Below are 57,671 nucleotides of genomic sequence, written 5' to 3'. Positions count from 1 at the left end.
GAAAACAGCCATGGAAGAAGAAAAGATGCCATGGTATCAGGCTGTTGGACAACACGGGTTTACCGACAAGGGCCTTAAAACCCCGTTCCGCTTTCATTCCATTCCTTATATGGTGGTAATTGCACCAGATGGAAAGGTGGCCGCGGAAATTGATTTCTATAAAAAATCAACCCTGAATAGCTTGCTGGAACGCCTGCTTGCAGAAAACAAATAGGACCGTTCCCCATTCTGTAGTTCGAGGGTGTGCCGCAGGGTACACCCTTTTTTGCTGAGGAATAAACCGGAATGCCTGCTTTACGAAAGTCAATAAACCTGAAAAGATAAGGGCAGGCTCTCCGGCCTGCCCGCTATCAAATCAAAAAACACCCTTGAAATTGCCCTTAAAACCGAACCGTCCTTAAATATTATTTGTTGGCTGCATCACGGATCTTCTGTACTGCCGGCAGCCACATTGTTACCACATGATTTCCACTGCTCAGATCACATGCCTTACAGATGCACATCCCGATGCTCTGGTTATTGGGGATGGAATAGCAGGCATCCGGGATCGGGCACTTACAGGGTTTGGGCCCTGCTATCTGTGAACTTTGCATCCTACTTGATTTTCCCGCCGCATCCGTATATACCACATCAGTGATCTTATCTCCGCGTTTCGTGAATCTGATGGTGCCATTTCCATCAGGAACAGTAACGGTATTACTGCCATCTACCAGTTTCAATGTAATTTCTTTGATAACAGGTTTTGCTGCTTCCCTGTTGCCGGCAGATCCGGCCTGTGCGATGGAGTTGGTGGCGAATGCCAGCATAAACATCACAGCAATTGCAAATGCTTTTTTCATGATCAATGGTTTTGTGTTCTAAATAATGGTTATTGTTTCAGATTGACCTCACAAAGAAAAGCAGCAGCAGGGCAGAAGGAAAGCTTCGTTTAACGGATAAGGCCGATGGCTTAACCAATGCCGTGATCCACGTAAAACGAAAGGCCGCCCCTTGCGGAACGGCCTCTATTCAGGTACAACTAAGGTTATTTATCAGTAGAAAGTGTGCTGTACGATCGCAGAAATTACCGGACTTTGCGTAAAGTCCTGCGCTACCACAGACTTCCCGTCTACAATGATCTCCAGCTTCAGGTGGCCGGCAACCAGTTTTGAACCGTTCAGGCCAATGGCCTGCGCTTCGTTCAGTGTTTTACTGATCGTTCTTGAAAATGGAAGTGACGCATTGTCCACATCTGTCAAGCCGCCGCTCTCATTGGTGAACGTAATATCCGCCGTACTCAGCCCGCTGTTGGAGCTTACCTTATACTCGATGGATACAGTGCGTGGAAATCCACTTTTCTTGTCTTTTTTGCAGGCTGTTCCCAGCAGTACAACTGCCATTAAAATAGTGAACAATCTCAAAGGGTGCTTCATAACTGGTGTCTTCATCTCGTTTTGATTTAATAGCTAATGGTGGTTTCAACCACAAATTTAACAGCAGCTAAAAGGCAACCCTATCCTATGAAACATGGTTTTTAGCCTACTTGTTTCCCGGTATTTTTCCACTAATTCACTTTTTGAAATCCATTTATTGTTTATTTGCCCAATGATCCAGAAAATCAGTCTCACTACCCTCGTGCTGATCCTGGCTGTTTTTGGTAATGCCCGGGCTCAATCCAGGCCTAACAGGTATACAGACAGCCTCACGGCCATCATGCAGTCCGGCAACGACAGTACCAAAGCCAATGCCGCACTACTGCTTTCCTACTACTGGGTTGCCCGGGATACCATTAAAGCAGAACAGTACATCAACATTGCCAGAACCTCCGGAAAGAAGATTCCCTATATAATCGCACTCTCCAATTTCTATGAAGGCGTATTGTTCTATATGAAATCGGATATCCCATCCAGTGAAAAAGCATTCATGGCCGCCAATGACCAACTCAAGGCATTTGACACCCGTGAGGCCCTTGGCTTCCGCTCCAAAGCCTGGCATAATTACGGTATCCTGCAACAGGTGAAGGGAGATGAAGAAGGTTTTGCGCGGGTGATGATCGATGAAAGTATTCCACTGGCAGAACAGGCCAGGGATACGGCTTATCTCGGTAAAAATTACCTCGATCTGGCCATCGTATTCAAGAATACCCTGCAGTACAATAAAGCAGTGAGCTATCTTGAAGATGCTATCACAACCCTTAAACAACATAACTCCACACTCGATCTGATCAACGCCATCACCACCCTGGCTGAGACCTATGTACTGATGGAGGATTTCGTCAGGGCAAAGCCTACGCTCGACAGTGCAATGGCCTGGCTCACCCGTAAACCCAATGAACATCTTATTGTTGACTATTATTCCGCAGAGGCCCTGTATTATGTTGGCGTGAAGCAGTTCAGCAACGCCCTGCAAAGTGTGGCCAATGGCATCGATAAGATCCAGGGACAGGGAAGGAACTACGATGAACAGCGATTGCTGCTTCAGAAATTCTATGCCCTTTTCAATCTCAAAAGATACCGCGAGGCTAAGGAAGTGCTGATACATCTCACGGAACAGCCGGAAATGATGAGCCTGTTCAGCAACCGCCTTGAACTGTTCAAAGGCATGGCGGAAACCCAGGCAGCCCTGGGAGAATTCAAGCCTGCCTATGAATGGATGACGCGTTACAGCCAGCTGAATGACAGCATCAGCACCAGCAAACTGAAAGATGAGATTCACGCCATGGAGATCAGGTATGGTAATGCCGAAAAACAGAAAAAGATCGATGCACTTAAGTCGGAGAACGAAAGATCCTCACTCTCCGCCAAGAATACCATGCTGATGATCTGGTTCCTGGCATCTGTTTGCCTGTTACTGCTGGTAGTAGCAGCTCTAACGCTATTGTATATGCGAAATAACAAAAAACTTTCCCGCCAAAAGGACCTCATGCACCAGCAGCAGCTTCGTGAAATAGAGCAGCAGCAGCAGATCCATGTGGGGCATGCCCTGTTGCAGGGAGAGGAGCGGGAGCGCCGCCGTGTGGCAGGCGACCTGCATGACGGGCTGGGCGGGCTTCTTGCCGGTGTAAAGATGAACCTCACCGGCATGGCGGCTGAAACACAAACCCGTGATCTCATCCGTGTTGTAGACCAGATAGATCATTCCATAAGTGAGCTGCGCCGCATCGCCCGCAATATGATGCCGGAAACACTGTTGAAATTCGGACTGGAAACTGCGCTCAGGGAATGTTGTGAAAACCTCATGACGGATACGGTCAATATCCGCTTCCAGCATTATGGTATCGCAACAGATATCCCTCACGAAAAGCAACTCACCATTTACCGCGTGGTGCAGGAACTGCTCACCAATGCCATCAAGCATGCATCTGCCAGCGAGATCCTGCTGCAATGCAGCCAGAATAATGATACTTTTTTCATCACCCTGGAAGACAATGGAAAAGGCTTCGATACCAGCGCCATCAGGAGCTTCAAAGGCATCGGCCTTTCCAATGTAAAGAACCGTGTGGATTACCTCAGTGGAAAACTGGAGATCAATTCCACCGTCAACGAAGGCACTTCCATTAATATTGAACTGAATGTTGCATAACAAGGAACAGATACAGCTGGCCATTGTGGATGATCATCCTGTGGTGATCGAAGGCCTGCAACGCCTGCTTGGCAGTAAGGAATATATTCATGTGGCAGGCACTTTCACCTCCGGTAATGCTTTCCTGGAATACCTGAAAAACGGACAGGCAGATATCGTGCTGCTGGATATTTCCCTGCCGGACTCCAATGGAATGGAGCTCTGCAAGGAGATCAAGAAGCGGTCACCCGGCACCTGCGTACTGGCCCTCAGTAACCACAGCGAGCGCAGCATCATCATGCAGATGCTGCAAAATGGAGCCAGCGGCTACCTGTTGAAAAACGCCTCAGCCGATGAATTGCTGAACTGCATCAATGAAGCACTGAACGGACAGATCAGTTTCAGCGCCGAGATCAGGCAGATCATCGCCAGGCCATCTGCTCATGAACTGAAAGAAGTACCACAGCTCACCCGCCGCGAAAAAGAAATACTGAACCTCATCTCTGATGGCATGACCACCCCGCTGATCGCAGAAAAGCTAAGCCTGAGCCAGCTGACTATTGAAACGCATCGGCGCAATCTGCTTCAAAAGTTTGAAGTGAATAATGTGGCTGCACTCATTAAAGTGGCAGTACAACAGGGACTGGTGTAAATACTCAGGGTGCGCCCGGTAGCACGCCTCTGGCGAGTTACTGTCTGCACCCTGAGTTATTTTAAGATCACGTATTGGTAGGGTGCAAGGTTAATTGAGGCGCCGATGGTAACCGCTGCTCCACTCAATGCGTTGATGTAATTACCCTGAATGGCCGCATTACTATTAAAAACTGCGGCAACGTTCCGCATATTGGCGATCACCAGCACACGTTCTCCATTCAATGTTTTGGTGAATGCACAGATATCAGCCGTGCTGTAAGAAGTCAGTGTCCCTTTCCTGATAGCATTACTGTTGTTACGCAAACCAATGAGCTGCTTGTACAATGCAGTGGTAGCAGGGTTCTTCGTCCAGTCGATCTTCACACCGGTAAAAGGAAAAGGTATGCGCGGACTCATCCCCACTTCCTGCCCGTTATAGATCATCGGCACGCTTTTCATAAAACCGGCCACCACAAATGCCGCCATCGATCCCTGTTCTCCTCCGAAAAGTTCCTGCGGTGTTCCCTCCGCTCCGTTCACATCGTGGTTGCTGGTGTAACGGATCACCTGCTGTCTGCTGTTGGCATTGGTGTATTCGCTCTGATTGAGGTTATCGATGGTGAGCACTGTTTTATTCTGATGATAAATATTCTTCAGCTCTCCGAAGAAGCCGAACCCGAAATTAAAATCGAAGCCCACCGTATAATTGCCGTTGCGTGCACCTTCCGCCATCAGCAGGAGTTTATGCGTTTTGATATTGCGCAACGTATCGATGGCCTGCTTCCAGAAATCGAGCGGCGGGCCATCGGTATAATCACAGCGGAAACCATCGATATTGGCCGTATACACCCAACTCTTCATGGCTTTGATCATTTCCTTACGCATGGCTGCATTGCTGAAATTCAACTGGGCCACATCGTTCCACCCCATATTGGGTGGACTTATAACGTTACCGCTGCCATCCTGCATGTACCAGTCTTTATGAGCCGTGATCCAGGGATTGTCCCAGGCAGTATGATTGGCCACCCAGTCCATGATCACGGTGAGATTGCGGCTATGCGCGGTATCCACCAGGTTGCGCAGATCATCCAGTGTGCCCAGTTCTGGATTGACGGAATAATAATCTTTGATACAGTAAGGAGAGTTCACTCCTTTAACGCTACCGATGGGATGTACCGGCATCAGGTAGATCACGTTTGCTCCCAATGCTTTGATGGAATCGATGCGCGGGATCACTCCTTTGAAATTTCCCGTGGCACTGAAGGCGCGGGTATTCACCTGGTAGAGCACAGCATCAGCTGGCTCAGGAACATTCGCAAAAGGTGTTCCATACTGGGCAGGGGTTGGGTCCGGTGGTACAACGGGTGGAGGAGGCGCCGGATCGCCGCCTTTGCTGCAGGCGATCAGGAGCCAGGATAATAATATCGGATACATACTGTGTTTCATAAAGTGATTTGATGCCTTTTAGTTCTTCTGCAAGGTATAGGTGTAATTGCCCGCGATGTGCAGATCCAGGATAAGCGTATAGTTACCGTCATCCGGCACACTGAGATTATTCAGGCCATCCGTATACCCCAGGAAGGGATTGTTGGCATAATGCAATTTACCATTTGCATCCAGCCCAAAATCAAGCGTCCAGGCTTTATTGGCCCTGAATTTGAAAGAGCCGTTCTTTTTCATATTGGCGGTAACTGACCATACCTGCTGTGCTTCGTTATAACTCATTTCCGTATCGGTGTCCCAGTTGCCGGGAGAAGCATCACCGAGGATACCCCAGACAACCTTGGTGGCTGTCCAGCTATTGGTATTGAGATTGGCCGTGAGATAATAGAAGCCGCCATCAGGTACAGAGAGACCAGCTGCATTGCCATCCGTATTGAAGGTGCCGTTACCGCCATCTCCATAATTGGTATGATCCCAGTCTGGGGCATTGGTGTATTTGAAATAATGCTGTCCTGCTCCGGGCATGTTCACATACCCCTCGTACAATCCCGGTTTTCCTGGTACGGCAGCCAGTTTGGGCGCAGTGCCCGGGCTCCATCCCTGGTAGTCGCCCGGCACATAAAGATCCAGCGCATAGGAAGTGATCTGCTGGGTAAGCGTGTTACTGAATGCCGGAGCAATGGTAGAAGCAGCGCCATTGTACTGGTTCACATTGGCGCGGATGCGCACGGCAATTTTATTGGCCATATTCGCTGGTACATTCATTGAGTTAAGGAGATTGTTGAGGTCCTTCACAATGAAATCGTATTTCGTTTTACCCGCATCGATATTGATGGATCTTGCAGTGGCCCAGTTATTGGCAGTATCGGCAATTGTGCCAAGCTGCAACACATAACTGATCACAGGCTGGCCGCCGAATTCAGCAGCCAGCCATTGAAAACTGATGGCGGTCTGATTCTCCTTATCGGGTGTAAGCACTATGGTTGTACCGGATGCACTCAGTGCAGCAGCCGGGAAATTTCCTGTCTGCAGATCGATCTGCGCGCCTTCTTTCTCACAGGAAAACAGGAAAAGTATAACGGTGAACAGGGAACAAAAGTTACTTATCGTTCGCATACAATCGTGTTTAATACTTTTAATAATCTTTATTCTGAACCAGGTTCGGGTTAGCGATGATCTCCGCAGCCGGGAGAGGGAAGAGCGCCAGATGATCAGACACGCCTGTGCCGTTCTTCGCGCCGCCTTTCCAGGGCCAGAGATAGTTACTGCCGGTGAACATGCCATATCTAATCAGGTCGGTCCTTCTGAAACCTTCCCAGTATAATTCGCGCATCCGCTCATTCAGGATATCCGTTACCGTTATAGTTGTCAGGTTCCCGTTGTTATTTCCATAAGCGCGCCTGCGCAGGTCGTTGAAATAATTAAGTGCCTGTGCCTGTGTGCCACCGGTTCCGCCACGCAGCACTGATTCAGCATATACCAGGTGCATCTCTGCCAGGCGGAACAGCGGGAAATCGATGCTGCAAAGCACACCATTGGGAGAAGGAGGGATAGTGCCGGTACTGGTTATATTATTGAACTTGTATACACCCAGTCCGTCATTGAATACCACTACATCGTTTATCTCCAGGTTACCCGGACCAAACAGGGCGCGTTTATCTGTATTGCCACTGTAATCGCCGAAAACCAATGGGAGGTTCTTTGTACTCCGGTTGCCAAGCCAGCCACCGCTGGGGATCCCAAACTCCTGGTTGTCCTGCGGATTGGTGCCATGCGCAGAGCAGACCAGGAAGGTAGTGCCTCCGTAGTTCTGACTGTTGGTGGCGTCATATGCAATGGGAAGAATGATCTCCGGATTGTTCTGGTGGTTATCGCTCATGAAGAGGGTCTTGAAATCCGTCTTCAGGGCATAACCTCCATCCAGTACTTTCTTTGACCAGGTGATGGCATCTGAAAATCTTTCAGTGCCTGTATATACTTTGGCGTTGAGGTATATCCGGGCCAGCAATGCCCAGGCGGCGCCACGGTCTGCACGTGCATATTCATTCTGACGAGGTTCTGACAGATCGTTCTGAATAGCCAGTAACTCTGCTTCCACATAATTGAACAGATCGGCTCGTTGGATCTGTTTGGGAATGTATTTTCCGATAGGATCAGCTTCCGTAACAAAAGGAGGATTGCCGAAAAGGTCCATCAGTACCCAATACTGGAAGGCTCGCAGGAAACGGGCTTCAGCACGGAACCGGCGGATAGTGCTGGCATCATTCTCTTTGTAGCCGCGTGCCGCGATCTTCTCATCCGTGGATTCACGGATGAACTCATTGGCCACCGTGATCTGAAAAAGACTGCGCGCATAGGCGGCATTGATGAATACATTGCCTGAGGTCCAGTTAAGATTATGCCAGCTCAGCACCAGCGGATCGTTCCAGGCGCAGATGGCTTCATCCGTGGTGAGCTCCTGCAGGTTCCACCAGCTGCGTAAAAAGTCGGTTGTACCGGCATCGGAGATGCCGGGTATATTCACATCGGACACCCCCACACCGGCGCTGCTCACCAGGGAGTAAGAACCGTACACTTTTGCCAGCACCTGCTTGTAACCTTCCAGCGTGCTGTATTGTTTTTCCGATGTATTGGCATTGAGCGGCTGCAGGTCCAGGTCCTTGTGACAGGCGGTGAACGCCGCAAAGAACGGAATCAGTACCGTGATATATAGTCGACAATATTTTTTCATGATATCCATTTTTTAAGATCACTAAAATTGAAGGTTGGCTCCGAGTACAAAAATGCGTGGGCGGGGATAGATGGCATTGTCGATACCACCATAGATCTCAGGATCAAGACCGCTGTACTTCGTTACGGTGAACACGTTCTGGCAATTGAGCGAGAGGCGCAGCCTTACTTTATCACGGAATACTTTCCCTGCATTATAGGCCAGGCCCAGGTTATCCATTCGCAGGAAGCTGGCATTCTCGATATAGTAATCTGATTGATTCTGACCATTGATGAAACCGGTATGCTGCACATCATCCAGACTGTTGGCCAGGTAACCCAGCGGGTTCAGGATATTTGACCTGAGCGCTCCTGTAGAGATGCCGTTATACATGTAGTTGCCGAGATTGGCGCGCAACACGGTGTTCAGCTGCCACCTGCCATACGTGAGCTCGGAAGAAAAACCAAAAGTGAATTTCGGGAAAGGCGCTTTGTATCGATAGAGGTCCTTCTGGTTGATCACGCCATCTTTATTCCGGTCCACATATACGCCTTCAACAGGTTTTCCATTCATGTACTGTTGCTGGTATACCCAGAATGAATTGGGGCTGTAATCCACCGTATTGATCTGGATCACACCATTTCCGGTTAAGGTGCCGGGATACGTGGAATCCTTCGTAGCCGTAAGATTAGTGATCTTATTCTCATTATACGCCGCGTTAAAATTCACATCCCAGTTCAGCTTATTCTGATGAAGTACCGTAGCGCTCAAACCCAGTTCAATGCCTTTGTTCTCCACATTGCCCACATTGGTGAGAATGGTGCTGCTGAAATTGGAACCAGCAGGAATGGGAATGGTGTTGAGCAGATCTTTGGTCTTTTTGAAATAAACATCCAGACTACCGTTGATGCGGTTGTTGAGGAAAGCAAAATCCAGACCGGCATTCCAGGTGGCTGTCTGTTCCCATTTGATATTGGCGTCATAGGCAGCAGGGGTGCCCATATAATACCATTCATTACCAAACTGAACGGCGGAACCATTACCGCTGACAGAGTAGATACTCTGATAAGGGTAGTTATAGATTCCATCCTGGTTGCCTGTAACGCCATAGCTTAAACGAAGTTTCAGATCGGAGAGCAGTTGCTGGTTCTTCAGGAATTCTTCCCTGATCAGCTGCCAGGTGAAGGCCAGAGAAGGGAAGGTGCCCCAGCGCTGATCGGGCGCAAAGCGGGAAGAGCCATCCGTACGGATACTTCCCGCAAGTATGTATTTGTTATTATACGTGTAGATAAAGCGGCCATAGTAGGAGATCAGCGTGTTTTCCGGTTTGTCCATGGCAAATAAAGGTTTGGAGCCTGGCATGGTGTCTCCGTTGGCACGGATAGACGGATAGTTGTAATTCGTACTCAGGTTATTGTAATAGCCGTAACCCGCGGTGGCGCTGATATTGCTCCTGATTTCCTTCAGGTCTTTGTTGTAACTGAAATAGAATTCCAGCACTTTGTTATTGATCTTGTTTGTGTATTTGTTGCGCTGGCCGCCGTCCAGGAAGTTCTGTGCGGCATACGCAGGAACTTCTATTCTCCCATCGCCTTTGGCGATATCATAACCCAGGTTGAGATTGGCATGAAGTTCCGGGAGCCAGTGGAATTTATAATCCAGTTGCAGGTTGCCATAACTGCGGTATACATCACTGGTGTTTTTGTAAAGGTCCAGCAAGGCAACAGGATTGCGGGGTGCGAGCTTGTTGAGGGTGATTGCGCCGCTGCCGTTATCCAATGATGCCCACTCAAAGTAATCGCCATATGGTGAACTGGCACGAACCGGTTGCGTGGGATCGAAGTAAACAGCCGAACTGATGGCAGCATTGTTGGCGAAATTGGTTTTGTTGTAAGCTCCTTTCAGGTTGAGATCCACTTTCAGGTGATCTTTCAGAAAGCGCGGACTGAGTGTGATACCGCCACTGAAGCGTTGCAGGCGATCCGTGCGCAGCAGGCCCTGTTGATTGAAGTACCCGGTGGATATGCGGTAGGGGAGATTCTTTAGAGAACCTGCCACACTGAAATTATTATCAGTGCCGATAGCAGTCTGGAAGATCTCATCCTGCCAGTCTGTACTGGCATTACCCATGAGCGATTTGAAAGTATGTACATTATCATAAGTGCCGCCTCCGAGTGAGTCCACATATTTCCTGAAATCGGAAGCCGACTGCACTTTCATTTTTTTAGCGATGCGCGAAACGGATACCTGCGTTCCGAAATTGAACTGCGGCGCACCACTGGAACCTTTCCGTGTAGTGATAAGGATCACGCCGTTACTTGCCCTGGAACCGTAAATGGCAGTGGCTGCAGCATCTTTCAATACAGTGAAACTGGCTATATCATTGGGATTGATCAGACTGAGCGAATTGGATGCACCATAGATATTGTTACCGCTGAGCGGCAATCCATCCACCACAATGAGCGGATCATTGCTGGCGTTCAATGAAGCGCCGCCGCGTACACGGATCACACTGCCTGCCCCAGGTGCGCCGCCATTGGAAGTGATGGAAACGCCCGCCACTTTACCGGCAATGAGCTGCTCCGGCGTACTGATCACGCCTTTCTGAAAATCCTTTGAACTGATGGTGGCTACAGAACCGGTCAACTCCTTTTTACGGGTGGTACCATAACCGATTACAACCACATCGTTGATGGTATTGTCGGATGGATTCATTACAATATTCATTACCGGCGCAGCTTTTACCTGCACGGATCCATAACCTACGAATGAGAAAATGAGCAGGGGATTGCCTGTAACAGGAAGAGTAAATATTCCGTTATTATCAGTGACAGTCCCGCGATCTGTGCCGGCAACTTTCACCGATACAGCCGGCAGGGGCTCGCCCCTTTCATTCTTTACTGATCCGGTAACACGGGTGCTGTTTTGCTGGGCGCTGGCTGTATTCAGCAGCATCCAGCCGGCGCAGACAAGCATCCACAATGCAGAATGGCGTAATAATTTCATAATGACAAGTTGAATTGAGAGTGGGTTGTTAGTTTGGTGATTATTTAAAACTGATCACTGTTTTGTTGTTGTTGTAAGGCAGCAGGATGGTTGTCACAGGTACGGAATAGAAACTGCCTTCTTTCGCATAGGCGTCCAGGTAAGAGAACCAGTCTTTACGCGTTTGAATGGCTGATCCGTTCAGTGTGAGCTGGCTGTTGTCAAATCCATGCAACATCAACTGAACGAACCTGAATTTAGAATGCATTTTTCCGGAAGGCTGGTCTAATGTGATACTGGCACTGGCCGGATCAAAGCGGATGCTGCGCTGATAGTATTCACCTGACTCATAATTGTAACTGAACCCGTCATCTTCATAATAAACAAATGTATTGGCGTCGGCCCCATTGTACACATGCAGTGTGAGTGTATCCGATGGCTTTTCGCCGGTATGCTGTATCAGCGATTGCATGGGAATGATGCTGCCGCCTTTCACGTAAACAGGAAGAGTAGGCGTATTGAGCTCGATGAGTTTTTCCTGTGCGCCCGCTTCTTTTGCATCCGTATACAGGCTGTACCATTCTCCCGCAGGCAGGTACACTTTAGCATACTGCTGCACACTTTCCTGTGGCATCACCAGCAGGCTGCTGCCAAAGAAGAACTGGTTCTGGAATACCGGCTGATAAATATGCGGATCATGCGTGTAATCGATAGCCAGGGAGCGCACTATGGGCATGCCATTCTCCGTAGCCTCGTGAAAAGTGGAATAGAGATAGGGGAGCAGCCGGTAACGGAGATTAATGTAATTGCGTGCAATATCCGTTACATCTTCGCCGAAGGTCCAGGGTTCAGCCGATTTAGTATTGAGCTGTGTATGATTCCTGAAATAAGGAATGAAAGCGCCCAGCTGCATCCAGCGTGTGTATAGCCCAACGGTAGCATTTCCGGTGAACCCACCCACATCCATAGCCGAAAAAGGCACACCACTCAAACCAAGGCTGCTCAGCAACCTTACGCCCGCCAGCATATGATCATCTTCAGCCCGGTTATCGCCGGTCCAGAGTGCCGCGTACCGCTGCAATCCGGCATAACCGGCACGTGTAAGAATGAAGGGCCTTTTTTGAAGCGCCATTTTCGTGCCTTCATAACTGCACCTGGCCATCTGCAATCCGAAAACATTATGCCCTTTCAGGTGCGTGGTGGGATGGCCGTCATAGTCGAAGAGCACATTGTTCGGCATCTTCTGTCCCCAGGTAGCGATCTCATTCATATCATTCCAGATACCATTCACCCCGGCATCCGTATAACCGGTGATCTGTTTCTTCCACCAGTTGCGGCCCTTCACACTGGTGAAGTCCGGGAAATGGCACCAGCCCGGCCATACTTCACCGGTATAAGGTTGTCCGTCAGAATATTTCAGGAAGATATTTTCGCGGAGCCCGCTTTCATAGGCCGCATATCCTTTTTCCACTTTGATGCCAGGATCAACGATCAGCGTGGTTTTGAAGCCCATCCTGTTCAGACTGTCGATCATGCCCTTCGGATCCGGAAAACGGTCCCTGTTCCAGGTAAAGAGCTTGTAGGCGTCCATATAATGAATGTCGAGCGTGATGCCGTCAGCGGGGATCTTCTTTTCGCGAAGGGTCTGTGCGATCCTCAGCACCTCCGTATCGGGGTAATAACTGTAACGGTTCTGCTGGTAGCCCAGGCTCCAGAGCGGCGGCATGCTCATGCGGCCGGTCAGTGCCGTGTAGTGATTGATGATGCCTGCAACATTGGAACTGTAAATGAAGTAATAGTTCATTTCACCGCCCCTGGCCCCGAACGAGGAAAAGCGGTTATTGCTGGCGCCGAAGTTGAAATCCGACTGCCAACTGTTATCGAAGAAGATCCCATACTGCACCCCGCTATGTACCCCGATATAAAATGGGATGGTGCTGTAAAGCGGATCCGCATTAGCGGCATAACCGAATACATCGGAGTTCCAGTTGGTATATCCATTGCCCTTGCGGTCGAGCGGACCGGTTTTTTCTCCCAAACCGATGAACCTTTCGCCCGGCTGCATTTTTTTGTAGCTGGTCACTTCCGTGCCTACCCAGGAAGTAGCCAGCCCCGGCTCATCCTGGTTGATCACCTGTCCGCTTAAAGTATAGAATGCAATGGAAAATGGCTTTTGCTGGATCCGCACCTGAACGGAATCCGTCTGAAAGCGGAGCTCGCCGCCTGTCTGTTCAAGTTTTATGACCTGTTCACCCGGACGGGCAATTACGGCATAGGAAAAATCATCGGGGAAGGAACCGCGGGTCATACGTACCCGGATCATGGAAGCATTGTAAACCTGTACTCTGATATTCGCATTGGAGGTGAAGAGTTCCAGCTGGTTACCCGTGGCTTTGAAACGTTGAACATCGCCTGGATTGATCACCTGGTCCTGGCTATAGGTAGCACCTGCAGCTACCAATAAAAGGAGGCAAAGAAATACATTTCTCATAAATGGCATTAGCAATCGATGGGGTTAGTGAAATAAGTGCAGGGTAAAGGAACGATGGTGGAAAGTCAAGGCCAAGTTTTAAAACCCCAATGGAAATAAAATAGAGGAAAAGAGCAGAATATGAGAAACTAAAGAATTGATTTTGAATGCCGTGTAAAATATTACACAAATATATAATAGAACAAAAAGAGACTGAAATACTGACGGATCACAGGCCTATAATGCCTTAATCTGCATGATCCGCTGTTCAAATTCCTCCACCGGAACGATGGCTTTGTTCTTTAATCTGGACTTATAACTATAGATGGTCTTTACCGAGTACTCCAGTACACTGGCGATCTTTTCTGTGTCGGAAACACCCAGTCGCATGAGCGCAAATATGCGGAGGTCTGTGTTCAACATTTCACCATCCTTCAAAACAAGTTTCTCATCCGGACGGAGCAATTCATTCACCTGGGCCACAAAATTGGGGAAGAGTTTAAGGAAGATCCGGTCGAAGCTGAGGAGCAGCTCCTCTTTTTCCTTCCGAGCATCGATCTTGTTCAGAAAAAAGCGGATGTCTTCATACCTCTTTTCCAATAACTTCTGCTCGATAGTGGTCTTGATTTTGTCGAGCTTGCTGTAAAACTCAGAGTCCATATTGAAGAAATGCCCGATATATTCTTCCTGTATCTTATTCGCTTCTTCCAGCTTCTCATTGAGCACCGCCAGCCGCTGGTTGCTCTCCTGCAACTGCACATTCGCCACTTGTTGGGCAGCATTGGATTCCTGTAAAGCCAGCTGCGCCTGCTTCAGTTTCTTTACCTGCTTCAGGATGATCCAGGTCAGCGCAACCAGGGCAAGCACCAGCACGGTAACCACGATGGCGTATTTGATCAGGATGCTTTTCTGCTGCTCCATTCCACTGATACGCTCACTTTCGATCAGCGGCAGTATTGAACTGGCCTGCACCTTACGCTGCCGGGCTCCATAGAATTCCGCATTGGCAATGGCGCTCTCGATACACATGGCCGCATGGATCAGGTCTCCTTTTTTATAGAGCAGTTCCGCCAGGTGGAAAATGGCAACGGTCTCTTTGGTGGACGATTTGATATCCGCAATGGTAGCCTGTATCAACAGGGCAATTCCCTTATCCATATCCCCGTTCTGCAAATAGATCCCGCTCTGGGTGGAGGCAGTGAGCGCATACTGATGATATGTAAGACCGGGGCTTTCCAGCAGCTGTTCAAAAAAACTACTGGCCTCTTTCTGTTTGTTCTGCTTGAAATACTTCAGTCCACTGTAGTATACATGCTCAAATGAACCGGGTGCATACCAGAGCAGGCAGGAATCCAGGTACCGGTTCCCCTGCAGGTCATAATCCACCGAATGGAAATGATCGTTCGCATAACCGGCCACGTCATAATAATACCGGCCCCAGAGTGCATAGTAATCTCCTTTCAGACTGTCCGGCACCTGTTGCCTCGACAAAGAACTGAGGGAATCATGCGTTTCCTTATACAAACCTGTACTCAGCAGGATGAAACTGAGTTTCAGGTTGGCGGCCGCCAGGTGGCCCGGATTGTTCATTTCCCGGGCGATCTTCACCAACCGGATGGCATAACTATAGGCAGAATCGTAATGGAAAACTTTATAGGCTTCATAGATCCGCTCATGTCGCAGGAAACGTTCGGCAGGACTGAGGCCGGGCGACTGTAAAGCCCCTCTCAACTGGCCTATTTCTTTGATCCTTGCCTGGTCATAACTGGCTGTCAGCCGGATGGTATTGCTGAGACTGGTCAACAGTCTATCGTTATTTCCCCGGGCGGCCTGTAAAAAAGCAGCCACCAGCGCAAAGCAGAAAAGCAGTTGTTTCATATTGATTGTAACAGTCGGTTAGGGATCATTCCAATCCTCGTTGGCAAATATATCTATTTAATCCAGAGCATATCATCCAGGCAATACAATGAAATACTTCCCTGCACTTATCCTTCTTCCACATCTTATCTTCTCATTTTCACAGCACTGTGTGTCTAACCAAAAATTAATTTGGGCCGGAATTCAAATTCCCTAAATTTGGTCACCCAGAAATTGGTCAACCAATTTTAAAAGGGTAACTAAACGATTGTGATTTACCGGCTGACCCCGGCTAATGCAAACAAGCTTGCTTTATGGGAAAACTCAACCTCCTGCTTCTCTGCCTTTTTCTCAGTCTGGGCGCAATGGCCCAAAATCTGAAAGGCATTGTTACAGACTCCAAAACCGGCGCTCCGGTTGCAGCCACCATCAGCGTGGCCGGCGGAAAGAACGCCCACGCCACTACCGACGAGAACGGCCGTTTCAGCATCAAGGTCCCCAGTCTCAAAAACTCCAGTCTCATGATCACTGCCGTTGGATACAAATCCCAGCTGGTAGAGATCGGTGGAAAGGATTCTCTTTCCATTAAACTGGTAGGCTCACAAACGGTACTGGACGATGTGATAGTGATCGGCTATGGCGCACAACGTAAATCGCACCTCACCGGCGCTATCTCCAAACTGAAAAATGAAAACCTGGATGAGATCCCCACCAGCAGTCTTGACAGGGCGCTGATCGGAAAGATCGCAGGTGTTACCATTCAGAACCTGAGCTCTGAAACCGGCACCAGTCCAAGAGTGCGCGTACGCGGCCTCAGTTCCATCAGCGCCAATGCAGACCCGCTGGTAGTGGTGGACGGCCATCCGGTACCGGACGGCCTCAGTATGGTGAATCCCTTCGACGTGGAATCCGTTGAAGTGCTAAAGGATGCGGCCTCTGCCGCCATCTATGGTTCACGCGGCGCCAACGGTGTGATCATCATCACTACCAAGAGCGGCAAAACCAACAAGCCGCGTTATACCGTGAAAGCGTATACCGGTGTGAAGTCGGCCTACGAACTGCATCCCATCATGACTACCACCGAGTACACGCAAAAGATGTATGCAGAAGCGGCGCTTCGCGAAAAAGACCCAACGGTTACAGCAGCCAACAGGAACCTCATCACTCCGCAGGAGATCGCCCGTTACCTGGTGGAGAACACCTTGCGTAATGGCGATGGCACCAACTGGCAGGATGAAGCCCTGCAGGATGCCAGGCTCAACAACGTGCAGATGGGCGTATCAGGAGGTAAAGAGATCCGCTACTATATTTCGGGTAACTATCAGAGTGACCAGGGCATTATGATCCACAACCAGTACGACCGGATCAATATGAAAGCCAAGATTGACGGTAACCTGAGCAAGGCTGTGAAATTCGGAATCAACTTCAACCCGTCTTACACCAAAACAGAATTACCTGCCGTCAACTTCACGGACTATTACCGGTTCTATTCTGGTTTACCGGTCCGTCATACAGCCGCCACAGCTGCCTTTGTAAATCAGAACCCAACATGGGCGAATATCCGTCCGGGCGACTGGGCGCAGGCCGGCCACTTCTCCAACCTGGTGTACCAGGGCTACCTGCCCGATGGTTCTTACTACAACTCCTACAACGAGCCTAATCTCACGGAAGGAAAAGTAATTCCATTCTCCAGCAGCAACAACACACCACGTTCCATTGCAGACAGGGTTTCCCGGTTCAGTTACAATTATCGCTTACTCACAGGTGCCGATCTGAGCATCAGCATCCTGAAAGGGCTGGAACTGAAATCCAGTGTGAGCGCGTATTTCAACCAGACGGAAACCAACTCTTTCACTATGAAGAATGCACGGCAGGACGGCAACGTGAACACCGGCACACAACAGATCCGGAAAATGATCGACCTGCTCTGGGAGAATACACTCAACTACAACACTTCATTCGGAGACCATAACTTCTCAGGATTGCTGGGCTATACCGCACAGAAAACGAACACCACTGAGAACCAGATCACCGGCCTCAACCTGCCGAGTGATGATATTCAAACCCTCAACCAGGCTTCTTCTTTTGATGTGGCAGGCACCTACACCACTAAGATCCCCGTTGGGCTGCTGAGTTATCTCGGTCGTGTTACCTACGATTACAAAGGCAAATACCTGATGTCTGCCTCCCTGCGTGCAGATGGTTCCGGATATTTTCCTGCCGGACAGAAATACGGCTGGTTCCCCGCCGCTTCACTGGGCTGGCGTGTAAGCAGCGAGCCTTTCATGGAGAATGTGAACTGGCTCAGCAACCTGAAACTCCGCACCAGTTACGGTGCAACAGGTAATAACCGCATCGAACCATTTGCCTACCTGGAACTGCTGAATATGGCCAACTATCCCTTCGGTGGTGGTACAGGTACACTGAATAATGGTCTTGCTGCCAACAACGATGTTCTGCCCAACGTACTCACCTGGGAACGTACCTTCCAGTACAATGCAGGTATCGACCTCGGTATCTTCAAAGACCGTGTTACTGCCAGCATCGAGTACTACAACGGAACTACCGACCGCCTTCTTTTCAAGCAAGGCACCATGAGCTTCTCCGGTTCCAACCAGTTCTGGAACAATATCGGCAAAGTGAAGAACGAAGGCTGGGAGCTGGAGCTCACCTCACACAACGTGAAGAACAAGAAGATCGAATGGTCCACCTCGCTTAATTTCGCTACCAATAAAAACACCCTGCTGAATATCGGCGGCGAAGACCACCAGTTCAACTATGGTGAAAGGAATGAGATCTATGCCGCATTCGCAGGCGCACCTTCTGTACAGTACTATGGCTACAAAACAGACGGAGTATGGCTTTCAGACCAGCAGATCGCTGATGCGCAGGCAGCAGGATATACCAGTTCCCTCTCCAAATATTTTGTAGCAGGCGGACTGAAATTTGTTGACCGTAACGGAGACAAACGCATCGATGAAGAGGACAGGATGGTGCTCGGTTCTCCTTTCCCTGATTTCACCTGGGGTTTTGTAAACAATGTGAAGTACAAAGGCTTTGATCTTAACGTGGTGATCCAGGGTGTACAGGGCGCACAGATCCTCAATGGTGATGCCTTCTACAACGAATCGAAATGGTACAATAAGAATTATAATACCAACGGCCGCTGGATCAGCGCTGCCAATCCCGGAGATGGTAAAACACCCTATGCCAGCAATGGCTCCGACTGGATGCTGACCGACTATGTAGTGGAAGATGGTTCCTATGCAGCCTTGCGCAGTGTGATCCTGGGGTATACCGCACCTGCAAAATGGGTAAAGAGACTGAAGCTAAGTAGCGTTCGCTTCTATGCAGCAGGGGAGAACCTCTTCTTCATCACAGCCAAAGGTTACCGTGGTGTGAACCCTGAAGCCCGCACCACCGGCGGTGTGTACGGCACTCCGCTGATCGATGGCTACCAGCGCGGTGGCTTCCCGATGAGCAGAACCGTTTCACTGGGTGTAGATATTCTTTTTTAATCAGACCTATCAATCGACAATCATGAAAGCATTTCACTATATACTTCCGATCGGGCTTATGATAACTGGCAGCACCGCCTGTAACAAGCTTATTGACCTGAAGCCGGAAAGCAATGTGAGCGTAGAAAATTACTACCGGAATTACGAGGAGGTGAAAGTGGCGCTCACAGGCGTTTACAATGGCATGCAGAAACCACTGGAAACGGAATGGATGCTCACCGAACTCCGTTCAGACATGAGCAAACAGGGATCACCCAACAGTACATCGGTGGCCAACATCGAGCTGAACGACCTCAACGCGTATTTACAGAATTCGGCGCATACCAAGGTGTACGACTACTGGTTCTACACTTACAAGAATATCCGCAGCGCCAACTATGTACTGCGCAGCCTGGGTGTTACTTACGCCAATGGACAAACAACGATGGGCGAAGGAACCGCACAGATGGAAGAAAGCCTCAGGCGCCAGTTGGCCGGAGAAGCGCTTTTTATCCGCGCTCATCATTATTACAACCTGGTGCGCCTCTACGGTGGCGTGTTCATCATCACGGACCAGCAGACGCCTGCACAATTGAAAAAGATCCCTCGCTCCTCCGTTGCAGATTGTTATAAACTGATAGAAGCCGATCTCAAAGCAGCCGCCAGCTTCATTCCTGCTGTCAACTACAGCGTACAGAACCAGGCAGATATGGGCCGGGTGACCAGTTGGGCCGCCAAAAGCCTCCTTGCGAAACTGTACCTGGATGAAGACAGGAAGACAGAAGCACTGGCCCTGCTGGATGATGTGATCAGCAACAGTGGTCATGGTCTGCTTCCCAATTATGCCGATGTATTCAGCATCAACAATGAAGTGAACAAGGAGATCATCTTCACTATCCGCTTCAAGGCAGGGGGGCTCGGTCTGGGTAATTTCATGGCCAACTCATTTGCAGCCCTCAACAGCGGCAGCACCATCGTGAATGGCAATGGTTCAGGCCTGAATTTCCCCACCGCCAATATGGAAGCGAAATACATCGCACCTGCCACCGGCTTTGTGGATAAGAGAAAGGCCGTGACCATCGACCGCTATAATGCACTGACATACGTGAAGAAATTCATATCGCCTGTAATGGTAAGGAACGATGCCGAGAATGATTTCCCGGTGATCCGTTTCTCCGATGTGCTGTTGCTGAAAGCCGAAGCACTGGGCTTTTCGCCGGAGGCAGTTGATATCATCAACGATGTACGTGCGAGGGCAGGAGCGGGTACTTACCCCGGTACCGGTAATTTCAGCGCGCAGTTCTATCTCTATCCTGAATCCGGTCCTGAAGCGATCACTGCCGCTAACTTCCTGGACAAACTGCTGGAAGAACGCCGCATCGAACTGGCCTTCGAGAATCAAAGGTTATTCGATCTGCTGCGTACCGGTAAGTTCATCGAGCTGATGGAAGCTTACTACACTTCCGAATACGATGCACATTACAAAAGGTTCAAACCTGCAGTTCCGCTGGATGAACTGAAAGCAAACCTCCAGACCAGGCCACTGTTGCCCATTCCGCAGCGCGAGCTGGATACGAATAATGAACTGGAGATCGGACAGAACCCCGGTTATTAGTCAACCTCATTACAAACATGAACGCCAGTCATATGAAATCGATTATCAGAATATTGTCCGTTTTGCCAATGCTGCTGCTGGTGATGTGCAAGAAAAAAGATGCAGTGCTGCCCGAAGGCACACTCACGGCAAAGGACTATGTATACAATAACGCCATCAAGAAATTTCAGCCTGAAGAAACGGTGAGCGGCAACCTGAGCACCAATATCCAGCTGAAAACAATTTACTACTACCTGCAACGCCAGGGCAAGACAGACACCCTGCTGCAGGTAGACTTTCCCGCTGATGCGCCTACGGGTTATGATTTTTCCCTGAAGGCCGCTTCCTGGTCGGGCGTAAGCCTGATCGGAGCCAAAGGCATAAAAGTACTGGCCGTGCAGGATAATAATACCTACCTGGAGAAGATCGTGGCGATCCGGTATTTCGATCCTGCCGCACCCGTAATTTCCGAGGTACCGGAAACGATCACGCCACAACTGACAGGCCTCACCGCCATCACCGGCAAACTCTCATCGCCTACGGGTATCAGTAAGGTGAATATCTACGACAATGCCACCGGCAATTTTGAACTGGTTGGGTCCGTGGAGGGCAACAATGCAAAAGACCTCACCCTCAACTACCAGTATGAGTACAACGATGGCGCCGGCCAGCTGAAGATCGAGGTAGTGGACATTTATCAATTAAAAGCTGAAAAAGTTGTACAGTTTGTAAATATTCCGTTCAAACCAGTGATTACTTTTGCATCAGCAGTACTGAAAGTGGCGTTGCCGGATAGCAAGCCGGCAGTGAAAGGGACCATCAAATCATTTACAGCGCTCACTACCGTGAATGCTTATATTGTAAAAGCCAGCGGCAATACCCTGTATCAGGCCATCACACCAGTGCTGGAGAACAGTGAGCCCAATGAGTTCAATTACAGTTTTGAAGTAAATGGATTTCCATTTGCGGATGATGTAACGGGCGTGAGGATCGAAGCCAGTGATGCAACCGGCACAACAGCCGGCAGCAATCCAACGCAGATCCTCCCATTCTGGTACTGGAAGAATGTGACCATGATGGCGCAGGGTAATACCACCACCACTTCTCCCAGTTGCTTCTTCATCGGGGAACCAGGAAGGCCCACCATCAGTCCATGTGATGCCAATGCAGATCCTTCGCTCCATGCGAAGATCGAAATAGCGATCTTCTGTAACAGCACCCCGCTGCTGGCATTTCAGAATCCGTCGGCCATTTCAAGCGGCACCCTCACCACCTTCAAATGTAACGGTGGCAACTGGGACCCGCCACTGCCGAATGCCACCACCCTTACGAAGACCACTTACCGGGTACTGTCCGGTGCTGCCGAAACCGCAGTGAGAACAAAACTGGATGCTATGAACTTTGATGACCTGGCAACAGCCACCTTCTTTGCTGGTGTGCAGGCGCCAACGGCCAGTGCGCCCAACAGCAGCACATTTGCCGCCAACTCACTGATCTATGCCAATACCACACCTCCCGGAGGAAGTACGGCTAAGAATATCCTGCTGAAAGTGATCAACGTGAATGTGGTGGGACTGCCCAATCAGAGCACATCCACCATTACAATGGATATATTAAGAGAAAAGTAAAACAACCACTATATGGATCAATCTTCTATCATTGAAACCATTAAAGCTATCGAAGTAGAATCACCGGTTGACAAGATCATCCGCCAGTTGAAACAGCTGATGAGTGAAGGCCTGCTTAAACCCGGCGACCGCCTCCCGGCAGAGCGGATCCTGGCAGAGAAATTCGGTGTAGGCCGCACTTATGTGCGCGATGCCATCCGCAAACTGGAATTCTTCGGCCTGCTCAAAACATCACCCCAGAGCGGCACTTACGTAGCGCAGTACAATATCCAGATGATGGAAGGCATCCTAAACGATATCATCAATTTCAATAAGAACGACTTCTTTGCGCTTATTGAAGCACGTTATTATATGGAGATCAATGCAGCCAGGCTGGCCGCACAGCGCAGGACCGAAGAAGATCTGGAATCCCTGCGTGCCGCCGTGGCAGCCTATGATGCAAAGATCAATGCAAAGGAGAATGCCGTACAGGAAGACATGTTCATTCACCTCAAGATCGCCAATGCCGCCAAGAACTCCGTAATGGAATCCATGCTGCTCCTGCTGTTGCCCGATATCATCCGCAATATCATAGAAAAAAAGATCTGCGGAGAGTACCGCAGCGCCGAAGCCATGGCTGAACACCACGAGATCCTGAAAGCCATTGCCGACCAGGATGAAGATGCAGCAGCACTGGCCATGGCCAATCACCTGGACGATATCCTGCGGATCAGCAGCACTCAGAAACACCTGGCAATAACATAAATCAAAGGCTTTGAAAAAACGAAACAATCCGATGTTGCTCACAGCAACCCTGCTGCTGGCCATGAACACAGGTTACAGCCAGCGCATACCCGTGAAAGATAATCAGGAACTGAGATCCGCATTGAACAAAGCTAAACCGGGCGACAGTATTGTACTGGCCAACGGAACCTGGAAGGATGTTTCCATGCTTATTACTTCATCCGGCAGTGCCGGAAAACCCATCGTGGTAATGGCCGAAACTCCGGGCAGTGTGAAGCTTACCGGTAATTCATTCATCCGTTTCGGCAGTGATCATGTAACGGTTTCAGGTTTACATTTCACGGATGGATATGCAGTGGAAAAATCCATCGTTGACTTTCGTAAAAGCGACAGGCTGGCCAACAACTGCCGCCTCACCCAATGCGTGTTCGAGAACTTCAGCAAACCCAGCCGATCTGACGATGACCACTGGATCACGCTCTGGGGAAAACAGAACCGAATCGATCACTGCGTGATCGGCAACAAGCTCAATACCGGTACCACCCTCATCGTGGAACTGAACGACGAACGCTCGCAGCACAATGAACATAGCATCGACAGCAATTATTTCAGAGGCCGCCAGCCACTGGGATCCAATGGTGGTGAGACCATCCGCATTGGGGTAAGTCGCTATTCCCTCGCCAGCAGCAATACCCGCGTACATCATAACTATTTTGAAAGATGCAACGGGGAAGTGGAGATCATTTCCGTAAAGAGCTGCAATAATATGCTTACGGAAAATACCTTCTACGAATGTGAAGGCGGACTGGTGCTTCGCCATGGCTCCGGTAATACCGTGCTCAACAATATTTTCATTGGTAACAACAAACCCTATACCGGTGGGGTACGGGTGATCAACCCCGGTCACACTGTATCTAACAACCTTTTCATCGAATTGGCCGGAAAAGGCTTCCATGGCGGTTTTACGGTACTGAATGGTGTGCCAAATTCACCGCTCAACCGTTATATGCAGGTAACGGATGTGGACATCCATCACAACACCTTCATAAACTGCAAGACCATCCTTTTCGGCGCCGGTAAAGATGAAGAAAGAACATTGCCTCCGGCACGCGTTACTTTCAGGGATAATTTCATCCTCAACAGCAATGCCACACTTTATGAAGATGCCAACAACGATGGCGGTATCACGTTTAAGAACAACCGCTTTTCCGGTAAAACGGTAGCATCTGTACCCACTGGTTTTAGCTCCGACAAACCTTCTCTCACTGCTGTATCGTATTCGGGTCAGCAGTTCAAGGTGCCTGCTTCCAAAGAGGGAGCGGACCTCAGTAAACTGAACTGGATGAGCGCCGCTAATACCGGCGCCTCCTGGTTCAACCCTGAACTGGCAACCGTTCGTCAGCCTGCCGTGCATGCAGTGGCAGCCGCCGACAGCCAGCAGCTGCCTTCCATTGTAGAACGGGCAGCATATGGCGATGTGATTGAGCTGACCGAAGCTGGCAATTATAAAATTGACAAATCACTGGTGATCTCTAAACCACTTGTGATCAGGAGAAAAAGCGGCCTGGCCGGAAAGCCGCAACTGGTGAATATTTCAGCAGCCAGTCTTCCTGCCTTCATTCTCCTTGACAGCGGGGGCAGTGTTGAAGTGGAGAATATCATCTTCAACAGTTCCTACGAAAACTATGAAGCCGTTAAATCCGGCATCAGCACCGGCAACAAGCCCGTAAGCGCACACTATCTCCTGAAAGTGGATGGCTGTGAGTTCATCAACTTCAACGAAGGCGGACATGTATGCATCAAAGGCACCAAAGGCACTTATGCGGACTCCGTGATCATCAGCAATTCCGTATTCCGCAACAATGCCGGTATGGGCATCGATTATGGCGCAGAGAAAGATGATAAAGGCATTTACAATCTTGCATATCTGCGCGTGTACAATTCCGTATTCGCCAATACACTCAGCGGGGCCATCAATGTATACAGGGGTGGGAACGATGAGAGCACTACCGGTCCGGAAGTAACCATCGATCACTGCACCTTTCATAATGTGGAGAACCGCATGCAGGGCACAGTAGTAAAGCTTATCGGTGTGCAGGTGGCCAGTATCACCAACAGCGTTTTCAATTACAGCGGAAAGGGCGGCAGGATCATCTGGTTTGAAGAGATGGCCTGGGACAAACTCAATATCGATTATTGCAATGTGTACGACAGCGGCCGAATCAGCACATTCTTCAACAAAGCCACCGGAAAGAACATCGTAAAAACAAAACCCGTATTCCGTAATGCAGCCGCCAATGATTTCAGGATCGTGGCAGCCGGCAATATGAACGGCAACGATGGTAAACCCATGGGCATACTTTAATTCGAGCGTACTATGAGAACTATTTTTCTTTCCATATTGATCATGCTTGCGGGTATTTACTCGCAGGCGCAATCACATCCCTCCATCATGCTCACGCAGCAGCATATTGCGGCGGTGAGGCGTGGGGTAGAGGATTTCCCGGTAATGGCCTCCAGCTTCAAAACAGTGAAGAAGGATGCCGACAAGGCGCTTAAATCCGGTATTGAAGTACCAACACCTGCCGATGGCGGTGGCGGCGTTACCCATGAAAAACATAAAAAGAATTACCAGCAGGCACTGGCTTGCGGCATTGCCTTTCAGATAACGAAAGACGAGCGTTATGCCCGCTATGTAAAAGAATTATTGCTCCAATACGCAGCCGTGTACAATACCTGGGGCAGGCATCCCAAACGCAAGCAGGAACCCGGCGGAAAGATCTTCTGGCAGAACCTGAACGACTGCGTATGGCAGGTGTATATGATCCAGGCCTATGATTGCGTGTACAACGCCATCCCGGCTGCAGACAGAAAAAAAATCGAAGAGGATCTCTTCGCCTCCGTGGTGAAGGAACTCTCCGTAGTAAACGGCTCTATCTTCAACAAAGTGCATAATCACGGCACCTGGTCGGTGGCCGCAGTTGGCATGACCGGTTATGTGACCGGCAGAAAAGAATGGGTGCAGCAGGCACTGCACGGCACAAAACTGGATGACAAAGGCGGCTTCCTCGCACAACTCAACCAGTTGTTTTCACCCGACGGCTATTATGCAGAAGGGCCGTACTACCAGCGTTACGCCATCCTGCCTTTCATGCTATTTGCAAAAGCCATCCACCAGTATGAGCCAGGATTCAGGATCTATGATTTCCGCAGCGGTTTGCTGAAGAAAGCAGTGAACACAGCATTACAATGCACCTACACCAATAAGGTTTTCTTCCCGCTCAATGATGCCATCAAGGACAAGACCTATGAAACGGAAGAAATGGTCTATGCAGTGAATATCGCATACAGTGATATGCAGGCAGGGGATGATCTCCTTGATATTGCACAACAGCAGGAGAGAGTGATCATCAGTGATGCCGGTCTGAGCGTGGCCAAAGCCATTGCTGCCGGCAAAACAAAGCCCTTCGCTTACAAGCCACAATGGATCAATGATGGCGCAGACGGCAAAGGTGGCGGCATCGGCATCCTGCGCAGCGGCCCCAACAGCAACCAGCTCTGCGTAGTGATGAAGGCAGGCACGCAAGGTATGGGCCATGGCCACTTCGACAGGCTCAACCTGCTGGTGTATGATAACAACGGAGAAGTATTCAGCGATTATGGAGCCGTTCGTTTCCTGAACGTGGAAACCAAGAATGGAGGCAACTATACCAAAGAGAATGATACCTGGGGTAAACAAACCGTAGCCCACAACACCCTGGTGGTGGATGAGCAATCCCATTTCAACAATAACGAGAAAATAGGAGAGGAGTTTACGCCTTCACTGGTGAACTTCACTGTCAACAACCGCTACCAGGTGGTGAGTGCCGAAGAGAAGAATGCCTACAAAGGCACCAACCTCTGGCGCTCTGCCATACTCTTCACACCTGATGAAGAAGAGCAGGCCATACTGATAGATGTATTTGCCGCGAACAGCCAGCAGCCACACCAGTACGATCTTCCCTTCTGGTACCAGGGGCATGTCACTGACCTGGGCTTCCCGGCAGAGATAAACAAAAAGCAATTGTCCGCGCTCGGCAGGAGTGATGGATACCAGCATATCTGGCTCAACGGAAGCGGTATTCCTTCCAAAGGCAAGCCATATATAACTGTGTTGAACAACCGTAAATTCTACACCACCTCTTTTGTGGCGGATACGGCAACGCGTGTAAAACTGCTAACCCTGGGCGCCGACGATCCCAACCTTAATCTGCGTACTGAAAAAGCATTCATGCTGACGCAGCCTGCGGCCACCAGTCATACTTTCATCAGCATCACCGAGCCGCATGGCAGGAACAATACCATTGCGGAAGTGACCACCGGGGCTAAGGCGCAGGTGAAAGACCTTACACTGCTTTCATCAACCAACGGCATTATTCAATTCATCTTTGCATACAAAAAGAAAACCTATAAAATCAGCATCAGGCGCAATGAGCCCAACTCATTCCTGGTAATAGAATAAAAAATAACAATCATGAGAGCAAGCAGCGAGTTTCAGTTTGAACAGGAGATCCCCTGGGAAGACCTCAACAACGGGATCAAGAGACAGGTATACGGTTATGACGATAATATCATGCTGGTAAAAGCAAAATTCGAAAAAGGAGCGGTAGGCACCCTGCATGAGCACCCACACGTACAGGTGACCTATGTAGAGAGCGGTGTATTTGAAATGACCATCGGCGATCAGAAGAAGATCATCCGCAAAGGCGATGGTTACTACGTTCCGCCGCACGTGATCCATGGCTGTGTATGCCTGGAACCCGGCCTGCTGGTGGATGTGTTCAGCCCGCTCAGAGAAGATTTTTTACCCTGATCACCTCAATAAATCATGAGTATGAAAACATTCATTTTCGCATTAGCCCTCCTGGCCGCCGCACCGGTTATGGCACAGGAAGAAACAAAAGACTCAGTAAAGAAAGTACAGTTACCTGCCGGTTATACTTCACAGATAGATGTAGTGTACACCAAAGGAAAGGACTGGGAACAGAAACTGGATCTCTATCTGCCAGCCAATACCGGCAAACCCACAGCCGTACTGATCAATATCCACGGCGGCGGCTGGAACCATGGCACCAAAGAATCACAGACAGGCTTCAGCACTTTCTTCAAAATGAATTTTGCCGTCTGCAATATCGAATACCGTCTCACCGGCCAGGCCACAGCACCGGCCGCTGTTGAAGACGCACGCTGTGCGCTGATCTACCTGATCAAAAATGCCAGGGCTTTGAATATCGATGTCAACCGCATCGTGATCATGGGCGGCAGCGCAGGCGGTCACCTGGCGCTGATGGCTGGACTGCTCGGCAACGATCATCGATTCGATGGCAATTGCCCGGGTGTTGAGAATGTGAAAGTAGCCGCCATCATTGACAAATACGGCATCACGGATGTGAATGACTGGGCCTACGGCACCAATATCACCAGTAAGTCGGCTACCCGCTGGCTGGGTGATAAAGCCAAAGACCCTGCATTTATAAAATCAGTATCGCCCATCAATTTCGTGAACAAGAACAATCCACCTGTATTCATCGTGCATGGCGATGCAGATCCCACCGTGCCTTACCAGCAGTCTGTTGACCTGCATAAGAAACTGGTGGAAGCAGGTGTAAAAACCGAGTTCATGACCATTGAAGGCGGCAAGCATGGCGGCTTTCCCAAAGAGAAAGCGTCTGAGCTGAACAGGGCTATTGCTAAATTCCTGGTGGATTTGGGAATACCGGATAAAAAGTAAGGGATCCAAGAACAAGGTGTGGCGTAAAGTAACATGGTGTGGCGTAAAGTAATAAGGTGTACCCAGTCGCTCGCGTCCCCGCGAGTGACTTATATTCCGTCGCCTCCGGCGACGCGGTATTCACCAGAGGCGAACAAATAGCAGTAACTCGCCGGAGGCGAGCTACTGGGCATACGCTGCTTCCACTGGGCACACGTTGTTTCCACGGCCAAACGCTGCCTCTACCGGGCAGCGAAAGAAATCTAAAAACAAGAAATGGCTCAAACACAAACAGGCAAATTCCAGGTAAAAGGTCTCCGCTGGTGGATCATCTCCCTCATCGGATTGGCTACCATCATCAACTATATAGACCGTGGAGCCATCAACTTCATGTGGCCCTATATCTATAAGGATTTCGGAATTGCGGAAGCCGACAGCAAGAGCACCCTGGCCCTTATCACCACTTTCTTTATGATCGCTTATGCCATCGGGCAAACGATCACGGGAAAAATGATGGACGCAATAGGAACTCGCTTAGGCATGGCCGTTAGTATAGTGGGCTGGAGCATTTCCATAGGCCTGCATGCGCTCGCCAGGAGCATTCTCAGCTTCAATATCTTCCGCTTTCTGCTGGGGATCAGCGAAGCGGGAAACTGGCCCGGTGCTACCAAGAGCAATGCAGAATGGTTCCCTCCCAAAGAGCGTGCTATTGCGCAGGGCATCTTTGGTGCAGGGGCGTCTATCGGCGGGGTAGTGTCCGCACCAGTGATTGCAGCACTCTTCCTGGCTTTCGGCTGGAAGATCACTTTCCTGCTTATCGGTGTGCTCGGCTTTCTCTGGCTGATCCCCTGGTTATGGATCAATAAGAATACACCCGATAAACATCCCTGGATCACACCGGAAGAACAGGCGCATATCCAGGGAGGACAGGTACAGGCGCAGTCTGCAAAAACAGAAGCGCCGGCCACTGTATACACCTGGAAACAGCTGCTCAATTTCAAGAGCACATGGGGCATCCTCAGCAGCCGCTTCTTCATCGATCCTGTATGGTGGATGTTTGTCACCTGGCTGCCAACTTTCCTGAAAGAACAATATGGCTTCGACATGAAACAGATCGGGGCATTCGCCTGGGTGCCGTATTTCTTTGCAGCGGTAGGCGGACTGGCAGGAGGCTTCTATTCATCTGCACGCATCAAGCGCGGTGTGGATGCGGCCAAAGCCAGAAAGAGCGCCATCACCATCGGGAGCGTGATCATGCTGTTATCACTCTGCGCGATCGCATACTATCTCGAAGAATTGAAGGAGCAGCCGGGTATGGCCATCGCCTTCATCAGCGCCACGCTCTTTGGATTCCAGTTCCTGATCAATAACCTGCAGACTTTGCCCGGTGATTATTTCCATGGCAGAAATGTAGGAACAGTAGCAGGTATGGGTGGCACTACTGCGGTTGCAGGTACGCTCATCACTACCTGGATGGTTCCGGTGATCACCAAAGTAAGTTATACCTCCTTTTTCATCATGGGCGCACTGATGGTCCCCATCGCATGGTGCTGCATCATGTTCATTTCATCCAAAAAACAATTTAAACAAGAGAATATATGAGACTACAGGGAAAAGTTGCCATCGTTTCCGGCGGCGGAAGAGATATCGGCAAAGCCGTGTCCGTTAAACTTGCGCAGCAGGGCGCGAAAGTAGTGGTGAATTATTTCAGCAGCGAGCAACAGGCGCAGGAAACCCTGAATGCTATCAAAGCCATCGGTGGCGAAGCAATCGCGGTGAAAGGCGATATGAGCAAAGGGGAAGATGTGGCCCGGGTTGTGAGCGAAGCCCAGCAGGCTTTCGGAAATGAAATTCATATACTGGTGAATGTGGCTGGCGGTATGGTTGCACGTAAGCTCCTTGCAGATATGGATGCAGACTTCTGGGACCATGTGATGGACCTCAACGTGAAGTCCGCTTTCCTGCTCACCAGGCAGGTTGTGCCCCATATGCCTGCAGGCAGTGCAGTGGTCAACTTCTCTTCCCAGGCTGGCAGGGATGGTGGCGGCTTCGGAGCCTCTGCCTATGCAACTGCCAAAGGCGCCGTGGCTACTTTTACCAAAGCGATGGCAAAAGAGCTTGGTCCAAAAGGCATCCGCGTGAACGCGGTGGACCCCGGCATGATCGCCACCTTCTTCCACGACAGCTTCACCAAGCCTGAAGTACGTCAGAATGTGGCCAATTCCACTCCATTGCGCAGGGAAGGCAAGGCGGAAGAAGTGGCCGACCTTGTGGTATATCTTGCCAGCGATGAAGCCAGCTTTATCACAGGCGCCAATATCGATATCAACGGAGGTACTTATTTTTCTTAAACATACTGGTTTGTCCCTGTTGAAAATCACTGGTTAAACAGCGGGCTGCACGCATGTGCGGCCCTTTTCCTATCTTGTTGGGTAGTAGCCGGCCTACAACCGGAACCAACAGGTTGACGTACATTTGAAAACTAACCAGGAAAAGGAAGTATATGGACAGTACCAAAAGATTCAGCAACAGGGTAGAGGATTATGTAAAGTACAGGCCACATTATCCCAGGCAGATCATCAGCTTCCTGGAAGAGGAGTATGATCTGGACAATAAAAAAGTGATCGCAGATATCGGAGCAGGAACAGGGATCTCCTCAATACCCTTCCTGGAAACAGGTTACCAGGTGAAGGCCGTGGAGCCTAACACGGAAATGCTCAATAAAGCCATTGAAGTATTGGGAAATTTTCCGGAATTCACAGCGGTTAAGGGCACTGCAGAAAACACCACATTACCCGAAAATAGCGTGGATGCCATCATAGCAGGACAAGCTTTCCACTGGTTCGACCGGGAAAAATGCAAAACAGAATTCAGAAGGATCCTGAAAAAAGACGGTTTGCTGGTGCTGATCTGGAACGAAAGACTCTCCGAGACACCATTTGAAAGAGAATATGATGCACTGATCCTGCAACATGCCATCGATTATGTAAAAGTGGACCATCGCAATATCAGGGACGAAGACATTGCCCTCTTCTTCGATCCGGCTCCGATGCAACTGAATATATTCCCCAATAAACAGGTTTTCGATTATGAAGGCCTGAAAGGAAGGCTCATGTCCTCTTCGTATATGCCTGCCAAAGGTGATGCCGGTTATGATGAAATGCTGGAAGACCTGGAACGCCTGTTTCAAAGGTACAAGGAGAACGAGCTTATCGTGATCAATTACGCCACCAAACTGTATTCCGGCGTCTTCTGAGAATTTCTTTTAAAAATATTATCCGGCCTTCACCCTTTTCCGGCTGCATGGTGTTAGATAGTTAACCAAACATCTGTCATTGCGATGAAGAAACTGCTCCTCTCCATTGATCCGGATAACTGTAACTCAATATATACTCTTGGCCCGCCCGGAATACCCGGTCAGGGTCCCTGGTACCCGATTAAGCGCCAATAGGGCCGGAAGCAGCTAAATTATTTTATATTTGACTGTTGCCCGCCGATGAAAAATGCTTCATTTTACCTTTCCTGTATAACTGCTTAAAACGCCTATTTTTCGGATTTGCTAATGGAAGGTAACCAGGGAAATATTATAGATCTGTCAGCTCTTGAAGTGCTCTTCAGAGAACATTACCAGGCATTATGCCAGGCTGCCTACTACGTGAGTGGGAGTGAAGAGGCCGCCCGGGATGTAGTGCAGGATTTCTTTTTCCTCTGCTGGAACAGGCGAAAGGAAATGGTGATCATTGGAGATTTTAAAAGTTATGCGCTTCGTGCCGTGAAAAATGCAAGTCTGAATTACCTGAGAAATAATAAGAAAATAGCTGTCACCGATGAATCGGTCTTCATCAATGCTGCCGCAGAACAGCCCAAATCAACATTTGACAATGCCGATGAAGAGGAGAAGAACAAGGCACTCTGGAAGGCCATCGAAAAGCTGCCCGAACAAAGAAAGGCCATCTTTCTGTCATCTAACCAGGAAGGTCTGACCTACGCACAGGTGGCGGAAAAAATGGGAATTTCCATCAATACAGTGAAAACACAGATCAGGCTTGCATACCAGTTCCTCCGGCAGGAATGTGCGTGGCTGCTCCATTTGCTGTTGCTGTATTTCTTTATAAAAAAATAAATGAAAAGCCATTCACCCTTATCGGTCCGGATGGTGTTTAACAGGTGCTGATACTATTCATATGGAACTGAAAGAAGAAGATAATATCCGTTGGCAGAAGCTTGAAGAGCAACTTGACCAGCCTTCCATCGATCCGGAACAATCCGGCCTTACAGGGGAGGAGCGGAGTGTATTGCTATTCTTCAAAAGGTTGAGAGCAAGGCTCAGGCCCGTGAACGCGGATAAAAGCTTTCCGGTGAACGAGGGCTGGGAAAGCCTGAGAGAACGTATCGGAAATGAAGACATTGCTTCCGGCAGCGGAACCAGAGTGGTGAGCCTCTTCCGATACAAGCTGGCTGCAGCTGCAGTGTTACTGCTGCTGGCTGCCGGAGCTTTCTGGTGGTTTGCACCCTCCGGCAAAAAAGGAGCAACTGGCCTGGCAGACCACCGTGATTCAGTAAGCCGCGCAGACCAGCCTCCAACAGGCGATGTACAGTTGGTACTGGCAGACGGTCAAAAGCTGAACCTGGGTAAACGTCAATCCATAACCGAAAAAAACGGTGTTGCCATCGATGCCACGGAAGAACAACTGGTCTATGGCCAGGCTGGCAGTAAATCCGGCGAGGTATTATACAACACACTGATAGTTCCCAGGGGCAAGAAATCACAGGTGAAGCTGCCTGATGGCACACTGGTGTGGCTGAATGCGGAATCACGCCTTAAGTTCCCCGTTTCCTTCAACGGCCTGAAGCGCGAAGTGACGCTGGAAGGCGAAGCATATTTCGATGTTGAAAAAGATGAGAACAAACCATTCATCGTTCACAGCGGCAGCCTTTATGTGGAAGTACTTGGAACGGCCTTCAATGTAAAGGCATATGACAGGATCGTATACACAACACTTGAAAAAGGAAAAGTAAGAGTAAGTGATCCATCCAATGCTGTGGTGCTGACACCCGGTGAACAATCTTCTTATAATACCGAAACAGGAAAATCAGGCAAGTCGCCCGTGTTCACGAGACTGTTCACTGGCTGGAAGGATGGAGAGTTGTACCTGGAAGACCAGTCACTCGGCAATATTGCAGTGATGCTGAGCCGTTCATATGATTATGAGTTTGAGTTTGAAGATTCATCTCTGAAGGATATCCGGTTTACAGTAGACATAGCCGCGCCGGACAACCTGCAGGCAGTACTGGACCATATCAGTTCCACTACCGAGGGACTAAAGTTCACCGTGTCCGGTAGAGTGGTGCGTGTATCCCGTTGATGGCTGACCATACCCTTTAAACCTTCCTATCCTTTAAGGCCCGATGCCGGCCTGATCTGATCAAATTTAAACTGCTTTGAAATGAGAAATTTTGTATTGCTACCTGTTCCAAAACGGGCGCGTGAGCTTATTATGTACTCCGCGCTGCTACTACTGCTGGCCAGCTCTTCTCTCTCCGTTTATGCCCAGGCAAAAAGGCCCCTGGACAAAAAAATCAATTACAAAGTATCGAATGTGTCGCTGGCAGAAGCCCTGCGCAAACTAAAGGAATTATCAGGAGTTCATATTTCCTTTCAGCAGGATGAAGTGAGCAAACAACCCAATATTTCCGTAGAACTTTCCGACAAATCAGGCCGCCAGGTGCTCGACAAGATCCTTGCCGGTACTTCCCTGGTTTATGTGGAAGGAACCACTGGCGATATTCTGCTGGTTACCAGGCAGACAAAAAAAGAAAGTGTAAGGGCCGGCAAGTTATACAATGTGAACGGGCAGGTGGTGGATAACCAGGGAGCTCCGCTTTCAAATGTTTCCATCATGGTGCTTCCTGAAAAAAGAGGTCTCACTACCGATTCCAAAGGGGTATTCAACCTCACGGCAAAAGAGAACGACATCCTTCGCTTCAGCTACCTCGGTATGAAAACCGAACAGGTAGTGGTAAAAAAGGATGATTTTATAAAAATTGCACTGGACACGGCACCTACTGTGATGACTGAATATGTGGTGACCGGTTATCAGAAGATCGATAAACGAATGCTCACCGGTGCTGTTACTGTGTTAAAGGCTGAAGATTTCATGCAGCCCGGTGTGGCATCCGTTGCACAGATGTTGCAGGGTAAAGTTCCTGGCATGACCACTGTATTCAATTCCGGCAGCCCGTCTGCCGCGCCGAAGATCCGCATCCGTGGTACTTCCACCATCCTTGGTAATGCAGCGCCACTTTGGGTAGTGGATGATATTATACGGGAAGACAAGGTAAACCTGAACCCGCTGCAATTGAATGCCGCCCTGGCCGACGCTTCCAATTCAAACTTTGCCATTGTAGGGAATGCCATTGCAGGTGTGAATCCCAACGATATCGAAAGCGTCACCGTACTTAAAGATGCGGCTGCCACCTCCGTGTATGGAGTACGGGCCGCAAACGGAGTGATCGTGGTGAGAACAAAACGCGGGAAAGCAGGTCCCACAAGTTTCGGTTATTCATCATCGGTAGGCTTCACAGGCAGACCCAATTATGATCAGCTCTACCTGATGAATTCCCAGGAACGGGTTAACTTTTCCAGGGAAATGATCAATGATGGCATTTATTATGCTACTCCTCCGATAGATATCTCTTATGAAGGCCTGGTGGTAAAGCTCAACAACAGGGAAATCACACAGGAAGAATTTGCCGCTAAAGTGAAGGAGCTGGAATACATGAATACCGACTGGTTGAAAATGCTGACCAGGAATGCCCTCAATCACACTCATTCCATCAGCATTTCCGGCGGCACAGGCAAAACAACTTATTATTTTTCCGGTGGCTATAACAGTAACAAAGGAGCCATGAAAGGAGACGATCTGGAACTCTATTCTGCAAGGGCAAACCTGGATATCGATGCAACCCGCAAGCTGCGGATCTCCATCGGGCTGGATGCCAGTTACAGGAAAGCATCCGGCTTTTACGGATTGAACCCGCTGGACTATGCATTGAGAACTTCTAGAGCCATCTCCCCGGACCAGTTCTACCAGAAAGGAACAGCCTCTGTAAGTTACGGAGGTGTAACATACAATAACCCCATACATTATAACTTCCGGAATGAACTGGCACAGTCAGGTAATTCAAACAGCGGCACTGATGCCAACCTGGTGGCCAGCCTGAATTACAGGGTAATGAAAGGACTTACGTTCACGGCAAACTATGGCATGAGCGCTGCCTCCAGCACCACTTTCGCTTTTCAGTCAGACCGCACACATGCCGTAGCCATTCACAGGGGATTCGACTTCGGTGCGTTCGACAAAAGCACACAGATGTTCCAGAACTCCCGCTTTCCTAATGGGGGAGTAGCATATCCCCAGAATGTAAATTCTCTGAACTTTACTGCGCGCCATCAGCTGCGTTACGACCTTAACCTGTTTGAGAACAGGGACCAGTTCAGTATCGATCTGGGCAACGAGATCAGGTCATTGAAATCAGATGGTATCAGCAGTGTGGAAATTGGATATTATCCTGACAGAGGCAATACTTATTTCAGCGACGCTTATACTGCTGCACCTGCACCAAGACATTCCATAGTATCAACCAATACACTTGAAAACTATCTGTCCTGGATGGGAATGGTCAGCTACCGGCTGCTGGGCAAGTATACCGTGTACGGCACAGTGCGTACAGACGGATCTAACCGCTTCGGACAGTATTCCAATTCACGGTTCCTGCCTAACTGGGTGATCAGCGGCCGTTGGGATGTACATTCGGAAAACTGGTTCAGAGACAGGAAATGGCTGACCCAGCTATCCATCAGAGCATCTTATGGTTCTGCAGGTAATGTGGTACGTGATGTTGGCCCGAACCTGATCGCAAAATACCCCAGCAATCCCTTCGATACCAGGTCAGGAGAATCGCTGCTTGAATTGAAAAGCCTGCCTTATCCGGAATTACGTTGGGAAAAAACAAAAAGTTATAACCTGGGCGTTGATGCGAGCTTCTTTGAAGGACGTGTGAACCTGAGCTTTAATGCATACCGCAAAGTCACCAGTGACCTGCTTACGTCCAAAAATATCGGACAGGAATATGGCATGGCCCAGATGTATATGAACTATGGGGAAATGAACAATTCCGGATGGGACGGAACTATCACGGTAACTCCTGTCAGGAAAAAGAATTTTGAATGGTCACAAACCTTTAACTTCTCTTATGTAAAAAATGAGGTAGGGAACTCCCAGAGCTTATTCACCCTGTTCGATTACCTCAATGGTACCGTGATCCTTCCAGGTACACCCCTTGAATCATTTTACTCTTTCAATTTTACAGGGCTCAGCCCACAGAATGGTCTTCCGCTTTATGACTTCAGGTATAAAAAAGAGGCCTATAACCCTGACGACCCGGGAAGCTTCCTGGTGTATTCCGGTCCCAGGGACCCAACACTTGAATTCGGTTCCACTACCTCTATCCGCTATAAACGATTTTCATTCGGAGCCAATTTTGTGGTAAAGACAGGCAACAAAAGACGATTGAACAAACTGTTCTCTACCGGAAATGCAGCGGTCAGTGTACCTAACGAAGAGGCCAATCTTTCCAGGGAATACCTTGATCGCTGGAGGAAACCAGGTGACGAAAAATATACGAATATTCCGGCCTTTACCAATATTCCCGCAGGTTCCCCATTCTTTGATGTGGATATGCCGGTATTGTCAACGTTCGGGAAGAATCCTTACATGATCTATGATTATTCTACCGCCCGCCTTGTGAGTGGCAACTACCTGCGCTGCACGAGCATGTCGCTCGGTTATACTTTTGCGGATAAAAAACTGCTGAAATGGGGCGTAAGGAACATGACCCTTTCCGGATTCATTGCCAATCCATTCATCATTACCAGCAAGGAATTCCGCGGACAGGACCCTGAAGCTTCAAATCTCGGCAGCACTGCATTGCCTATTACAAGGAGCTATACACTTAGCCTGGGTATTGGATTTTGATCATTTTCAAACAGTCTGTTATGAACCTCAGAATATTTTATCTATTTATAGCCATCATTACGATGGGCTCATGCAAGAAATTCCTGGAAAGCCGCTCTCAGAGCGAAATGACACCGGAAACAACTGATGATTACAGCGCGCTGCTTTTCAATGAAGGATATTCAATTCCGACCACTTATTTGTATTCAGGGATCCAGTTCATGGATGATGACCTGCAGTGTTACTCTTATCCAACAGCCCAGGACGATCCCATTACAGCAGAAAAGCCACTGGGTGCTTTCTCCTGGCAATGGGACTTCGCACGCAGGATCGATGCCACCGGTTTGGCTAGCCTGGAAGTAACCAACTCCTACAAGAAATATTATGACCTGATCGCAGGCTGCAATATTGCCCTGGACAATGTTGATGGATCTGTAGGTACACAGGCAGAGAAAGACCAGCTGAAAGGGGAAGCCCTTGCGCTCAGGGCTTTTTACTATTTCAACCTGGCAAATCTTTATGGTAATCCCTACAACGATTCTACTACCACGCCGGATCAACACCTGGCGGTTCCGCTCATCCTCAGTTCCGGCTTGTCTGAAAAAATGCCCTTCCGCAACACCGTTGCCGAGGTATATGCCCAGATTGAAAAAGACCTGAACCAGGCTAATGAACTGCTTGAAAAAGGTAAGAGAATGAGCAGCTATCGCTTCAATTACCTCGCTTCCCATTTGCTGACTTCCAGGATCGGATTGTTCACAGAGAAATGGCAGGAGGTGATCACACATGCAGACAGGGTGATCAGCGTTCATCCCACCATCATCGATCTGAACACATGGCCCGAGTATTATTACATGGACCCATTCATTCCCGTTTGTACAAAACCTAATGAAGAAACATTATGGTTGTTCAGTGATGAGAAAGATTTTCAGGATATCAACGCCAGTATGCTGTACAGCATTTCAGAAGACCTGGCCAGTAAGTTTGAGGCAACAGATATCAGAACAACTCATTACTTTTCTGAATTACCTGAGTTCCTCCGGATGTATGCACCTGTCAGATATTCCAGCAATAAAAGAAATCTGGAGAATGCCCAGAAGTTCAGCGGATCAGCGTTAAGGGTTTCTGAAGCTTACCTGAACCGCGCTGAAGCGTACGCGCAGCTGTATATCAAAACCGGAGATGTAGCACAGGCCCAGAAAGCACTGGATGACCTCAACTTCCTCAGGTCAAAAAGATTCAGGCCCGCCGATTTCCAACCACTTACTTTGATGACCGGACCCGAGCTCCTGCAGTTCTGCCGGGATGAAAGAAGAAGAGAGCTCTTCTCTGAAGGCCACCGCTGGTATGATCTCCGCAGGTATGGCATGCCCGCCATCAAACATGTGTATCAGCGAAAAGGAGTGGCTGACAAGATCTATCAGCTGAATGCGCACGACCCGCAATATACTTTACAGCTGCCGGATGCTGCCACCAACCTCAACTTCAACCTGATCCAGAATCCCAAAGGACCAACAAGAGTACCCCTGAATTAACCCCACAATATTTTTATTCATGAACAAATATTTCCAGCATATGAATAAGATCCATTCAGCTGTTTACGTGGCGGTGATGCTGATTACCCTGGCTTCCTGTAAAAAGGAAAACGACATCATAAAGAATGATGATGACGCCCGGAAATACCAGCTCCCGCAGGGAAATGAACCATATGACCAGCAGATCATGGAATTCTATAAAAAATACAATTCCGTGATCCTCTACAAATACAACCAGGCGGATTTTACGTATAATTTTACCGGTCTTACTGAGGTCAATATTTCCGCGCCGGCCGCAGGCCCCAATGGTATTCAGGAAACAATCGACTTTTTACAGCAACAGCTGATCAGCAAATACCCGGAGGAATTCCTGCAAAAGAACCTGCCATTCAAGATCCTGCTTGCCTCAAAGATCCTTAAGAAGCGGGAATCATTTCCATTTGACACGCTGGAGTTGCCTGCAGCTCCGGGTTACAGCAATATCACCTTTGGTTTGACCGGCCGGCTTTCCGGCCTGTCTCACGAAGCAGCAGACTCCGCCAGGGGAGGACTGCATGGCGCTTTATGGCTGAAGGGATTGCTGATGGGGAATATTGCAGTTCCTCCAAACTTTACTCCGGCAAATTCAGGTTACTCACCCGATCCCACGTTCATGAGAGAAGCCGGATATTTCTTTTACCGGCTTGGTGGTACCATATACCAGGATGTAGCCGACTATATCACAGTAATAACCGGCCATCACAAGACCTGGCTCGATGCCAATGTGTTCACGCCTTCCTTCGACCCTAAGGGCAATTTTAAAAGGAAATACAATCTTGTGATCAACTATTACAAAACACAATACAATATAGACCTGCAGGCGATCGGTAATTTGTAAACCTCAACCAGTAAGCAAAGTATGAACATGAAAATATTCCCCGGTCGCTTTTTTTCCGCCACAAAAACCAAGGCAGGTATAATAGGGTTCAACACCAGCACAGTTTTTGAAACCCCAGAAATCCGTGAACCGGATGAAATGCAGGTGAAGATCCTGGCATTCGATAATGGCCGCGCCAATATCCGCATCGAATCACATTGTTACAATCAGAACAGGATAGGATTCACCTTCAAAGGAGGGGAACTCAACCTGAAGCTGGATACATTTACTCTTGGCAAAGCAATCGTGGATACCAGTTTCGATGTATCTGCACATTCTGATTTCATGGTGCCCATACAGCTCTGGATCGATGCAGCAGCCATGGGCAGAACAAATATGGACTTTACCAATGGCGTAACAGTGACCGTTGACGGAAAGATGAAGGGCTCCGCCTTCGGCATTGGCAAAACCCTGCCGATCCATTATGAAAAAAAACATAAGATAAACCTGATACTCCCATATGCACTGTAATTACATCATAGCTGCGGATAGCCGCTGATGAACAAATGGGAAAATCTCCGGCTTTTGATCCGGATGCCATTCCCCCTGCTTATATTGTGTAACCGTATTCCAGCAATATCAAGCAGATATGACACTAAAACATATTACAGTTTGCCTGCTGATGCCTGCATTGCTACTGCTTTGCAGGCATTCTGCTGCTCAATGGTCCGCAGGCGCCGCGGCAGGTTTCACACTCAATAATCCCAGCGAAAAGCCCGGTGAGTCGTTTTCCAGGTATCTCTCCGCCGGCGGATTCAGCGTCAGCATCCCTCTTAAGTACGATCTCACAAAACATTGGGGCATCAGTACAGAACTGGCCTTCATCCAAAAGAATATTTCCCTGGAACGTACCGGTTCTTATTCGGGTACCTGGGAAAAAAGATACAACCATTACCTGCAGGTTCCACTGATGGCGCAGTACAGAACAGGAGAATGGAAGAAATTATCTGCGTATGCCCAAGCCGGCATCTTTGCCGGTTACTGGTTATTCTCCCGTCAGCAGGGGGCAGCGCCGGATATCTACGACCTTATCGATGAACCCAATGGCACAGGAGGCTCCACATCCTATTTCAGGATCAGACAATATGATGAGAAATACAGTTTCGATTCCGAAAAAGATCAGCGATTCGATGCAGGCGCCATTGGAGGCATCGGACTGAACTATCATTACAGCGATAAAATCCGCTTCTTCCTGGAAGCCAGGTACAGCCAGAGTTTCAACAGCTACCAGAAGGATTATATGCATGGGCAGCTACGCTCTGAACACCAGACGGCCGCTGCCATGCTGGGATGTATGATGAACCTGTTCAACTCAAAACAATGATCAAACGCTCTACCAACCTCAGCAGCTATATAGTGGTACTGCTCATTGCTGTCTGCAGCTACAGCTGTACCAAAGAAACAGGTGCGGTACCGGATCCAAAACCCGTTAACTTCTCCGAAGTATTCGATCAGTTCTGGAACAGCATGAACACCCGATACGTGTTCTGGAAAGAAGACACTACGGACTGGGATGCCATGCGCATAAAATACAAACCCATTTTCGACCAGCTCGACCTCTACAAGGCGGCCGATCTGAGGAAGTCCGTTAACTATTTCCGCGAAATGACCGCCGGCCTTACCGACGCTCATTATTATATTACGTTCACCCACCCATTACTGAAAGACTCTACAGTTTATCCGCCACTCGATAAAAAACGCAGTTCACCATACTATCACAATCCCTTTAACTATTCACAACTGGTGACCGGCAAGCTGGATGCAGGTTACATGGTGGGTACCGACAATGTAACAGACCCCACACGCCGGGTAACAGGCATCTTCGGCACATTCAACAATAATGTACTTTATTTCAGCTGTAATAATTTCTATCTGTACGATGCATTCACTTCAGCAAAAGCAAATCCGCTGAAACCGGTATTGCAGTATTTTTTTGCGCAACTTGAATTATCCCCTTCGCCCTACAAAGGGATCATCATCGATCTGCGTGGAAACGGGGGAGGAGATATAAGCGACCTCAATTTCCTGATGGGCAGATTCATTACTTCTCCCATGGCTTTCGGGTCTACCCGCTACAAAACAGGCGCAGGCCGCCTCGATTATACGCCCTGGCTGAGCTCAAACGTAACCCCGGTAGCCAACAGCAAAGGCGTTACGATTCCTGTTATTGCGCTGGCCGACAATTTCTCCGCCTCTCTCGCTGAAAGTGTTACCATGGCAATCCGCCAAACACCCAATGGCTATTTCATCGGAGAGCCCACCTGGGGCGCCAATGGTCCCTATGCGTTCAACGAACAACTGTACAATGCAGGTCCATTTGAACTGGAAGGTTTTATGAAAGTGCAGACATCCAGCGCTGCCTTCAGGGATATCAATGGAAATTTCCTGGAAGGCGAAGGAATTATGCCGGATCTGTTTGTGCCGTTCGACAGAGCTTCATTGCAGGCAGGGCAGGACCATGCATTGAGATTAGCCATAGAAAGATTGAAATAAATAATCAAAGTGTGGCCAGTCGCTCGCGTCCCCGCGAGTGACTGCACCCTGAGTAAATTCAGCCCCCCGTTTCTCTTGAATGGAATGACATTATTTTTATCCGGGCTCTATCAGTCCCGGCAGACTACAGTTTCCTACATTGCATTTCCCCGTTCCGAAGCATTTCATTCTTTAACCATTAAATCATTTGTCATGTCAATCGCAAAGAACTTCGAAGCGAAGGCCATCAGCGGCATCGCAGGAAATGAACTGATCGTAACCGGGGAAGCCAACACAGGTATGCTCACCGTTGTTCCTGAGCTCAGGAAACATGAGCCGCAGGGCATCAATCCTTCCATTCTGCTGCTGGATCTCATTGCAGCTTCAGACGCCACTCCCGAGCACTTCCAGCCCGTTCAGTACAACGAAAAGATCGGGCGCCTTGATCAGTATTCCGAGGTGGAGGTCCATCATCAGAACAAAACCATCGCACACCTGAAAGTGGTGCTGCCGCAGGCTGCCGTTAAATAACCATTAACGCAGGATCGAAAAATACAGGAGCCAACCGGCCAGGAATAGCTGCATGGGAATGCGGAACCAGAGATAAGACGGGCCTTTGCCAGGAGCAGTATCAGTGGTTTCATTTGTCTGGTTTAAACAACAAATGTAGCCACCAATACTGCTTCTTTTATTGAAGTATGACCAATTGCCGGTGAACACCTGTAATTTTCCGGTGAATCAGAATTTATAAGTGATCACACCCCGCACATTGAAGGGAGTACCCGGAGTGAAATGGATCTCTTCCACTGCTTCTGGCTCATGCTGAAGCCTGCTGGTAGTTGCAAACTGAGTTTCATTCCAGCGGACATTAAATATATTTTCAGTAATGATGCCAAAGCCAAATTTTCCCCACTGGTAATGAATACCTGCATCCGTTATGCAATACCCTTTTGCTACGATGCTATTGTCTTCATTGGCAGGCCTGTCCCCCAGGTACCTGGTCTTTATACTGGCATCAAAACCGGAAGGAAACTTGAAACTGACCCCACCAGCCGCAGTGATACGCGGCGCCAAAGGAATGCGGTTTGCCTCCTTCGGCTCTTCAGTGGCGCGGGCATATGTATACGTGAGATCTCCATTGATGAAAACATATTTACCGAATTGATACCTGGCACCAAAATCAATTCCCTGCCTGCGCGTTTTACCACCAGGTTCCACTACACCTTCATCGCCCACGTACACGAATTCCTGTTCCAGGTACAGGTACCAGGCCGAAGCATTGAGCATGAGCCTGGGTAGTGGCTTCCAAATGACACCAAGATCCGCACCGTATGCAGCTGGTAATATTTTATTTCCCTGCTGCGCCACTACTACCCGGGTATCATTGCTGTGAAAGCCTTTGCCCAGCTTTAGAAAATATTGCAGCCGGTGCCCCTTGTTGTAAATGATATTCAGTTTGGGACTGAGTATGGATTTACTCTGAGACTGCTGTTTATATACATCTGACAGCAGATCCGTGTAATCGAATTTCAGCTGATCCAGTCGCAGTCCGGGATTGAACACCCATTTACCTGTCCGGATCTCCGCATTGGCATAACCGGCCAGGTTGGTCTCATTGATATCTCCCAGCACTACCGGCTCGATGATTGTTTTTCGGTTAATCGTTCTCGTTAGTTCAATATTGCTGATATTGTCATTCCGAAGCATCACACCGGCCTGGAAATCGATGACTGTTGTATGGAGATAGAAATTCCTGTTGAACTCCGACTGAAAACCGATGATATTCCTTTTTTCTTTCTGTCTGATCTGGTCGCCGTTCACAGGATCGTTCAGCCAGAAAGTGAAATTGCTGTAGAGCTCAAAATCATAACGGCTGAAATATGCCGTGTTCTTCACGAATGTATTCTCATCCACCTGTTTCAGGAATTGCAGGTTGATATTGGAACGGCTGGTATTACCACCTTCCGTATCGTCGATAGCGCCGAAACGCCCGATCAGTCCTTCTTTTACGGCACGGTCCGGGATCTGTCCGCTTGCATTCCACTGACTTTTGAAATGTGAAGCGGAGATGGTAAGCTTATCATTGCCGGGCAACCAGGCGCTGTATTTACCCATCAGGTTGATACGGCTGAAATTCTGTGGCGAATCAAAGTAACCATCAGTTCTGATATAATCAGTGGCAAACCAGGCGGCATTCTTTTCGTTGTTCAGCAGGTTGAACATCCCAAGCGTACGGAAACTGTTGAACTTGCCTGCCTCGAGTTGTACCAGGCTATTGTGAAGCCTGTCCTTCGTTTCAAAACTCACATAACCCGCTGTTGCCAGGTTGCCCCTGTTGGCATAGTAGGGGCCTTTATCGAAATCTATCTTACCGATACTTTCAGGAATGAGGAAGTGGAGATCTGCATATCCCTGTCCATGCGCATGGCTGACCATATTCACAGGCATTCCGTCCACGCTGATATTGATATCAGTTCCATGATCTATGTCGAATCCACGCAGGAAGATCTGTTCAGCTTTTCCGCCACCTGCGTGCTGACCGATGAAGAGGCCCGGTACTTTTCGCAGCAGTTCCTGCGATGAATTCACGGGGCTTGTTTCGAGATCGATATCTGAAATGATATTGAGGTGCCGCACGGAGGCGGTGATGGTAACGTTCTCCAGTTGAAAGGCCGCGGATTGAAGTATGATGCGGAGTGTATCACTTATAACAGCAATAGTTTGCGGAGCACAGGATACATGCGTGATGCGGAGTGAATCTCCTTTCCTGACATCACGTAACACAAAGAAACCATTTTCGTTGCTGTGCTCATGCGCGCCGGTTTGCAGGTTGTAAATAGTGGCGTTCACCAGTGGCTTTTTATCCTGGCTGAGAACAACGCCACGCACGCCCTGCGCAAAGGACCGGGATAATGAAATGATCAGTACAAGTGATAAAACAACTCTCATTACAGTTTGATTTGCGGTTTTTTGCGGGTCGAAATTAAGCAGTTCGCTTGCATAATCTGTCAATCATTACATAAACGGTGGACATACTGCGAGAATCTCTTATTTTAGCAACCAGTTCAAATGATCATTAAATAAATCTGCTATGTACTACCGGTTCCCTGTTGCCATCCTTGCTGTCTGTGCTGTAATAGCCATGGGCCTCGCTTTCAAAGCTCCTGTAAAACATGAGCCCCTTGCCATCGAACCTGTTCCTGCAAAAAAACCGATCATCACAGGCGCTGACCAAACCAGTGCTTACCTGCCATCCCTGAAAGGGAAACGTATTGGTATGCTGGTGAATCAGACCAGTATTATCGGCAATGTACCGATGGTGGACAGCCTGCATGCACTGGGAGTGAAGATCGTCACCATTTTCGGGCCGGAGCATGGGTTCCGCGGCAATGCCAGCAATGGCGAGCATGTGTCTAATGAAGTGGATGCTAAAACGGGTATCCCGGTAGTGTCTTTGTACGGCAAACAACGCAAGCCCTCCAAAGAACAGATGGCAAAGATCGATCTGATGATCTTCGACCTGCAGGATGTTGGCTGCCGGTTCTATACCACCATCAATTCACTGCGCGATATCATGGAAGCCTGCGCAGACAACAATAAAGAACTGTTGATCCTGGACCGCCCCAATCCTAATGGATATGTGGATGGCGCCATTCTGGACATGAAATACAAATCCGGCATCGGGCAGTTTCCCATTCCCTGGACGCATGGCATGACCATTGGAGAATTTGCAAAGATGATCAATGGCGAAGGCTGGTTGCCTCAAAAAAAACAGTGTAAGATCAGGATCATCCCCGTGAAGAACTGGTCACATGATATGGATTACACGCTCCCCGTATTCCCTTCACCCAATCTCAATTCACAACAATCCGTATTGCTCTACCCAAGCATTTGCTTGTTCGAAGGCACCAGGGTAAGCCAGGGACGTGGCACTTATGTTCCTTTTACAGTACTGGGTGCGCCGGCATTGAAAGGACAATACGAATTCAACTTCACGCCGGTAAGCATTCCCGGAAAAGCGGCGACCCCGCTATATCAGAACGAACCCTGCTATGGGCTTGATCTTGGAAAGGTGAGTGTTGACAGTTTCCGTAAGGCAGGCAAGGTCAATCTCCGCTGGATCATGGAAATGTACAATGCCTATCCGGACAAAGAAAAATTTTTCGACAGGAGCTACAGCGCACAGATGGGCAATATCGATTTCCTTACCGGCTACGCTGAATTTAAAGAACAGATCATTGCAGGAGTAAGCGAAGAAACCATCCGCAAAAGCTGGGAGCCGGGGCTGAGCAATTATAAGAAGATGCGGAAAAAATACCTGCTCTATCCTTAACGCTTCAATGGCGGCGGTTTGATTTCCAGATCCGCTGGTGGCTGTAATAAGTGATCTCCCGGTCGATATTCCCTGCGTAATAGTAGAGGTCTTCTTCCCGGTTATAAATCACTTTGTCGCCTGTTTTATAATACCGTTCTCCATTGAAATCAAAGAAGCGTTCACTGTTGGGTACATTGATGTATCCCCTGAACAATTGCTCGCCGGTGAGGCAGAGCTCGCCTTCCTCATGCTGATTACTGAGGATGGTGGCATTGGCGATATAGGCCTTGCTGCCGATATTAAGCTGACCGATACAAATGATCCCATTACTTGTAGGGACCGGATAATGCAGTTTGCAGGCGGCACAATAAATGGTCAGTTCTGTAGGTCCGTAACAATTATAGATACTGGCTTTCGGGAAGTATTTCTGCGCCAGGTAAAAGTCGGTCAGCAACAATGGCTCCCCGCAAAAAAGGATATGCCTGATATTGATGGGAGAGAAGCGATGCAGCAATAATTTCTGCTGCATATCCCGCATCATGGATGGCATGAGACAAAGGATACTGCAGTCAGCAAAGGCATTATGCGGTTCTTCCGTATAGATATGCGCTACGGCAGCCCGGTTGTTCCAGGCAAGCAGCATGGCGAGAATGCTGAGATCAAAAGAAAAATCGAAGGTATTTGCGATCACGGCCGTTTCTTCCACTTCAAACAATTCCTGCAGGTTGTCTGTGAAAGCCGCAATATTGGTATTGCTGACAGGTACTCCTTTGGGAGCTCCGTTGATGCCGGAGGTGAAAAGGATATAACGGAGATCTTCTGTGTCGTAATTATCAGGATATTCCTTTTCGCCGAAGCAAAGGAAACAGTGCCCGAAGGAGGGGAGTTGTACAGGTTCATACACCTGGTCTTTTTCCCGCCATTGGGAGAGCATTCGCTGTTCATTGGTGATGATCACTCCGGGATTGATGATGTTCAGTTTTTCTTCTATGAGCGAGAAATTATCTGTTGCGTTGATCGGGCAGAAGATATAATCATAGGTGAAGCAGAAATAGAAAGCGAGATAATAGAGTTCAGGTTGTGAGGCCAATACCACTACTTTGCGGTTACTGCCTGGCGGCAGTTTCTGCATAAGCGCAATACTGGCGTTGTTCAATTCGTGGTAGCTGTATTGCTTTCCTTTGGCATATAAAAAAATCTGTTCCATAGTGGTTTATGTCAATACCTGGGTGCAGTGGGTCAGTGAGATTACGTGTGTTTATAAATATATGAAAAAATAAACTTATTTCAAAGACGCATGTAAACAAAAATCACTCACTTATGAAGTTATTGTTTGTAATGAGGCTTTTTTAAATATATTGCTGCCTTCAAATGTGAGTATCCCTTACCGTTATAACTCTTTAATGACCCCAACTTATGCAGGCAAGAATCTTTGTGGCACTTTTCTTCCTTCTTTTTTCGATTTCAGGTATTTCGCAGCTTCCCAACATGACGCTGCCTAATGTTTCAGTTCATACACCGGACGTGGCAGAGCTGGGTAAATACATCGATTATCCTGTCAATACAGCTAATGGTGTTGCCGATGTAAACGTTTCTTTATATACTATCAAAAGCCAAAAGCTGGAAGTGCCACTTTCACTTTCATACCATACCAGTGGCATAAAGGTAGATCAAGAGGCATCTTTCGTAGGGCTTGGCTGGGTATTGAACGGGGGAGGTGTGGTTACCAGGATTGTTCGGGGAAAGCGCGATGACGATATGATGAGAGGCTGGCTGGTAACAGGAAATTCTCTGCCTGTTTATAACAGTGACCTTGACTTTGAAGGTACAGGTACTATCGGGAATAGTACAGCCTTGGAACTGCAATATGAGGAAAGAGATGGCGAACCCGACCTGTATTATGTTTCTGCTAATGGATTGAACGGTCAGTTCTGCCTCAACAATAGCCTTGAGTATGTAAGCTTAGATCAACAACCGACAAAGTTTTCACTGGATCATTCCCAAAACCTGGTAATTGTTAAGGATAAGGGTGGGAATATCTACCGCTTTGGTAAAGCATTGGATGGAACACCGGCAATAGAAAAACCAAGCAATACTACTATAAGTACTACTATGCCTGGAGGAGGCTCCAGTACTAACACCCTTCCCGATGTGGTAACAGCATACTATCTCACTGAGATTATTTCCGCAGACCTGTCTGATACAATTTTCTTTAAATACAGGAACGGCAAATACTTCAATGGTATAGTTTCCAGGGTATGCAGGTTTTTTTTTCAGGGGCCTTCCTACTTTTCCACAACAGATGCATTAGGTGTACAACATGATGGCATTACTTATTCCAGTCAGGGTACGTTTCTGCAGACCCAACAAATACCCGATCAGATACTTTTCAGGAACGGGAAAGTAAAATTCAATATAGCTTTTGGCCGGCAGGAAATTCAACCAAATGGCGATCCGGATGTGGGAGGAATGCTGAAAGGATTTGAAGTGTACGACAAGGAAGACAATCTTTACCAGAAAGTTGTTTTCGATAACGATGGTTATTTCAACCGGACCGGAACAGGCGCACACCAATATTCGTGGGCATCACCACCGGAGCATCATAAGAAGAGCCTGAAGCTGGATGGCGTTAAGATATTTGATGCCTCAAATAACCTGGTCAGTCAGCACAGTTTTGAATATGACCCAACTCCATTGCCGCCTCGTAATACAACTTCTCAGGATTTCTGGGGCTATTATAATGGAAAATACAATGAAAGCCTTATCCCATCTACTTTCTTTACAATGCATAACGGTAATTATGCTTATTACGGGAGCAACAGAAAGACAGATTTTAATTTCATGAAGGCTGCATCACTTTCAAGAATCAATCACCCTACAGGTGGATATACAAAATACGATTACGAACCGAATTATTACCTCACTGTTAACCAGCAAAGCAACCAGGTTCAGGATGTGATGTCAAGAAAGTTTTATGCAGTAAACCGTCTGACAACCTGTGAACCAGATTTTCTACCCAATATCCCTCCCAATAATACTGTAGAGTTTACAGTTACTGAATCCCTGGCTAGTGGCCTTGGTACTTTATCGGTTTATTTCACTGACTGGAAGAACACCAATGGGGGATATAACAATATGTGGGCCAGAGTAACCAATTTATCAAACAATGAGGTGAAGAATTTTTCTATTGAAATCGGTGAAAGAACAACTCATAAACCGATCAATACGACCATCAATATTATGAGTGGAGCCACCTACCGGATTGAAATGTACACAAATGGAGTTACTGGCTCCAATTTCAGTATCTGCAACAGCCCTTACATTGAAGTAAGTATCTCTTACAATTACTGGAGAACAACTACTTCCAATGAAATCATTCCAACCGAGGCAGGTGGATTACGGGTAAAAAGAATATCCCACTACAATTCAGACAATACCATAGCACTGCAAAAAGAGTACAGTTATGGCGACCTCACTTATGGCAATGGTGTTGGTCAAATCATTAGTGACCCTAACAGTTATTTTTACAGATATCCAAGACTTTATGCTGAAAGCAGTACTTCCGGAACACTCCATCCTGCAATCTGGTTCGCATCTGAATCCCAGACCGAGTTGGGTATGAACCATGGTTGCCCCGTTGATTACCCGAAAGTTGTTGAAAGAGAAATCGCTTATGGCACTAATGCGTCCAATGGTAAAAAGGAGTATTACTATTCCCGTACCCAGGGGGATTTCGAACCCAAGTCAAGCTATAATTATCCGTATGTAACCAAATATTTCCCAATCTGGAAAGATAAGTACCTGTCCGCAGTGAAAATTTATAAGAATTCAGGAGGGACAGATCAGTTGTTAAAAAGCACGGATTATACCTATTTTGAAGGAGGTGTGGAGAAGATCAGGACTGCTGTAATCCATGAAAGAGAGCCGGATGTATGGTCAATGACTTATGTAATGGGAGGAATAGTGTTCTGGGATAAGAACCCATTACGGTTTTACTATTATAACTATTATGTCTCGCGCGGAAGGATGCTGTTGGCAAAAGAAATCAATACTACCTATGCAGACAATGGTACATCAATGATTGACGAAATAAATTACGCTTATAATACTAGGTTCGACATACGGCAGGTAACTACCAAAGACAGCAAGGGACGCCTGACTGAGCGAAATTTCAAATACACAGGGGATCTTGACTATACTTCCCTGATCAATAAGAATATTGTTTCACTGCCGGCGCAGGAAGAAGTGATACTTGCAGAGAAAGTCAAAGGTGGCTCTATTCTGAAATATAATAACGATGGGGCAGTTTCAGAACAATACACTTTCAAAGCCCTGTTGCCGGTTACACCCCAACCATATACCGTTGCAGCAAATATCCCTTCCTACTTTGAAAAGAAAATGAGTATTGTATATGACACAGACTCAAAAAACCAGCAGGAACTGCAACCGGCTGATAACGTAAAAAAGGTATACCTGTGGAGTTACAGAAATCAGTTCCCAGTTGCAGAAATACTCAATGCAGATTACCAAACCGTAGCTTCGGTACTGGGTGCTGGTAATATTCTCACTTTTAAAAACGGATACCCTGGCGAGACTGAATTGGCGGCCTTCCTCGCCCCATTGCGGACTGATACACGATTAAGCAATGCAAAAATCATTACATACTCCTATAATCCTTTGCTCGGATTATTATCGAAGCGTGATGAACGGAATATGCTGACCAGATATGAATATGATTCTCTTGGAAGGCTATTGCGTATTCGCGATCACCAGAATAACATTTTGAAGCAATATGAATACAAATTCAAGGTCAATGCAAATGCACAGCCATAATTCAAACTAACAGCACTCGTATTCTTCAAGCCCCGAACCCGAATCATTTATGTGGAAATTCAACACTGAAATGCCTCACCGAATAGGATGTTTTTTTATAGCATTGGTCATATCATTATCCGTAAATGCACAAACACCGGAACCTCTTCCCTTACCATACAATCCATTGCTGAAGGTAAACTATGTGCGAACCTGGACAACGAAAGCCCCTGAAAGCAATCCTGTAACTCTGATAGGAAGAAGCGTCAGTGATGTAACCCAATCAACTTCTTATTTGGATGGCCTTGGCCGCCCTTTGCAATCAGTGGTAAAAAAGGGAGCCATAACACCTGATGGTTACGCTGATATTGTTTCACCTGTTATTTACGATGGTTTCGGCAGACCGGTATATAAATATATTTCCTTTGTATCGAAACAAGTGAACGGTTCAGGAACTGTAGACAATGGCAACTTCAAGCTGAATCCTTTTCAGCAACAGGAGGTATTTGCAACTGAGCAATATCCGGGAGAACAATTCTTCTATGAGAAAACTGTTTATGAAAGTTCACCATTGAGCAGGGAATTGAAAAAATTTGCCCCGGGCAATACAAGAGTAGGACTTGAGAAGGGCATTCAAACAAAATATTATTTCAATACGGCTGCTGACGATGTAAAAATATGGACAGTGGAAGAGCAACCTGGATTTGCCAGATATACGGTGACAGGTATTTATCAGCCAGGCTTGCTTACTAAAAAAGTAACCATTGATGAGCATCAGCGCCAAATAATCACTTTCACGGATAAAGAAGGGTTGCTGATACTCCAAAAGATTCAATTCGGAGAATCCGGAGATGATGGCTCAGGTACAGGATACGAAGGCTGGATCTGTAACTACAACATCTATGACGACTTTGGACTTCTACGATGCACAATTCAGCCTGAAGCAGTAAAAGCAGTAGAAACGGCAGGCTGGTTATTGAACGCCCCCCTGCTCCTTACCGAACAATGTTTCCGTTATGAGTATGATGATCGGAAAAGATTAATTACCAAACAGGTGCCAGGTGCTGGTCCAGTGAACTATGTCTATGACAATGCAGACAGGCTCGTATTTATGCAGGATGCGGCACTGCAGCAGCAAGGCATCTGGGAGGTCAGGTTATATGATGCACTAAGCCGGAATGTAATAACAGGCTTACTGACATATAATGGAAGTGCTGCTCAACTCAGGGAAATCGTTGCTATTCAGACGGCAGACAATCCACCTGGCATAGGTATTCCGGCAGACAATTCATTAGAAGAGCCTACCGGATCGGGAAACTATTATGCCACTAACAGTTTTACGCTGAATCATGGTTTTATCAGTCTGGATGAATCAGAGATCACAGTAGAGATTGTTACGCCTGGTATACCCGGAGGTAATAATATCATTATAGATGGAGTTACGGTGAATAGAAATCCATTACCTTCTGGCAGTCACTTTGTACCACACATTGTGAATTATTTCGATAACTACAATTGGAATTCATCCCTTCCTGCAGCAGTTAAAAATTTCGATATTTCTTCCATAAGTAATCAATTTTTACCGAATAATAACGAGCATCCATATCCACAGCAGATAGCCGTTACTACATCTACGAAAAACCTGCTTACCGGCAATAAAGTATTGATTGTAGGAAGCAATCCGCTGAAATATTTACATTCCGTATTTTTTTATGATAATGACAGCAGACAAGTTCAGGTACGTACACAGAACCATTTGGAGGGAGTGACTGTAAATACGACTCAGCATTCCTGGAATGATAAGCCATTAGTAGTAGTTTCGCAAACACAAAAAGGTCTTACCAATCCGGAGATTCATACGGAGATCACTAAAATGCAGTACGATGAGCTGGGCAGGATCGTAAATTCCAGAAAGACTGTAAACAGTACCATCAATGGCGTTGTGATCTCTAAACCTGAAACCGAGATCTATAACCAGCAATATGATCTGATCGGTAACATAAAAGAAAAAAACTATCCCGTGGTGGATGAAACGCTGCGGTTCGATTATAATATACTAGGGCATTCTCTCGGTATGAACAGAAGTTATGTTGCCGGCGGTAATCAAAACAGGTTTGGATATGAGATCGGCTATGATAAGGCAGCATCAGTAATTGAAGGATCCACTTTCCTTAACTTAAACTACAATGGAAATATCAGCGGTGTAATCTGGAGAAGTACGGGTGATGGAGAAAAGAGAAAATATGATTTCACTTATGATAATGCGGGCCGCCTGAAAACAGCCAATTTCACTCAGTATAGCGGAGGAAGTTTTAACAGGGATGCAGGACTTAATTTCTCTGTTGAAAATCTTAATTACGATCTGAACGGCAACATCAAAACAATGAATCAATATGGCTGGAAGCCTGGCTCTGCAGCAGGTGCTCCCAGTGTCCTGATCGATCAATTAAGGTATAACTACTATGATCATTCAAATAAGCTGAAAAATGTGATCGATGATGTGAATGATCCCAAAACACTGATGGGCGACTTCAGGAGTTCTCAGAAATATATGACCTCAATTGGAGCAAAAACAGTGACGTCTACTGATTATACTTATGATTTGAATGGGAATATGGTGAAGGACCTTAACAAGGATATCGGCACCGCCACCACCAATGGGATCGTTTACAATTACATGAACCTGCCTGAACAAATCACTTTTACAGGAGAAACAGGTAATAAAGGAACTATCGAATATCAATATGATGCTGCTGGTAATAAGCTGAAGAAAATTTTGAAGGAGGAAGGAAAGGCCCCTGTAACAACACTTTATCTGGGCAATATAGTATATGAGAATGATGTATTGAAGTTCATGAGTATGGAAACCGGCCGTCTCAGACTGGCAGAAAGCATGCAGGAAAATGGGCAGAAAGTAAAAGAGTATGTTTACGATTACTTCCTCAAAGACCATCAGGGAAATACAAGGATGGTGCTTACAGAACAACGGGAAACCATGAAGTATTATGCCACTATGGAAACGGCATACAGACAACAGGAATCAGCACTTTTCAAGAACATTGCAGAAACGGAATTCCCCACCGCTAATGTGCCTGGTGGATATCCTGCCGATGCCATGACTACCAATCCAAATGAGTTTGTTGCGAAACTGAATGGTAGTGGCAATAAAGTTGGCCCTTCTATTGTTCTACGTGTAATGGCAGGAGACAAGGTGGAAGCAGGAGTAAAATCGTTTTTCCGGTCCCAGGGAAGTGTTGGCGCAACACAGGACCCAGTGCCACAGATATTATCTGCACTTGCAGCGGGCATTGTTGGAAAGGTGGGAGATTCCAAGGGGACACTGGATCTGCTGAGCAACGATGTGAATAGCCCTCTGCTGGGCGCAGTCAATTCATTCAGGTCGAGTAACAATTCCACAGCACCCGGAGTTCCGAAGGCTTATCTGAATTGGCTCTTGCTAGATGAACAGTTCAATTTTGTTGCAGCCTCCAGCTCTGCAAGAAGAGTATCTACTCCTGATGCATTGGAGTCACTGCCTTCCGGATTGATCGATATTACAAAGAATGGCTTTCTGTATGTATATGTAAGCAACGAAACCGAAAACTATGATGTGTTTTTTAACGACCTGAGTGTGGTACATAAAACAGGCGCACTGTTAGAAGAAACTCATTATTATCCTTATGGCTTAGCGATTACAGCAATCAGTTCAAGGGCTTTTGGTAAACTGCAGAATAACCTCAAATTCAATGGTGGTTCTGAATTGAATGAAGGTTTGGGACTGCATTTGTATGAAACCCCTTTCCGGTTCTACGACCCGCAGTTGGGAAGGTTCTGGGCAATCGATGAAAAAGCAGAAAAATATCCTGCATGGTCTCCATTTACCTTTGCGCTGGATAATCCAATCCTCCTGAATGACCCATCAGGTTTAGAACCAGACCCCGAAGACGAAGAGAGGAAGAAAAATGCACAAACACTTCAAACGGTTGAAGTGACCGCATCGCGAAATTGGGACGCAACCATTAACCGGAGACTCGCACTCGGACATGCCAGAGGTATTAAAGGACCTGCATTTTTTGCCACTGACAGTAAGGCCCTGATCCACACGGTAATATTAAGGCTTGGGTACAGGGATAAAATTCATGCTGGCATCCGTCAGACTGGTATGGTAATTTTGGAGGTAGGTGCTACTTTTGTACCAGCGGGCAAAATAGTACAGGGAATTGGTTTATTATACAAACTAGGTAAAGGCTTGCAAATAGGAGCAAAACTAGGACAATGGGGAGGAAAAATTGTCAACAATTCAAAATTCACTCAATATCTCACAAGATATACAAAAGAACTAGGTGAGAATGCATTGAAAGAAGCGATTACCCATTCAGACAATGTTGTATTGAATTCAGATTACGATATTGTTGGTTCATCAGGTTTTTCTGCAATAGGTACCTGGTGGGGAAAATTGGCGGGTGAAGGCTTTAGTGCACTTGTTGATATTGGGTTTGAGAAGAATGAAGCCACACAGGAATATAAGCCAATGTTTAAAACAGGATTTAATGATTCAAAGAGTAAGGAAGCTGTGGTTAAAGATTTGATTTTTGGAATAGGAAAATTTGGAGCAGGTAAGCTGAATGAATCATATAAACTTGGCGACAGAAATGGACATGCAATAGACCTGACAATTGATCAAGCTAAAAAGATAATTGATGACCTCAACAAATAATTCATGGAAAGCAATACTTGGATTTTTCTTACTTCTCGGGTTTGTACTTTTTTTAAGTGCCATGTTTATTAAAAGTTGCAAGAACGACAACAAAGTAAAAAAAGAAGGAGTATATGTGGTAGCCAAAGTTGTCTCTTTTGAAAAGAGAAGCAATGGAAGAATCTTTCACTTCCTTTACAATTTCAAACAACAGCAATATTCTTTCTCTATTAAAGCTTTGGGAAGCGAATATTCAATTGGAGATCTTGTGTTTGTACGTATTGCACCCTCAGACCCCAATGCCTGGCTATACGATGAAGAAGCACCGAGACCAGGAATCTGTTTCAATTACGAAAGCTCCCCACCAGAAGGTTGGAAAGAAATTCCCACATGCAAATAACAACTTTCATTATTGATCATAAAGCCGCCCCACCAGGCGGCTTTCTATTTCTTCAACCACTCCGCCAGCTCAATAAATGTAGTGGTCCACACATCCTTCTCCTGCGCCTTCAGAAAATGTAATAACTTGCTATGCGCTTCCAGCGATACATTCAGACTATGCTCTCCGCCCACGCCATGGAATAAAAACACAACAGCTTTGCCTTCCTGTATGGCCCGCTTCACTTCAGCGATCAATTGGTCACCCGTATGCCCATTCACTGCAAAACTTCCCAGATTGTACAGTTCCTTCTGATGAATGGGAATGAGACTGGCCTCTACACCCCGTGCAGCCACAAAATCTTTATGATCGAGATACAAACTATCGTGTATATGCCGGTCACCGCAAGGATAAGCGAATGTTCTTTGCTGCCTGCCATCAACTGCATTTAATACGGCATTGGTCATGCGCAGCTCATCCTGCATTCGGCGGATGGAATAATGCCTCAGATCATAATCAATGGCTACCCATTCCCGGCCGGCCCCACCAATGCAGGGATGAAAGAGTGTATGATTTCCCAGCTCATGCCCGTTTGCTGCAACCCGTCTCCATTCCGAGATCCGTTTGGTAAAAGCAGCGTTGTAACAGGTCAGGTAGAAGGTTGCCTTCAAGCCCAGCGAATCGAGTGCCGGTACAACAT

General features: G+C 47.8%; 38 protein-coding genes (1 of these 38 running past the window's edge). 27 read left to right on the top strand and 11 right to left on the bottom strand.

Annotated features, from left to right (window positions below; genetic code table 11):
- Positions 1-214: the final stretch of a thioredoxin-like domain-containing protein gene (locus ACTHMC_RS11985; protein ID WP_440413360.1), read on the top strand. The gene continues 782 nt to the left of window position 1, outside the view; only the last 214 of its 996 coding nucleotides appear in the window; its start codon lies off the left edge, out of view; it ends in the stop codon at positions 212-214.
- A gap of 190 nt (positions 215-404) precedes the next feature.
- Here ACTHMC_RS11985 and ACTHMC_RS11980 read toward each other — a convergent pair whose 3' ends face one another.
- Entirely contained in the window at positions 405-839 is a 435-nt protein-coding gene (locus ACTHMC_RS11980) for a hypothetical protein (RefSeq protein ID WP_440413359.1), read from the bottom strand.
- A gap of 192 nt (positions 840-1,031) precedes the next feature.
- A complete protein-coding gene (locus ACTHMC_RS11975) occupies positions 1,032-1,427 on the bottom strand; it encodes a hypothetical protein (RefSeq protein WP_440413358.1) in 396 nt (131 codons plus the stop codon).
- A gap of 157 nt (positions 1,428-1,584) precedes the next feature.
- On the opposite strand from ACTHMC_RS11975, the gene ACTHMC_RS11970 reads away from it, so the two are divergent.
- Both ACTHMC_RS11970 and ACTHMC_RS11965 read left to right on the top strand, forming a co-directional pair.
- Entirely contained in the window at positions 1,585-3,561 is a 1,977-nt protein-coding gene (locus ACTHMC_RS11970) for a tetratricopeptide repeat-containing sensor histidine kinase (RefSeq protein WP_440413357.1), read from the top strand.
- Positions 3,551-4,192: a response regulator transcription factor gene (locus ACTHMC_RS11965; RefSeq protein ID WP_440413356.1), complete on the top strand. Its 642-nt coding sequence runs from the start codon at positions 3,551-3,553 to the stop codon at positions 4,190-4,192. Before ACTHMC_RS11970 ends, ACTHMC_RS11965 begins: the two co-directional genes overlap by 11 nt.
- A gap of 56 nt (positions 4,193-4,248) precedes the next feature.
- On the opposite strand, the gene ACTHMC_RS11960 is transcribed toward ACTHMC_RS11965, so the two are convergent.
- From ACTHMC_RS11960 to ACTHMC_RS11935, 6 genes are all read right to left on the bottom strand, one after another.
- The gene (locus tag ACTHMC_RS11960; protein WP_440413355.1) at positions 4,249-5,619 is read right to left on the bottom strand and encodes an alpha-amylase family glycosyl hydrolase; all 1,371 of its coding nucleotides are present in this window, start codon (positions 5,617-5,619) and stop codon (positions 4,249-4,251) included.
- An 18-nt stretch (positions 5,620-5,637) separates the two neighbouring features.
- The gene (locus ACTHMC_RS11955) at positions 5,638-6,732 is read right to left on the bottom strand and encodes a SusE domain-containing protein (RefSeq protein ID WP_440413354.1); all 1,095 of its coding nucleotides are present in this window, start codon (positions 6,730-6,732) and stop codon (positions 5,638-5,640) included.
- 19 nt (positions 6,733-6,751) lie between these two features.
- Positions 6,752-8,347, bottom strand: a complete 1,596-nt coding sequence (locus ACTHMC_RS11950; RefSeq protein WP_440413353.1) for a RagB/SusD family nutrient uptake outer membrane protein — start codon at positions 8,345-8,347, stop codon at positions 6,752-6,754.
- Between the two features lie 21 nt (positions 8,348-8,368).
- Positions 8,369-11,332, bottom strand: a complete 2,964-nt coding sequence (locus ACTHMC_RS11945) for a SusC/RagA family TonB-linked outer membrane protein (RefSeq protein WP_440413352.1) — start codon at positions 11,330-11,332, stop codon at positions 8,369-8,371.
- A 40-nt stretch (positions 11,333-11,372) separates the two neighbouring features.
- Positions 11,373-13,802: a glycoside hydrolase family 31 protein gene (locus tag ACTHMC_RS11940; protein ID WP_440413351.1), complete on the bottom strand. Its 2,430-nt coding sequence runs from the start codon at positions 13,800-13,802 to the stop codon at positions 11,373-11,375.
- A 216-nt stretch (positions 13,803-14,018) separates the two neighbouring features.
- Positions 14,019-15,659, bottom strand: a complete 1,641-nt coding sequence (locus ACTHMC_RS11935) for a DUF6377 domain-containing protein (protein ID WP_440413350.1) — start codon at positions 15,657-15,659, stop codon at positions 14,019-14,021.
- A gap of 293 nt (positions 15,660-15,952) precedes the next feature.
- Here ACTHMC_RS11935 and ACTHMC_RS11930 point away from each other — a divergent pair, with 293 nt between their 5' ends.
- The 20 genes from ACTHMC_RS11930 to ACTHMC_RS11835 all read left to right on the top strand — a co-directional run bounded on the left by ACTHMC_RS11930 (position 15,953) and on the right by ACTHMC_RS11835 (position 43,300).
- Positions 15,953-19,156, top strand: a complete 3,204-nt coding sequence (locus tag ACTHMC_RS11930) for a SusC/RagA family TonB-linked outer membrane protein (protein ID WP_440413349.1) — start codon at positions 15,953-15,955, stop codon at positions 19,154-19,156.
- Between the two features lie 22 nt (positions 19,157-19,178).
- Positions 19,179-20,750 carry a RagB/SusD family nutrient uptake outer membrane protein gene (locus tag ACTHMC_RS11925; RefSeq protein WP_440413348.1) on the top strand — a complete coding sequence of 524 codons (1,572 nt, stop codon included), beginning with the start codon at positions 19,179-19,181 and terminating at the stop codon, positions 20,748-20,750.
- Positions 20,751-20,782: 32 nt separating this feature from the next.
- Positions 20,783-22,357 (top strand): hypothetical protein, encoded by a 1,575-nt coding sequence (locus ACTHMC_RS11920; protein ID WP_440413347.1) that lies wholly within the window; start codon positions 20,783-20,785, stop codon positions 22,355-22,357.
- 12 nt (positions 22,358-22,369) lie between these two features.
- Positions 22,370-23,101, top strand: a complete 732-nt coding sequence (locus ACTHMC_RS11915) for a FadR/GntR family transcriptional regulator (protein ID WP_440413346.1) — start codon at positions 22,370-22,372, stop codon at positions 23,099-23,101.
- Positions 23,102-23,111: 10 nt separating this feature from the next.
- Positions 23,112-25,445 carry a polysaccharide lyase 6 family protein gene (locus ACTHMC_RS11910; RefSeq protein WP_440413345.1) on the top strand — a complete coding sequence of 778 codons (2,334 nt, stop codon included), beginning with the start codon at positions 23,112-23,114 and terminating at the stop codon, positions 25,443-25,445.
- 12 nt (positions 25,446-25,457) lie between these two features.
- Positions 25,458-27,581 carry a heparinase II/III domain-containing protein gene (locus ACTHMC_RS11905; RefSeq protein ID WP_440413344.1) on the top strand — a complete coding sequence of 708 codons (2,124 nt, stop codon included), beginning with the start codon at positions 25,458-25,460 and terminating at the stop codon, positions 27,579-27,581.
- A gap of 12 nt (positions 27,582-27,593) precedes the next feature.
- Entirely contained in the window at positions 27,594-27,932 is a 339-nt protein-coding gene (locus ACTHMC_RS11900; RefSeq protein ID WP_440413343.1) for a cupin domain-containing protein, read from the top strand.
- 21 nt (positions 27,933-27,953) lie between these two features.
- Complete coding sequence (locus tag ACTHMC_RS11895; protein WP_440413342.1) at positions 27,954-28,850, top strand: alpha/beta hydrolase fold domain-containing protein; 897 nt, start codon at positions 27,954-27,956, stop codon at positions 28,848-28,850.
- A 255-nt stretch (positions 28,851-29,105) separates the two neighbouring features.
- Positions 29,106-30,431, top strand: a complete 1,326-nt coding sequence (locus ACTHMC_RS11890) for an MFS transporter (protein WP_440413341.1) — start codon at positions 29,106-29,108, stop codon at positions 30,429-30,431.
- Positions 30,428-31,180, top strand: a complete 753-nt coding sequence (locus tag ACTHMC_RS11885) for an SDR family NAD(P)-dependent oxidoreductase (RefSeq protein ID WP_440413340.1) — start codon at positions 30,428-30,430, stop codon at positions 31,178-31,180. Before ACTHMC_RS11890 ends, ACTHMC_RS11885 begins: the two co-directional genes overlap by 4 nt.
- Before the next feature lie 152 nt (positions 31,181-31,332).
- The gene (locus ACTHMC_RS11880; protein WP_440413339.1) at positions 31,333-32,085 is read left to right on the top strand and encodes a class I SAM-dependent methyltransferase; all 753 of its coding nucleotides are present in this window, start codon (positions 31,333-31,335) and stop codon (positions 32,083-32,085) included.
- Between the two features lie 306 nt (positions 32,086-32,391).
- Complete coding sequence (locus ACTHMC_RS11875; protein ID WP_440413371.1) at positions 32,392-32,952, top strand: RNA polymerase sigma-70 factor; 561 nt, start codon at positions 32,392-32,394, stop codon at positions 32,950-32,952.
- Between the two features lie 61 nt (positions 32,953-33,013).
- Positions 33,014-34,195, top strand: coding sequence for a FecR family protein (locus ACTHMC_RS11870; protein ID WP_440413338.1), 1,182 nt, complete (start codon positions 33,014-33,016; stop codon positions 34,193-34,195).
- Positions 34,196-34,276: 81 nt separating this feature from the next.
- On the top strand, positions 34,277-37,867 hold the full coding sequence (locus tag ACTHMC_RS11865) for a SusC/RagA family TonB-linked outer membrane protein (protein ID WP_440413337.1): 3,591 nt from the start codon (positions 34,277-34,279) through the stop codon (positions 37,865-37,867).
- Between the two features lie 20 nt (positions 37,868-37,887).
- A complete protein-coding gene (locus tag ACTHMC_RS11860) occupies positions 37,888-39,381 on the top strand; it encodes a RagB/SusD family nutrient uptake outer membrane protein (protein WP_440413336.1) in 1,494 nt (497 codons plus the stop codon).
- 19 nt (positions 39,382-39,400) lie between these two features.
- The gene (locus tag ACTHMC_RS11855; RefSeq protein ID WP_440413335.1) at positions 39,401-40,258 is read left to right on the top strand and encodes a hypothetical protein; all 858 of its coding nucleotides are present in this window, start codon (positions 39,401-39,403) and stop codon (positions 40,256-40,258) included.
- Between the two features lie 27 nt (positions 40,259-40,285).
- On the top strand, positions 40,286-40,768 hold the full coding sequence (locus tag ACTHMC_RS11850; RefSeq protein WP_440413334.1) for a hypothetical protein: 483 nt from the start codon (positions 40,286-40,288) through the stop codon (positions 40,766-40,768).
- 118 nt (positions 40,769-40,886) lie between these two features.
- The gene (locus tag ACTHMC_RS11845) at positions 40,887-41,621 is read left to right on the top strand and encodes a porin family protein (protein ID WP_440413333.1); all 735 of its coding nucleotides are present in this window, start codon (positions 40,887-40,889) and stop codon (positions 41,619-41,621) included.
- Positions 41,618-42,790 carry a S41 family peptidase gene (locus ACTHMC_RS11840; protein WP_440413332.1) on the top strand — a complete coding sequence of 391 codons (1,173 nt, stop codon included), beginning with the start codon at positions 41,618-41,620 and terminating at the stop codon, positions 42,788-42,790. Before ACTHMC_RS11845 ends, ACTHMC_RS11840 begins: the two co-directional genes overlap by 4 nt.
- A gap of 192 nt (positions 42,791-42,982) precedes the next feature.
- Positions 42,983-43,300: a hypothetical protein gene (locus ACTHMC_RS11835; protein WP_440413331.1), complete on the top strand. Its 318-nt coding sequence runs from the start codon at positions 42,983-42,985 to the stop codon at positions 43,298-43,300.
- Positions 43,301-43,507: 207 nt separating this feature from the next.
- Here the strand turns inward: ACTHMC_RS11835 and ACTHMC_RS11830 are convergent, their stop codons facing one another.
- The gene (locus ACTHMC_RS11830; protein WP_440413330.1) at positions 43,508-45,718 is read right to left on the bottom strand and encodes a TonB-dependent receptor; all 2,211 of its coding nucleotides are present in this window, start codon (positions 45,716-45,718) and stop codon (positions 43,508-43,510) included.
- Between the two features lie 142 nt (positions 45,719-45,860).
- Between ACTHMC_RS11830 and ACTHMC_RS11825 the strand changes: the two genes are divergently transcribed.
- Positions 45,861-47,102 carry an exo-beta-N-acetylmuramidase NamZ family protein gene (locus ACTHMC_RS11825; RefSeq protein ID WP_440413329.1) on the top strand — a complete coding sequence of 414 codons (1,242 nt, stop codon included), beginning with the start codon at positions 45,861-45,863 and terminating at the stop codon, positions 47,100-47,102.
- Between the two features lie 4 nt (positions 47,103-47,106).
- On the opposite strand, the gene ACTHMC_RS11820 is transcribed toward ACTHMC_RS11825, so the two are convergent.
- Positions 47,107-48,291 (bottom strand): AMP-binding protein, encoded by a 1,185-nt coding sequence (locus tag ACTHMC_RS11820; protein WP_440413328.1) that lies wholly within the window; start codon positions 48,289-48,291, stop codon positions 47,107-47,109.
- A gap of 209 nt (positions 48,292-48,500) precedes the next feature.
- On the opposite strand from ACTHMC_RS11820, the gene ACTHMC_RS11815 reads away from it, so the two are divergent.
- The 3 genes from ACTHMC_RS11815 to ACTHMC_RS11805 all read left to right on the top strand — a co-directional run bounded on the left by ACTHMC_RS11815 (position 48,501) and on the right by ACTHMC_RS11805 (position 56,992).
- A complete protein-coding gene (locus ACTHMC_RS11815) occupies positions 48,501-51,917 on the top strand; it encodes a hypothetical protein (RefSeq protein ID WP_440413327.1) in 3,417 nt (1,138 codons plus the stop codon).
- 103 nt (positions 51,918-52,020) lie between these two features.
- Entirely contained in the window at positions 52,021-56,613 is a 4,593-nt protein-coding gene (locus ACTHMC_RS11810) for a DUF6443 domain-containing protein (protein ID WP_440413326.1), read from the top strand.
- A complete protein-coding gene (locus ACTHMC_RS11805; RefSeq protein ID WP_440413325.1) occupies positions 56,597-56,992 on the top strand; it encodes a hypothetical protein in 396 nt (131 codons plus the stop codon). Before ACTHMC_RS11810 ends, ACTHMC_RS11805 begins: the two co-directional genes overlap by 17 nt.
- 44 nt (positions 56,993-57,036) lie before the next feature.
- On the opposite strand, the gene ACTHMC_RS11800 is transcribed toward ACTHMC_RS11805, so the two are convergent.
- The coding region (locus ACTHMC_RS11800; protein WP_440413324.1) for a polysaccharide deacetylase family protein at positions 57,037-57,671 on the bottom strand (635 nt) is incomplete at its 5' end.

Origin of the sequence: Pseudobacter sp. (assembly GCF_051955275.1) — a bacterium.
Lineage (GTDB): Bacteria > Bacteroidota > Bacteroidia > Chitinophagales > Chitinophagaceae > Pseudobacter.
This window is presented reverse-complemented; position numbering and strand designations above follow the sequence as displayed.

Bases quoted from the DNA above. Each gene is read 5' to 3' on its own strand.
- ACTHMC_RS11870 (WP_440413338.1), top strand. From the start codon at position 33,014: ATGGAACTGAAAGAAGAAGATAATATCCGTTGGCAGAAGCTTGAAGAG.
- ACTHMC_RS11855 (WP_440413335.1), top strand. From the start codon at position 39,401: ATGAACAAATATTTCCAGCATATGAATAAGATCCATTCAGCTGTTTAC.
- ACTHMC_RS11980 (WP_440413359.1), bottom strand. From the start codon at position 839: ATGAAAAAAGCATTTGCAATTGCTGTGATGTTTATGCTGGCATTCGCC.
- ACTHMC_RS11865 (WP_440413337.1), top strand. From the start codon at position 34,277: ATGAGAAATTTTGTATTGCTACCTGTTCCAAAACGGGCGCGTGAGCTT.
- ACTHMC_RS11935 (WP_440413350.1), bottom strand. From the start codon at position 15,659: ATGAAACAACTGCTTTTCTGCTTTGCGCTGGTGGCTGCTTTTTTACAG.
- ACTHMC_RS11815 (WP_440413327.1), top strand. From the start codon at position 48,501: ATGCAGGCAAGAATCTTTGTGGCACTTTTCTTCCTTCTTTTTTCGATT.
- ACTHMC_RS11805 (WP_440413325.1), top strand. From the start codon at position 56,597: ATGACCTCAACAAATAATTCATGGAAAGCAATACTTGGATTTTTCTTA.
- ACTHMC_RS11915 (WP_440413346.1), top strand. From the start codon at position 22,370: ATGGATCAATCTTCTATCATTGAAACCATTAAAGCTATCGAAGTAGAA.
- ACTHMC_RS11895 (WP_440413342.1), top strand. From the start codon at position 27,954: ATGAAAACATTCATTTTCGCATTAGCCCTCCTGGCCGCCGCACCGGTT.
- ACTHMC_RS11840 (WP_440413332.1), top strand. From the start codon at position 41,618: ATGATCAAACGCTCTACCAACCTCAGCAGCTATATAGTGGTACTGCTC.
- ACTHMC_RS11820 (WP_440413328.1), bottom strand. From the start codon at position 48,291: ATGGAACAGATTTTTTTATATGCCAAAGGAAAGCAATACAGCTACCAC.
- ACTHMC_RS11830 (WP_440413330.1), bottom strand. From the start codon at position 45,718: ATGAGAGTTGTTTTATCACTTGTACTGATCATTTCATTATCCCGGTCC.
- ACTHMC_RS11925 (WP_440413348.1), top strand. From the start codon at position 19,179: ATGAAAGCATTTCACTATATACTTCCGATCGGGCTTATGATAACTGGC.
- ACTHMC_RS11860 (WP_440413336.1), top strand. From the start codon at position 37,888: ATGAACCTCAGAATATTTTATCTATTTATAGCCATCATTACGATGGGC.
- ACTHMC_RS11885 (WP_440413340.1), top strand. From the start codon at position 30,428: ATGAGACTACAGGGAAAAGTTGCCATCGTTTCCGGCGGCGGAAGAGAT.
- ACTHMC_RS11965 (WP_440413356.1), top strand. From the start codon at position 3,551: ATGTTGCATAACAAGGAACAGATACAGCTGGCCATTGTGGATGATCAT.
- ACTHMC_RS11880 (WP_440413339.1), top strand. From the start codon at position 31,333: ATGGACAGTACCAAAAGATTCAGCAACAGGGTAGAGGATTATGTAAAG.
- ACTHMC_RS11850 (WP_440413334.1), top strand. From the start codon at position 40,286: ATGAAAATATTCCCCGGTCGCTTTTTTTCCGCCACAAAAACCAAGGCA.
- ACTHMC_RS11960 (WP_440413355.1), bottom strand. From the start codon at position 5,619: ATGAAACACAGTATGTATCCGATATTATTATCCTGGCTCCTGATCGCC.
- ACTHMC_RS11825 (WP_440413329.1), top strand. From the start codon at position 45,861: ATGTACTACCGGTTCCCTGTTGCCATCCTTGCTGTCTGTGCTGTAATA.
- ACTHMC_RS11970 (WP_440413357.1), top strand. From the start codon at position 1,585: ATGATCCAGAAAATCAGTCTCACTACCCTCGTGCTGATCCTGGCTGTT.
- ACTHMC_RS11900 (WP_440413343.1), top strand. From the start codon at position 27,594: ATGAGAGCAAGCAGCGAGTTTCAGTTTGAACAGGAGATCCCCTGGGAA.
- ACTHMC_RS11975 (WP_440413358.1), bottom strand. From the start codon at position 1,427: ATGAAGACACCAGTTATGAAGCACCCTTTGAGATTGTTCACTATTTTA.
- ACTHMC_RS11835 (WP_440413331.1), top strand. From the start codon at position 42,983: ATGTCAATCGCAAAGAACTTCGAAGCGAAGGCCATCAGCGGCATCGCA.
- ACTHMC_RS11920 (WP_440413347.1), top strand. From the start codon at position 20,783: ATGAAATCGATTATCAGAATATTGTCCGTTTTGCCAATGCTGCTGCTG.
- ACTHMC_RS11955 (WP_440413354.1), bottom strand. From the start codon at position 6,732: ATGCGAACGATAAGTAACTTTTGTTCCCTGTTCACCGTTATACTTTTC.
- ACTHMC_RS11940 (WP_440413351.1), bottom strand. From the start codon at position 13,802: ATGAGAAATGTATTTCTTTGCCTCCTTTTATTGGTAGCTGCAGGTGCT.
- ACTHMC_RS11930 (WP_440413349.1), top strand. From the start codon at position 15,953: ATGGGAAAACTCAACCTCCTGCTTCTCTGCCTTTTTCTCAGTCTGGGC.
- ACTHMC_RS11890 (WP_440413341.1), top strand. From the start codon at position 29,106: ATGGCTCAAACACAAACAGGCAAATTCCAGGTAAAAGGTCTCCGCTGG.
- ACTHMC_RS11875 (WP_440413371.1), top strand. From the start codon at position 32,392: ATGGAAGGTAACCAGGGAAATATTATAGATCTGTCAGCTCTTGAAGTG.
- ACTHMC_RS11945 (WP_440413352.1), bottom strand. From the start codon at position 11,332: ATGAAATTATTACGCCATTCTGCATTGTGGATGCTTGTCTGCGCCGGC.
- ACTHMC_RS11905 (WP_440413344.1), top strand. From the start codon at position 25,458: ATGAGAACTATTTTTCTTTCCATATTGATCATGCTTGCGGGTATTTAC.
- ACTHMC_RS11845 (WP_440413333.1), top strand. From the start codon at position 40,887: ATGACACTAAAACATATTACAGTTTGCCTGCTGATGCCTGCATTGCTA.
- ACTHMC_RS11950 (WP_440413353.1), bottom strand. From the start codon at position 8,347: ATGAAAAAATATTGTCGACTATATATCACGGTACTGATTCCGTTCTTT.